Annotated in this window: 51 protein-coding genes, 1 tRNA gene, 1 rRNA gene and 2 pseudogenes (1 of these 55 running past the window's edge); 24 read left to right on the plus strand and 31 right to left on the minus strand. The window is 60.3% G+C overall.

Annotation, left to right across the window (positions count from 1 at the left end; all coding sequences use genetic code 11):
- The 3 genes and pseudogenes from sctC to BMX59_RS30680 form a co-directional block, all read left to right on the plus strand.
- On the plus strand, positions 1–325 hold the 3' portion of the coding sequence (gene sctC / locus BMX59_RS03685; protein WP_092240570.1) for a type III secretion system outer membrane ring subunit SctC. It extends 1805 nt beyond the left edge of the window; the window shows 325 of its 2130 coding nt (coding positions 1806–2130); the start codon falls outside the window, past its left edge; its stop codon occupies positions 323–325.
- The gene (gene hrpT, locus BMX59_RS03690) at positions 322–525 is read left to right on the plus strand and encodes an HrpT family type III secretion system protein (protein ID WP_092240568.1); all 204 of its coding nucleotides are present in this window, start codon (positions 322–324) and stop codon (positions 523–525) included. Before sctC ends, hrpT begins: the two co-directional genes overlap by 4 nt.
- 11 nt (positions 526–536) lie before the next feature.
- Positions 537–819, plus strand: a pseudogene (locus BMX59_RS30680) (transcriptional regulator).
- Positions 820–861: 42 nt separating this feature from the next.
- Here BMX59_RS30680 and sctU read toward each other — a convergent pair.
- The 11 genes from sctU to sctW are packed head-to-tail and all read right to left on the minus strand — an operon-like array spanning position 862 to position 10963.
- Entirely contained in the window at positions 862–1959 is a 1098-nt protein-coding gene (gene sctU / locus BMX59_RS03700; protein WP_093119980.1) for a type III secretion system export apparatus subunit SctU, read from the minus strand.
- Complete coding sequence (gene sctT / locus BMX59_RS03705) at positions 1956–2744, minus strand: type III secretion system export apparatus subunit SctT (protein WP_092240564.1); 789 nt, start codon at positions 2742–2744, stop codon at positions 1956–1958. Before sctT ends, sctU begins: the two co-directional genes overlap by 4 nt.
- 10 nt (positions 2745–2754) lie before the next feature.
- The gene (sctS, locus tag BMX59_RS03710; RefSeq protein WP_065888055.1) at positions 2755–3018 is read right to left on the minus strand and encodes a type III secretion system export apparatus subunit SctS; all 264 of its coding nucleotides are present in this window, start codon (positions 3016–3018) and stop codon (positions 2755–2757) included.
- A 7-nt stretch (positions 3019–3025) separates the two neighbouring features.
- Positions 3026–3679, minus strand: coding sequence for a type III secretion system export apparatus subunit SctR (gene sctR / locus BMX59_RS03715; protein WP_093119982.1), 654 nt, complete (start codon positions 3677–3679; stop codon positions 3026–3028).
- Positions 3676–4692, minus strand: coding sequence for a FliM/FliN family flagellar motor switch protein (locus BMX59_RS03720; RefSeq protein WP_092240560.1), 1017 nt, complete (start codon positions 4690–4692; stop codon positions 3676–3678). Before BMX59_RS03720 ends, sctR begins: the two co-directional genes overlap by 4 nt.
- Positions 4689–5147: a type III secretion system HrpP C-terminal domain-containing protein gene (locus tag BMX59_RS03725; protein WP_092240559.1), complete on the minus strand. Its 459-nt coding sequence runs from the start codon at positions 5145–5147 to the stop codon at positions 4689–4691. The genes BMX59_RS03720 and BMX59_RS03725 overlap by 4 nt, the downstream gene beginning before the upstream one ends.
- A complete protein-coding gene (locus tag BMX59_RS03730) occupies positions 5144–5572 on the minus strand; it encodes a type III secretion system stalk subunit SctO (RefSeq protein ID WP_092240557.1) in 429 nt (142 codons plus the stop codon). Before BMX59_RS03730 ends, BMX59_RS03725 begins: the two co-directional genes overlap by 4 nt.
- Complete coding sequence (locus tag BMX59_RS03735; protein ID WP_092240555.1) at positions 5559–6917, minus strand: FliI/YscN family ATPase; 1359 nt, start codon at positions 6915–6917, stop codon at positions 5559–5561. Before BMX59_RS03735 ends, BMX59_RS03730 begins: the two co-directional genes overlap by 14 nt.
- Entirely contained in the window at positions 6914–7813 is a 900-nt protein-coding gene (locus BMX59_RS03740) for an FHA domain-containing protein (protein WP_170856030.1), read from the minus strand. The genes BMX59_RS03735 and BMX59_RS03740 overlap by 4 nt, the downstream gene beginning before the upstream one ends.
- Positions 7814–7823: 10 nt before the next feature.
- Positions 7824–9917 (minus strand): type III secretion system export apparatus subunit SctV, encoded by a 2094-nt coding sequence (gene sctV, locus BMX59_RS03745; protein WP_092240553.1) that lies wholly within the window; start codon positions 9915–9917, stop codon positions 7824–7826.
- Positions 9914–10963 carry a type III secretion system gatekeeper subunit SctW gene (gene sctW, locus BMX59_RS03750; protein ID WP_092240551.1) on the minus strand — a complete coding sequence of 350 codons (1050 nt, stop codon included), beginning with the start codon at positions 10961–10963 and terminating at the stop codon, positions 9914–9916. The genes sctV and sctW overlap by 4 nt, the downstream gene beginning before the upstream one ends.
- On the opposite strand from sctW, the gene BMX59_RS30405 reads away from it, so the two are divergent.
- The 7 genes from BMX59_RS30405 to BMX59_RS03785 all read left to right on the plus strand — a co-directional run bounded on the left by BMX59_RS30405 (position 10962) and on the right by BMX59_RS03785 (position 16408).
- The gene (locus tag BMX59_RS30405) at positions 10962–11129 is read left to right on the plus strand and encodes a hypothetical protein (protein WP_175486655.1); all 168 of its coding nucleotides are present in this window, start codon (positions 10962–10964) and stop codon (positions 11127–11129) included. The genes sctW and BMX59_RS30405 overlap by 2 nt on opposite strands.
- A 95-nt stretch (positions 11130–11224) precedes the next feature.
- The gene (locus BMX59_RS03755; RefSeq protein WP_092240549.1) at positions 11225–11776 is read left to right on the plus strand and encodes an RNA polymerase sigma factor; all 552 of its coding nucleotides are present in this window, start codon (positions 11225–11227) and stop codon (positions 11774–11776) included.
- Positions 11777–11968: 192 nt separating this feature from the next.
- A tRNA-Met gene (locus BMX59_RS03760) sits at positions 11969–12045 on the plus strand.
- Between the two features lie 189 nt (positions 12046–12234).
- Positions 12235–13014 carry a PhzF family phenazine biosynthesis protein gene (locus BMX59_RS03765; protein ID WP_093119987.1) on the plus strand — a complete coding sequence of 260 codons (780 nt, stop codon included), beginning with the start codon at positions 12235–12237 and terminating at the stop codon, positions 13012–13014.
- 36 nt (positions 13015–13050) lie between these two features.
- Entirely contained in the window at positions 13051–14868 is a 1818-nt protein-coding gene (gene ggt, locus BMX59_RS03770) for a gamma-glutamyltransferase (RefSeq protein WP_093119989.1), read from the plus strand.
- Positions 14869–14895: 27 nt separating this feature from the next.
- On the plus strand, positions 14896–15621 hold the full coding sequence (gene pgeF / locus BMX59_RS03775; protein ID WP_093119992.1) for a peptidoglycan editing factor PgeF: 726 nt from the start codon (positions 14896–14898) through the stop codon (positions 15619–15621).
- A gap of 472 nt (positions 15622–16093) precedes the next feature.
- Positions 16094–16408, plus strand: a complete 315-nt coding sequence (locus BMX59_RS03785) for a helix-turn-helix domain-containing protein (RefSeq protein WP_093119998.1) — start codon at positions 16094–16096, stop codon at positions 16406–16408.
- Between the two features lie 27 nt (positions 16409–16435).
- On the opposite strand, the gene ddlA is transcribed toward BMX59_RS03785, so the two are convergent.
- Together ddlA and BMX59_RS03795 are read right to left on the minus strand one after the other, a co-directional pair.
- The gene (gene ddlA / locus BMX59_RS03790; RefSeq protein ID WP_093120001.1) at positions 16436–17530 is read right to left on the minus strand and encodes a D-alanine--D-alanine ligase; all 1095 of its coding nucleotides are present in this window, start codon (positions 17528–17530) and stop codon (positions 16436–16438) included.
- A gap of 44 nt (positions 17531–17574) precedes the next feature.
- Complete coding sequence (locus tag BMX59_RS03795) at positions 17575–18213, minus strand: LysE family translocator (protein ID WP_092240541.1); 639 nt, start codon at positions 18211–18213, stop codon at positions 17575–17577.
- Positions 18214–18353: 140 nt separating this feature from the next.
- Between BMX59_RS03795 and BMX59_RS03800 the strand changes: the two genes are divergently transcribed.
- On the plus strand, positions 18354–19163 hold the full coding sequence (locus tag BMX59_RS03800; protein WP_092240539.1) for an AraC family transcriptional regulator: 810 nt from the start codon (positions 18354–18356) through the stop codon (positions 19161–19163).
- Positions 19164–19169: 6 nt separating this feature from the next.
- Here BMX59_RS03800 and BMX59_RS03805 read toward each other — a convergent pair whose 3' ends face one another.
- The 4 genes and pseudogenes from BMX59_RS03805 to BMX59_RS03815 all read right to left on the minus strand — a co-directional run bounded on the left by BMX59_RS03805 (position 19170) and on the right by BMX59_RS03815 (position 21554).
- The gene (locus tag BMX59_RS03805; RefSeq protein WP_092240537.1) at positions 19170–19745 is read right to left on the minus strand and encodes a flavin reductase family protein; all 576 of its coding nucleotides are present in this window, start codon (positions 19743–19745) and stop codon (positions 19170–19172) included.
- Between the two features lie 53 nt (positions 19746–19798).
- Positions 19799–20230 carry a methyl-accepting chemotaxis protein gene (locus tag BMX59_RS31020; protein WP_371914363.1) on the minus strand — a complete coding sequence of 144 codons (432 nt, stop codon included), beginning with the start codon at positions 20228–20230 and terminating at the stop codon, positions 19799–19801.
- 108 nt (positions 20231–20338) lie between these two features.
- Positions 20339–21115: pseudogene (locus tag BMX59_RS31025) on the minus strand (PAS domain-containing protein); the annotation flags it as partial.
- A 106-nt stretch (positions 21116–21221) separates the two neighbouring features.
- Positions 21222–21554 (minus strand): DUF2790 domain-containing protein, encoded by a 333-nt coding sequence (locus BMX59_RS03815; protein WP_092240533.1) that lies wholly within the window; start codon positions 21552–21554, stop codon positions 21222–21224.
- 225 nt (positions 21555–21779) lie between these two features.
- On the opposite strand from BMX59_RS03815, the gene BMX59_RS03820 reads away from it, so the two are divergent.
- The 3 genes from BMX59_RS03820 (at position 21780) to BMX59_RS03830 (ending at position 25559) form a co-directional block, all read left to right on the plus strand.
- Positions 21780–23099 (plus strand): OprD family porin, encoded by a 1320-nt coding sequence (locus tag BMX59_RS03820; RefSeq protein ID WP_093120009.1) that lies wholly within the window; start codon positions 21780–21782, stop codon positions 23097–23099.
- A 343-nt stretch (positions 23100–23442) separates the two neighbouring features.
- Entirely contained in the window at positions 23443–24117 is a 675-nt protein-coding gene (locus tag BMX59_RS03825) for a heavy metal response regulator transcription factor (protein ID WP_071490997.1), read from the plus strand.
- The gene (locus BMX59_RS03830) at positions 24114–25559 is read left to right on the plus strand and encodes a heavy metal sensor histidine kinase (protein WP_093120012.1); all 1446 of its coding nucleotides are present in this window, start codon (positions 24114–24116) and stop codon (positions 25557–25559) included. Before BMX59_RS03825 ends, BMX59_RS03830 begins: the two co-directional genes overlap by 4 nt.
- On the opposite strand, the gene BMX59_RS03835 is transcribed toward BMX59_RS03830, so the two are convergent.
- The 3 genes from BMX59_RS03835 to BMX59_RS03845 are packed head-to-tail and all read right to left on the minus strand — an operon-like array spanning position 25474 to position 30975.
- A complete protein-coding gene (locus BMX59_RS03835; protein WP_093120015.1) occupies positions 25474–28611 on the minus strand; it encodes a CusA/CzcA family heavy metal efflux RND transporter in 3138 nt (1045 codons plus the stop codon). The two genes, BMX59_RS03830 and BMX59_RS03835, sit on opposite strands and share 86 nt — an antisense overlap.
- Positions 28612–28629: 18 nt before the next feature.
- Positions 28630–29736, minus strand: coding sequence for an efflux RND transporter periplasmic adaptor subunit (locus BMX59_RS03840; RefSeq protein WP_092240524.1), 1107 nt, complete (start codon positions 29734–29736; stop codon positions 28630–28632).
- A gap of 18 nt (positions 29737–29754) precedes the next feature.
- A complete protein-coding gene (locus tag BMX59_RS03845; RefSeq protein WP_093120018.1) occupies positions 29755–30975 on the minus strand; it encodes a TolC family protein in 1221 nt (406 codons plus the stop codon).
- A gap of 242 nt (positions 30976–31217) precedes the next feature.
- Here BMX59_RS03845 and BMX59_RS03850 point away from each other — a divergent pair, with 242 nt between their 5' ends.
- A complete protein-coding gene (locus BMX59_RS03850) occupies positions 31218–32588 on the plus strand; it encodes a GntT/GntP/DsdX family permease (protein WP_093120021.1) in 1371 nt (456 codons plus the stop codon).
- 41 nt (positions 32589–32629) lie between these two features.
- Here the strand turns inward: BMX59_RS03850 and BMX59_RS03855 are convergent, their stop codons facing one another.
- From BMX59_RS03855 to BMX59_RS03865, 3 genes are all read right to left on the minus strand, one after another.
- A complete protein-coding gene (locus tag BMX59_RS03855; RefSeq protein WP_093120024.1) occupies positions 32630–33127 on the minus strand; it encodes a DUF4411 family protein in 498 nt (165 codons plus the stop codon).
- A complete protein-coding gene (locus tag BMX59_RS03860; protein ID WP_093120027.1) occupies positions 33124–34260 on the minus strand; it encodes an ImmA/IrrE family metallo-endopeptidase in 1137 nt (378 codons plus the stop codon). Before BMX59_RS03860 ends, BMX59_RS03855 begins: the two co-directional genes overlap by 4 nt.
- Positions 34261–34330: 70 nt before the next feature.
- A complete protein-coding gene (locus BMX59_RS03865) occupies positions 34331–35635 on the minus strand; it encodes an MFS transporter (RefSeq protein WP_093120030.1) in 1305 nt (434 codons plus the stop codon).
- A 185-nt stretch (positions 35636–35820) separates the two neighbouring features.
- On the opposite strand from BMX59_RS03865, the gene BMX59_RS03870 reads away from it, so the two are divergent.
- Positions 35821–37239 carry a short-chain fatty acid transporter gene (locus BMX59_RS03870; protein WP_093120033.1) on the plus strand — a complete coding sequence of 473 codons (1419 nt, stop codon included), beginning with the start codon at positions 35821–35823 and terminating at the stop codon, positions 37237–37239.
- A 36-nt stretch (positions 37240–37275) separates the two neighbouring features.
- Here BMX59_RS03870 and BMX59_RS03875 read toward each other — a convergent pair whose 3' ends face one another.
- Complete coding sequence (locus tag BMX59_RS03875) at positions 37276–37593, minus strand: HepT-like ribonuclease domain-containing protein (protein WP_093120036.1); 318 nt, start codon at positions 37591–37593, stop codon at positions 37276–37278.
- 118 nt (positions 37594–37711) lie between these two features.
- Here BMX59_RS03875 and BMX59_RS03880 point away from each other — a divergent pair, with 118 nt between their 5' ends.
- From BMX59_RS03880 to BMX59_RS03895, 4 genes are all read left to right on the plus strand, one after another.
- Complete coding sequence (locus BMX59_RS03880) at positions 37712–38032, plus strand: hypothetical protein (RefSeq protein WP_092240512.1); 321 nt, start codon at positions 37712–37714, stop codon at positions 38030–38032.
- 93 nt (positions 38033–38125) lie between these two features.
- Positions 38126–39826, plus strand: a complete 1701-nt coding sequence (acpA, locus tag BMX59_RS03885; protein ID WP_093120040.1) for an acid phosphatase — start codon at positions 38126–38128, stop codon at positions 39824–39826.
- Between the two features lie 122 nt (positions 39827–39948).
- Entirely contained in the window at positions 39949–41118 is a 1170-nt protein-coding gene (locus tag BMX59_RS03890; RefSeq protein ID WP_092240508.1) for a hypothetical protein, read from the plus strand.
- Positions 41119–41265: 147 nt separating this feature from the next.
- On the plus strand, positions 41266–41787 hold the full coding sequence (locus BMX59_RS03895; protein WP_093120044.1) for an SET domain-containing protein: 522 nt from the start codon (positions 41266–41268) through the stop codon (positions 41785–41787).
- On the opposite strand, the gene can is transcribed toward BMX59_RS03895, so the two are convergent.
- Positions 41784–42428 (minus strand): carbonate dehydratase, encoded by a 645-nt coding sequence (gene can, locus BMX59_RS03900; RefSeq protein ID WP_010213394.1) that lies wholly within the window; start codon positions 42426–42428, stop codon positions 41784–41786. The two genes, BMX59_RS03895 and can, sit on opposite strands and share 4 nt — an antisense overlap.
- A gap of 154 nt (positions 42429–42582) precedes the next feature.
- Between can and BMX59_RS03905 the strand changes: the two genes are divergently transcribed.
- Entirely contained in the window at positions 42583–42948 is a 366-nt protein-coding gene (locus tag BMX59_RS03905; protein WP_092240503.1) for a serine kinase/phosphatase, read from the plus strand.
- A 117-nt stretch (positions 42949–43065) separates the two neighbouring features.
- Here the strand turns inward: BMX59_RS03905 and rimI are convergent, their stop codons facing one another.
- Together rimI and BMX59_RS03915 are read right to left on the minus strand one after the other, a co-directional pair.
- On the minus strand, positions 43066–43518 hold the full coding sequence (gene rimI / locus BMX59_RS03910; RefSeq protein WP_003188286.1) for a ribosomal protein S18-alanine N-acetyltransferase: 453 nt from the start codon (positions 43516–43518) through the stop codon (positions 43066–43068).
- Positions 43511–44257: an energy transducer TonB gene (locus BMX59_RS03915; protein ID WP_093120048.1), complete on the minus strand. Its 747-nt coding sequence runs from the start codon at positions 44255–44257 to the stop codon at positions 43511–43513. The genes rimI and BMX59_RS03915 overlap by 8 nt, the downstream gene beginning before the upstream one ends.
- A 187-nt stretch (positions 44258–44444) precedes the next feature.
- Between BMX59_RS03915 and mksB the strand changes: the two genes are divergently transcribed.
- Genes mksB through mksF form a run of 3 tightly spaced genes read left to right on the plus strand, consistent with a single transcriptional unit; the run spans position 44445 to position 49256 of the window.
- Positions 44445–45722 carry an Mks condensin complex protein MksB gene (gene mksB, locus BMX59_RS03920; protein ID WP_071490983.1) on the plus strand — a complete coding sequence of 426 codons (1278 nt, stop codon included), beginning with the start codon at positions 44445–44447 and terminating at the stop codon, positions 45720–45722.
- Positions 45712–46419, plus strand: a complete 708-nt coding sequence (gene mksE / locus BMX59_RS03925) for an Mks condensin complex protein MksE (RefSeq protein WP_016974932.1) — start codon at positions 45712–45714, stop codon at positions 46417–46419. Before mksB ends, mksE begins: the two co-directional genes overlap by 11 nt.
- Positions 46416–49256, plus strand: coding sequence for an Mks condensin complex protein MksF (gene mksF / locus BMX59_RS03930; protein ID WP_092240497.1), 2841 nt, complete (start codon positions 46416–46418; stop codon positions 49254–49256). Before mksE ends, mksF begins: the two co-directional genes overlap by 4 nt.
- 61 nt (positions 49257–49317) lie before the next feature.
- On the opposite strand, the gene BMX59_RS03935 is transcribed toward mksF, so the two are convergent.
- The 4 genes from BMX59_RS03935 to rrf form a co-directional block, all read right to left on the minus strand.
- Positions 49318–51621, minus strand: a complete 2304-nt coding sequence (locus BMX59_RS03935; protein ID WP_093120052.1) for a PqiB family protein — start codon at positions 51619–51621, stop codon at positions 49318–49320.
- Entirely contained in the window at positions 51614–52237 is a 624-nt protein-coding gene (locus tag BMX59_RS03940) for a paraquat-inducible protein A (RefSeq protein ID WP_071490979.1), read from the minus strand. Before BMX59_RS03940 ends, BMX59_RS03935 begins: the two co-directional genes overlap by 8 nt.
- The gene (locus BMX59_RS03945; protein ID WP_092240492.1) at positions 52224–52883 is read right to left on the minus strand and encodes a paraquat-inducible protein A; all 660 of its coding nucleotides are present in this window, start codon (positions 52881–52883) and stop codon (positions 52224–52226) included. The genes BMX59_RS03940 and BMX59_RS03945 overlap by 14 nt, the downstream gene beginning before the upstream one ends.
- A gap of 159 nt (positions 52884–53042) precedes the next feature.
- Positions 53043–53158: ribosomal RNA gene (gene rrf / locus BMX59_RS03950) — 5S ribosomal RNA — on the minus strand.
- Positions 53159–53289 lie beyond the last annotated feature (131 nt).

A 53289-nucleotide genomic window follows, 5' to 3' on the forward strand; every position in this document is an offset into this window, starting at 1 on the left:
GGCACCGATGCCCCTGGGACTGAACACTTTATGCAGCACCCGAGATTTGCTCGCGCTGAATACCGGACGCAGCCAATGGTACGCAGGCCCGGAATTCAACGTAGCGGTGGTGGTGTTGCGCAACCAGTTCAAACGTAACGTACGTATCGACGAGAAAGAGTGCAGCACCGCGCAGACCCTGGCGGTCACCGTATGGCCGCGTGCGTGGCTCAAGCCAGGTGAAGAGGCCGAAGTGTTTATCGCCATGCGCACCGTGGTGAAGGATGAACACCTCAGCGTACCCCGCCCTTCCTTGATCACTCCAGCTCAGAAGGCCCAACCATGAAACACAGCCCGTTATGCGTCATCTTGATCGGCCTGGCATTGCTCGTCAGCGGCTGTACGCCCACCTGCAAAGGCGATTCGTGCTCACGCCCGCAATCGACCAAGGACCAGATGGTGATCTGGTGGCCGTCATCCATGCGCGCCGAACCCGGCCCCGCCGGCGAGCGCCCGGACTACCAGACGGTGTCGCTGGAACGATGAGTCGCCAGGAAATGCCTGACGATCAACGCCAGGTGTTTCTGGACAGTCTGGTGAGTGGCTCTGCCACTCACCAGACCCTTGTACCCGGTAGTGTGTGCACTGCGCGCAGGGAACCGCCCCGGCATTGCCTTGCAGGCCGGCCAATTGCAACCCGTGTCGGAGCGACGCTTTGAGCAGGCACTGGCATTCGATGGGTGTTTTGTTTACCTAGACGCCCAGTACACGCTGGTGATCTGGCACGCACTGCCTGCAACCCACAGCACGCTGGACAGAATCCTTAGCCGGATGCTTTAACTGGCCAACCTGCAAGCCTTGGACATTGGCTCAAGCCGCTGATCAACGGCGTTCAAGCTCCGGCAGTTCGAGGGTTTCGCGCTTGGCTTCATCATCGAGTTCGCGCAAGGTGCGGTAAATCAGCGCCACCGCCTGCAAGGTCTCGCGAGGGATGCTTGCTCCCAGCTTATTCGTGTAGAGCGTGCGAGCCAGCCATACACATTGGATCACCGGCACATCAGCCGCCTTGGCGCGCTGGATCAGTTGGCGGGCCTCAGCATCCGTGCCTTTGCTGACCAGCAAGGGCAGCGGCGTTTTACCTGGGCGGTAGTACAAGGCGACTGCAAAGTGCGTCGGGTTGACCACCAGCATGTCGGACTCTTCCAGTTTGGGCAGTTTGACCTTGGGTTCTTCCTGAGCCAATTGATACGCCAGTGAACGCCGCTGGCCTTTGACGTGAGGGTCGCCCTCCATCTCCTTGTACTCTTTGACCACCTCGACCTGGGTCATGCGCATGCGCTTGGCGAAGAAGTGCTTCACCATGACGAAGTCGATAAGCGCCAGTACCAGCAGCATGCCAAGGCAGGCATGCAGCAAGTGGCGAAACAGCGCTATCAATGCCAGTAGGTAATTTTGCAGATCACTGGTAGCCAAGTTGATCAGCGTACCCAATGAGGGCCAGATCACCACATACAGAATCAAAGCGATAAGGCAGGCTTTCACGATGCTCATCAGTAGGTTCATCAACTGTTGGGCAGAGAACATTTGCTTGACTTGACTGAGCGGATTGAGGCGGTTGAAATCCAGCTTCAGGGTCTCTGGTGCAAACAGCATCCCGAACTGCATCCAACTGCTGATCAGCTTGGTGGTAATTGCCATTGCGGCCATCAGCAGAGCGAATGAGAAAAACACCACCATCCCTTCAAGCAGCACCTCCTCCAACGCTCGCACAAAAGGCTGAGTCAAACGTGATATCGGCAGCAGCATCAGTTGCTGGAAGCGTTGCAGGCTAGTCTCGGCAGTGAACAGGGCAATCTCGCTGATGGCCGTCAACGCCAGCAGCTTTGACACATCCTGGCTTTGGGCGACCTGGCCTTTCTTACGCTGGTCACGCAGTTTCTTGGCTGACGCCGGGTGCTTTTTTTCGCCGGAATCACTCATGGGATGGCGACCTTGATCAGCAGCCTCAACGAGTGTTTAAGATCGCCCAACAGCCCCATGCGCCCGATGATCAGGTCCTGCAACAGCGCAAAGTAGAGCAAGAGGATACCTATTCCCGCCAGGCTCTTGACCGGTGGTGCCAACGTACTCACTTGTAACTGCTGGCTGTAAACCCCAAGTAGCGCGATGCCGAACTCCAGCAACAACAGCACCGCAATAAACGGTGCAGCGTAGAGCATCATGTGCCTAAAGGTGTCGCCCAACAGGTCGATGAATACGCTCATGCCATTTGCCGCCGGCAGCGGGAACCACACCGTGGGTGGCCAGATCAGGTAACTGTCCCAGATCACTTGGGTCAGCGTGCCCAACCCCAGGCTCACCATCAGCAGAAAAATCGCCAGCTGCTTGAACAAGTGTCCGATCGGCGTCGCATCCGGCCCCAGCGATGGGTTGAGCTGCCCACCGGCCAAAGCGCCGCGCTGGTTATCGAGCAACGCCCCCACTGACTCAAACATCCAGAACGGCATCGACAGCAGCACACCCATCAGAATCCCCAGGGCCACCTCCTTGAGCACCAGCGCACTCAGCAGCATCGCGGAATAATCCTGACCTGCCAGCGCCGCATGAATACCCGGTGCAGGTATCAATGCCAGGACCATCACGATGGTATGCCGCGGCATGCCCTTTATATGCTGAAAACAGAACGCCGCCACCAGGATGCCACAGGGGTAGATACGCGCCATGCCGACCAAAAGGCTGGGCAAATACTCGAGATACAGCAGCACGGGCAGAGTCTCAGTTCAGGGCCGATCGGCCGATCATGTCAAAGGTCAGGTTGATCAGTTGGATCAGCTCCACGCCAATCCAGCGGCCGGTCATGATCAACGTGATACCCACCGCCACCAGCTTGATGCCGAAGGGTAACGTCTGGTCCTGCACCTGCATCAACGCCTGTACCAGAGACGTCATCACGCCCACCACCACCGCCACGATCAACGGCGGTGCCGATAGAACAACCACCAACAGCATGCCCTGCTTGAACAGCACAATGGGTTCCATAAGCCACTCAGAGATAGGAGAGGAACAGACTGTCAAGCAACCGTGACCAACCGGACACCATCACGAACAACAGTAATTTGAGCGGCAAGGAAATGGTCATCGGCGAGACCATTTGCATGCCCAACGCCAACAGTAGGTTGGAGACAATCAAGTCGATGACAATGAAGGGGATATAGATCAGGAAGCCGATCTCGAACCCCGCCTGCAGTTGCGACAGCACAAACGCCGGGATCAACAGAATCAAGTCTTCGCGTTGCACCTCCCGGGCCAGTTGAGCGGGCCACAGACGTGACGTGTTTTCCAGCAGATGTGTCAGCACATCCGGGTCGACGTTACGCAACATGAAGGCACGCAACGGTTTAATCACTTCACTTCCCGTCTGCAGAAGCGTCTGCACATTGCTCAGGTCCAGCGGTGCGGCTTTGATGTTCTCAGCTATTTCATACCCCACCGGCGCCATGATAAATAGCGTGGTTGCGAGCGCGATGCCATTGATGGCCATGCCCGGCGGCACCTGCTGCACACCAATGGCGTTACGGGTGATCATCAGCACTATCACGATCTTCAGGAACGCCGTGCAGACGATCAACAGCATGGGCATCAATGACAATGCCGCTAAAAAGACCGCCAGGACTAAGGGGTCCAACCCCTGAAGTATCATCGGCCGAACATCACACGGGATAACTGCAAGCCCAGACGCCCGTCGACTTCAACCAACTGTCCCTGGCCAATCGGTCGATCGCCATAATAGAGGCCAGCCATGCCTGGCGCATAACCGGCGATGCCCAGCACCGCGCCCGGCGCGAGGTTACGCAACTCGCCCAGGGTCAAGTTCAACGTGCCGCAGCGCACGTTCAGCGCCATGCTCAGTTCGTCGAACGGCTCGTGACCGAATACGTCCATCACAGGCTCATCACCCTCATCCCCAGCGTAGTCGGGGGCTAGATATTCTTCGTCCACAGACGTCTCCTCAATTGAAGTAAGGGTCAGGCCTAACGGCCCGCTGTCATCGTCAATGCGCCCATACAGTCGCTGTGTGCCAACCTGTAGGTAGCCGCTGCCCTCGGCCACAAAGAAGCTCTGCTCAAGCACCAGCACATCACCAGTGCGCAGGCTGCGTACCTGGGCGATCGGCAACTGCAGGCGCCCCAGGGTCACTGCAATGGTCAACCGAAACGACGCGGGCATCGGTCGGGCCGTGGCGCGCCATGGGCCGGCGTCGCACAACACCAGAAAACTCTCGGGAGCCAGCCACACATACCCTTCGACCCGGGCTTTACCCAGGGCCACACTGAGCCGGCAGCCAAACGCCTTGGGGAGTTGTTCGGCCTCCAGCAATCGCACATAGCCCAACACGGCTTTCACCTGAGGGCTCAGGTAAAACTGGAACAACGCCCAAAACCAGGAATCCGGATCGTTGCCGGAGGGGGCTAACGTCACGGGGCATTCACCCAGCAGGCTGAGCAACGGCCCAGCTTCAGCGAGAGCCAGCACGCCACACGCGGTTTCGAAGAACATCGCCTGGCCACCGGCGGGAGCACGTCCAGGTTCGAGCAGCATCTGACCTGCCTGCCCGGCCACATGGAACACCAAGCTCATGCCGCGTCCCAGTCGACGTCGCGCAGCAGCTATGTCGCCGTTGATCGAAGGTAATGTCAAAAGCGGCACTATCATGTGCTGCCGATAGTAGGTAGAGACAGGCTGACCGACCGCCCCAGCGTCAGTGCAAACCGATCTTCACACTGTTGCCGTACGCCGCTAAGCCAGCGTGCGGTCGCCTCCTCTTGCGCTTCCAGATCGATACTCCAGCTACTCTGTTCGCGGCGCACACTGGCGTTGATCCGCCCCAGGCGGGGCAAGTACAACACAGCTTGGAGCGGCCACTGCGAAGTGGCCTGCAGACGAGGCACCAGTTGCTCGGTCAGCGCCTCAATCATGGCCGTGCCGCCCGAGGCTTTTGTTCCCCGCAGGGAACCTCGATCGCCTGCCCCCTCATCGTCACCGGCCCAGAACTGGGCGAACAACCGCGTCAATTCCGCCGGCACCACGCCCGCAGTTCCCGGCTCTCGTTCCTCTCGTGACTCATTCGAGCGTGGGCGTTCAGCAGGTTTGTCTGATACCTGGTTCATGTTGGCTCCTGTGCCAGTAAAAGAGATAGTTCCTGGAGTTTTTCCACCTGTCGCAGGCAATCGGTCACCTTTTTCTGAGCAGTGCCAACGCGGGCTTGCTTGTCTTCCCGCTGGTCTTGCAATGCCGCCAATTGCCCCATTTCTCTGCGGGTAGTGGCGGACAACGAGCGCTCCTGAGCACTCCAGGATTTCAGGGCCTTAAGGGTCAATACCTGACCCTGATGCTGATCGAGCAATTGAGTACTTCGTCGAGCCTCCTCCTGCCGAGTCTGCTCAAGTGCATCCTCGGCCTGCCGGATATGCGCAAACAGCGCCTGTTGGGCCCGCTTGGCCTCACGCAAGGCACGCTCTGCCCGGTCCGCTCGGTGGCGGCGCAGGCGTCGCAGCGTCTCGACTTCACCGAGCAGCACATCAGAATGGGACATAGGCAGTCAGCTCCTTGAGTTGATCCAGTGTCGCGGTCATCGGCGAAGGCTCACGCAAGTCCTGGCGCAAGAAACCATCGACAGCCTGGCGACTCTCCACGGCAAGGTCGGTCAGGGCATCACTTCCAGACTGGTACTCCCCCAGCTTGAGCATCAGCTCGATCTGCTGATACGCCGACAACAAACGTCGCAACGCAGTACCCGCCTGGATATCCGCAGGCTCGGCGACGTTGCTCAAGATCCGCGACAAGCTCGCCAGCACATCGACCGCAGGATAGTGCCCACGCTCGGCCAACTTACGGGACAGCACGATATGACCATCGAGCAACGAGCGAACTTCATCAGCCACCGGGTCGTTCATGGAGTCCTGCTCGATCAGCACCGTATAGATCGCCGTGATCACGCCCTCATTTGTTAACCCGGCGCGCTCTACCAGCCGCGGCAACAGGCTGTAGACAGAAGGAGGAAGGCCGCCGCGACCAAGGGGTTCGCCAGCCGCCAGGCCGATTTCACGCTGGGCCCTGGCAAAACGCGTCAGGGAATCGATCAGCAGCAACACACGCTTGCCCTTGCGGCGAAAACCTTCAGCCAGCGCGGTCGCCGTAAATGCTGCACGTGCTCGCTCCATGCTGGAACGATCGGACGTGGCACACACCAGCACCGCCTTGGCACGCAGTTGTGCATCGAGCTCATGATCAAGAAACTCGCGCAGTTCGCGACCCCGTTCGCCGATCAGGCCAAACACGATGACGTCGCACTCCACGTTACGGGCGATTTCGGCCAACAGGGTTGTTTTGCCACACCCTGCCCCCGCGAACAGTCCTACACGCTGTCCTTCGCCCAGCGTCAGCAAACCATCGATCGAGCGAACACCGGTTGCCAGTGCACGGTTGATCCGTGGCCGTTCGGTGGGCAATGGCGCCTCACACAGGACTGCGCTGGTATCCGCCAAGTCAGCTTCGACAAACGCGCTGGGCCCATCTCCCGCGATCGCCCGCCCGAAACCGTCCAGCACCTGGCCCAGCAGTGCCTCGCTGACCCGTACCCGATGGGATACCCCTAGGCGCTCGACACCAGCGCCCACCTGTACACCTTCCAGGTTGCCCAAGGCGCTGAGTACGGCATCCTGCTGGTCAAAACCGATGATCTCGGCGAGCATGCAGTCGCCTGGCCTTTTCTCCACCTGGCACAAATCCCCGATACGCGCCTGGGGCAATCGGCACTGCAGCAACATGCCATTGACACGCTGGATCCGCCCACGCATCGACACGGGCGCGAAGGCGGCCAACGACTGGACCTGATGCTGGTGCCAAGCGTCGAGACGCGCCTGTACTTCCGTGCTCACCAGCGCACCTCATAACGCTGCGCGCCGTCGAACACCACTTTGCCATTGTCGATCAGCACCAGGCGCAGGCCATCCACTTCATCACCAACAAACAGCCGGCTACCTTCCTCCAGCACGACGTGACCATTGGCTCCTCCCACAATCTGCACAATCTTGAACGGCAAGGCTCCATCGCGCGCGCGCACACGGCTGATCACCGGTACCGCGCTGTCGTATTGTTCGCCAAAACGGTTGAGCATGCGTGCGACCAGCTCTACATCGTCCTGGGAAACGTCGCCATCGAGCGCGACCTGGCCATTGATCACCTGCAAGTTGACGCGCTGGCTCAACTCGCGTTCGTTGAGCATCTTCAACAGCTGTTGGCGCACGTCGAACGGTGAGGCCAACGCCTGCTTCTGCACCACTGGCGGCCTCAAGGACGCCTTGGCCTCCGGGTCCCCGGTGTAGGCCATGCCCACCACGATGAAGATGACCGTTATCGCCAGCACCAGGCTGACCAGGCGCTTTTGCTGGGAGTGGGAGATGGTAGACAAGTTGAGTTGCCGCGCCGGCTCATTGAGCGCGGGCGGTGCTACCGGTGCAGGAGCGGGTGATTGAGGCCAGGGCTCATCGGCCAGACTGACACACAGACGCACGCCTCCCACTGAAAATACATCGTTGAGCGCCAGACGCGCGATCTGAGCCAGCACCTGACCATCAGCCCCGCGCAACAACCCGGCCTCGGCCTGCACCGACCAGTTCGCATCAATGAGCCTCAGCCTTGCATGCTGCTCGGCGATACCAGGATCGTGCAGTAACAGATCGGCGTCGGTGTGAGCACCGATGCTCCACTGCTCCCCAAACAAAGGCAGCGCTGCCCCCTGGTGCAGTCCATCAAGCACGCGTAACTCAAACATCATCAAGCCCTCATTCCACAGCACCACGCATCAACTCATGCTGACCGAAGTCGAAACGCCCCAGTACTTTGACCTTTGAGGTGCTGCTCAGCTCGGCAAAGGACAACACCGGTACGTAGTTGAACTCTTCCAGCAACAAGGTACGCAGAGGGCTGCGTAAATCCTGCGCGACCAGCATCACGCTCTTGAATTTCGGGCGCACGGAAAAGGCTTGATTGAGCAGGTTGACCAACGCCGCGCTATGCTCTTCGTCGAGTGCGAAGAACACGCCGGTCTGGGTCTGGCGCAATGCCTCACGCAGGATGTTTTCACTCTGCGGCGACAGCAGCCACGCGTGCAGGCCGTCTGCTTCCCTGTACTGATGGTAGATCTGTGCCTTGAGCGCAATGCGCGCGTAGTCGGCCAGCGCCTCCGGTTCACGCTCATGCTGGCCGTACTCGATCAGTGACTCGACAATCAGCCGCACCGCCCGCAACGGCACACCTTCGCTGGCCAAGCGTTGCAACACAGCCGAAAACCGCGACAGCGGCATGATCCGCTGGAGCTCCTGGACCAATTCCGGTTGGTTGTGCTCCAGCCAGCCGAGGATCGACTTACTCTCCTGAATCCCCAGGAACTGTGGCCCGCTGAGCATCATGGCCTGCTTCATGCGTTCTACGATCAGGCTCGCCGCAGTGAAGCGCTCCAACTGCGGATCATCGAGCAACGGATCATCCGGCGGCACCCAGAGCCAATCCTGCTCATCGCGCTCCGCCTGCCCCGCTATGGCGTGCGCAGGCTCAATGGTGAATGCCTTGCGCTCAATTGCAACCAGGCTGACGACCGATGCCCTGACCATTGGCACCTCATGCACACAAAAGCGCATTTCATCGTCGGCCAGCGTGTCATCGAGTTCCACCTCGAACGATGGCAATGTGAGGCCGATATTGGTGACCAGCGCATTTCGCGCCTGGCGAATCGCATAAATAAGATCGGCCACCTCGGGCGTGCCGCGCAGCACCGGAGAGAACTGCAGCAGGTAGGGCCTTGTGGGGTCGAACCCACGCAAATCCTCATGGCCATTCTCTTCGGGGCGCACCGCTTCCTCGGCTCCAGCGTTGGGTTGTTCCTGCCGTTGGCGCTGGCGCATCAAGTAATACCCCAGGCTTCCAGTGACCAACGCTATCAGGATAAACACCACGGTAGGCATGCCAGGCACCGCCGCAAAGGCGAGCATCCCAACCGAAGCGATCACCCAGCTCTTGGGTTCGCTCGTCATCTGCCGGGCGATTTCGGCGCCCATGTTCGTGATGCCTTTGCGACCATCCGGCGCCACACGGGTGATGATCATGCCGGCGGTGAGAGAAATCAGCAGCGCCGGGATCTGCGCAATCAGACCGTCGCCGATGGTCAGCACCGAATACAGGCTGATAGAGTCGGAAGCACTCAAGCCATGCTGGAACATGCCTGTGGCGAAGCCGCCCAACAGGTTGACCACGACAATGATCAGGCCGGCGATAGCGTCGCCCTTGACGAACTTCATCGCACCGTCCATGGCCCCGAACAGTTGGCTCTCGCGAGACAACTGGTCTCGCTTGTCCCTTGCCTGCATGCCGTCGATGAGGCCGGCACGCAGGTCGCTGTCGATGGACATTTGCTTGCCGGGCATGGCATCCAGGCTGAAACGCGCAGCCACCTCGGCCACCCGCTCCGAGCCTTTGGTGATGACCAGAAAGTTGACCAGCGTCAGGATCAGGAAGATCACCATCCCCACCGCCAGGTTGCCGCCGACCACGAAATTGCCGAAGGCCTCGACGATCTCACCGGCGTCCTGCTCCAGCAGGATCAGACGTGTGGTTGCAATCGACAGCGCCAAGCGGAACATAGTGGTCAGCAACAGAATCGACGGAAACGATGAGAACGCTAATGGCCCCGGCAGGTACAGCGCCAATACGATCAACAGGCACGAGATACAGATGTTGAGCGCAATCAGGATGTCCACCAGCCAGGTGGGCAGCGGCACGATGAAAATGAACACGACGGCCATCACCACCACGGCGCCCAGCACTTCGGCGCGCTGCGCGACTTTCAGCAAAAAACGGTTGATGGCCGAAAGCGCAGTCACGCAAGAGTCTCCGGCGTTGCCGTGGCTTGCAGGTACTCACGCTCCATTTTCGTGAGTTCCCCCATTCTTACCAACAGGTTGTGCAGAAGCTGATCACGCGTCCGGTTGTCAAACCACAATGCCAGAGGGAACTTGTTGAATACCGAGTAAATGGCATTGAGGGCTATCAGGGTGCGGCTGAGTTGGCTGCCCGCTTCCAGTTCCTCCAACAGTCGTTGAAGTTCCTGGGAGTCGATGCCTGTAGTGGTGTAACCCAACAAGCGCTGCATCAGCTTCGACGTAACGCGCTCTATCCTCAGACGCTCGATCAATGCCTGGCACAGGACAAATACTCCACTCAACTGCCAACAGCTTTGCAGGCCCAGGAGCAAGGTACGCAAATGCGCCGAGGGCAATGATGACACCTTCGCCGCGATATCGTCCGCCAAGGCTTTTTGCATCACCTTGAGCCCTTTTGAAAACCGTTCGTCACCGTATACATCCAGCAGTGCCTGCAGGATCTTCATCAGGGATTGGCGCGAAACCACGTTGGTGTAATAGAGCATTCGCAGCGCCTGACGCTCTTGCAGGTCGGCACATCCCGCCCGAAGTGCAGCCGCAGTATTCAGACCTGCCTGGATCTCCCCTTTGAAACGCGCCTCAAGCTTGATGATTGCATCGCGTGCCAAGGTTGCTTCGGTGCCCGACTGGGCTTCCACATTCTTGAGCACAATAAAGGTGAGAGCGGGGTCGCCCTCGCAAAGCCCCAGCAACTTTTCAACCCCGACAAGCATTCGCAGCTGCTGCTTGAATTGCAATATGGCCATTGCCAACGTCTTCTTGGCGGGATGACCCCATTGATCATAAAGCTGATTAAGCAACTGAACCGCAGCCACAGGCAGGATGAGCTGCCGCCGATTCAGTGCCCGGCTGCTGGCTCCCACTTCCTCGTTGAACAGAAGAGCCAGGTCATCGGCTACCTGGCTTGCAGTAGGTGTGGAGGTATGACTGACACTTGGCCGATCCTCGTTGCGAATTTTTTGCAGTTCGGAAGGGAAATCAACCATGACTGGACCTGAACAGGAAGAGTATTTCCCTGTGTGGCAAAAGCAGCCAAAGCGGTTCCATCAACAAATGGTCCACTGCACATTTGAAAAAACTTGCACAAGCCTTCAACGCTTTCTGCAAGCACTTGCACAAAAGCGCGCCAACAAAAAATTTTTATACATATAAATCAATAGATTATGAAATTTTTCCGCCTGGCACAGCCAGTGCAAATGGGGTTCTCGTCGACACCTTTCGACTGCGTCTACTCCAAGGAAAAATCCATGAATATCCCTATTGAAGCTTTAGCGCACCTGGTTGGCAGCTCGCCTCAATTCATGCTTCACCTGACAGACGACCAGCAAAAAAAACTTCGGCGCTTCATTCACAAGCGCGTACTCAACCCCGAAGATGCAGACGACCTGCTGCAATTGACGTACCTGGAAGCCTGGCGTAACCGTGAACGTTTCAGCGGGAACGCCACGCTCAGCACTTGGATGTGCGGTATCGCGCAAAACCTCATACGCAACCACTTCAGGCGCTTGTATGCCAAACCCGTGCATTGCGAATTCGACGAGTCGCTGTGGCACGGCCAGGAAGACAACCACAATCTGGACTGGGAATTTGAAATCAATCGACGCCTGGAGAAAACCTTGAGCGCCATCGACCACCTACCCATAGAGATGCGCAAGACGCTCTACGCCTCACTGGAAACCGACGGTAGCTACCAGGAGACCGCCGACGCACTGGAGATTCCGATCGGCACGGTCCGCTCGCGCCTCTCTCGGGCGCGCGAACAGCTTAAACGCGCCACTCACAACTCGACGCGTTCTTAAAATCAGACGTTGCGCTGGACGGCAGGGATATCTGCCCACCGCGATCAGGCTTTTCTGACTGCGCAGGCGGGCGAATCGCGAACCACTCGTCGCCCGATCCGGCAATTTCGCTTAAACAGTTGAAAGCGTAGATAAAAACTCAAAATAAATACTTGACGCATTGCCGTTCTACGCGAATAATGCGCGCCACTTGGCTACATAGCTCAGTTGGTTAGAGCATAGCATTCATAATGCTGGGGTCCGGGGTTCAAGTCCCTGTGTAGCCACCAAGTACTAAAAACGGCTTACCGAAAGGTAGGCCGTTTTTTTATGCCTGGAGAAAAGTGCGGGGCATACTCGAAGCGCTCCTCCCCCTACGGCCCAGAGTTGCGCCCGAAAAAAGGCGCCATCTGTATTTTGACGCTCCCTTGACCCGCTGTTAGTGTCCAGCCTCCCCTCTAAGCACGGAGTGCTCCACGGTGAAACTGGACATCTACCAAGTCGACGCTTTCAGCCAGTCCCCCTTCGGCGGTAACCCCGCGGCAGTCTGCCCGCTCACCGAATGGCTCAGCGATGAGCAACTGCAAGCCATCGCCGCCGAAAACAACCTCTCTGAAACGGCCTACTTTGTACCTCGCGGCGAATTCTACGAATTGCGCTGGTTTACGCCCGAAATAGAAGTGGACCTGTGCGGCCATGCCACGCTTGCGGCGGCGTGGGTGTTGATTCACCAACTGACGGACGCGCCAGAGGTATTGCGCTTTGCCACGCGTAGCGGCGAACTTCGGGTGACGCGCAATGGTGATGAACTGTCGATGGACTTCCCCGCCAAGCAACCACAACCCTGCGAACCGCCCGATGGCATGTTGAGCGCGCTCGGCATTGAACAGGCCGACGTGTTCAGCACTGATGACTACATCGTACTGCTGGAAGACGAAGCGCAAGTCGCCGCACTGACACCAGACTTCGCCCACCTCAAGGGCCTGCCCAAACGCGGCATCGCCGTGACGGCCCAAAGCGCGAGGTTTGATTTTATCTCCCGCTGGTTCGGGCCGAATGTGGGTGTGAATGAAGACCCGGTGACCGGTTCGGCCCACACTTCATTGGCGCCATTCTGGGCTGAGCGCCTGGGCAAGAACCGGTTGACCGCCGAACAGGGCGGCAAGCGCCGTGGCCAACTGCGCTGCGAGCTCAAGGGTGATCGCGTGATCATTTCCGGCCACGGGGTGCTCTACCTGCAAGGCACGATTTACCTGTAAAAAGCACTACCCCAAGGACAACAGATCATTCTCAAAATGAACGGAGTTCAGCGCGTGTTTTCGATTTCCCGCCGTCAACTGTCGGTGATTGCCGCAGCCCTCACCCTGGCTGCCTGCCATACCCCGGTCAACCAACAGCCTCCGGCACCGGAGCTGGGTTCCGGCTATCGCACCGACCTCACGACTCAACACGCCGAGCGCCATATGGCCGCGGCGGCCAACCCGCTGGCAGCCGAAGCCGGACGCGAGATGCTGCGCATGGGCGGTTCGGCAATAGATGCGGCGATTGCAATGCAGGCAGTGTTGACGCTGGTGGAGCCGCAGTCCTCCGGCATCGGCGGCGGCGCGTTCATCATGGTGTGGGACGGGAAAAACGTACACGCGTATGACGGCCGTGAAACCGCGCCGGCCGGGGCCACCGAGCGTTTGTTCCTGAGGGGCGACGGCACACCGATGGCGTTTGCGGAGGCGCAGATTGGGGGACGCTCAGTCGGTACGCCTGGAGTATTGCGCGCGCTCGAAATGGCGCACAAGAAGACTGGCCGGTTGCACTGGGCCACGCTGTTCGAGCCGGCAATCCGCCTGGCGGAACAGGGCTTCGCCATTTCTGCGCGCTTGCATAGCCTGATCGCGGCTGACCATAACATCCCGCAATCACCAGATATGGCGGCGTATTTCCTGAATGCCGATGGCACACCGAAAGCCACCGGCACCGTGTTGAAAAACCCGGCGCTGGCCAATGTGTTCAAACGCATCGCCAAGGAAGGCCCGGACGCGCTGTACCAAGGGCCGATTGCCGATGAGATCGCACGCAAGGTGCAAGGTCATCGCAACGCGGGCAGCCTGTCCCAGGCAGACCTCAAAGGCTATAGAGCCAAGGAGCGCCCCCCACTGTGCACCGATTACAAGCAGTGGAAAGTCTGCGGCATGCCACCGCCGTCGTCGGGCGGGATCGCCGTCGCGCAAATCCTGGGCACCTTGCAGGCCCTGAAAGCCCAGGACATCGCGGCGATGCCTCCGGTAAAAAGCGCATCGCCTGCCGGCCTTGAACCAACCCCCGAAGCCGTGCACCTGCTGGCCGAAGCCGGGCGCCTGGCCTTCGCTGATCGCGGCCTCTACGTCGCGGACGCGGACTTCGTGCCCGTGCCGGTCGCGGGCCTCGTCGCACCGGAGTACCTGGCCAAGCGCGCCGCCTTGATCGGCGAGCGCAGCATGGGCATCGCCAAACCGGGCGTACCAGCGGGTATCCAGGTGGCCTATGCGCCGGACCGCTCGCCGTTGCGCATCTCCACCTCACAAGTGGTGGCGGTGGATGACCAGGGTGGCGCCGTGTCGATGACCACCACGGTGGAAGCGGCGTTCGGCTCTCATCTGATGGTGCAAGGTTTCTTGCTCAACAACCAGATAACCGACTTCTCGTTTATCCCCGAGGAAAACGGCCAGCCGGTGGCCAACCGCATCGAGCCCGGCAAGCGCCCGCGCTCGGCGATGGCGCCGACCCTGGTGTTCCATCGCAACAGCGGCGAGTTACTGGCCACGGTCGGCTCGCCCGGTGGCTCGCAAATCATCGAGTACGTCAGCAAGTCCCTGGTGGCGATGCTTGACTGGAAACTTGACCCGCAAGCGGCCATCAGCCTGCCGAACTTCGGCAGTCGCAATGGTGCCACCGAGCTGGAGACCGGCCTGTTCAGCCCTGCACTGAAACAGGCCCTCAAGGACAGAGGCCATGCCCTGAGCGAGATCGATATGACCAGCGGCATCCAGGCCATCGTTCGCATGCGGGATGCCCAGGGCAAGGTGTCGCTCAGTGGCGGCGCCGACCCTCGGCGTGAAGGCAAAGCGGTCGGCGACTGAACACTTCAAACATCGGAGAAAGCGCTCGTGCAACAGGCAGATAATCTCGGCGCCATCCCTGGCGTCGACCACGGTTTTTGTTCGATCAATGATCCGCTGCGCCCCGATGGGGTGTTCATCTGCAAGCAGGTGCATAGCGCCTCAGTGATCGAGTGGCAAGCCGACCAGGTACCCAATACCGTTGAAGCGGACGGGGTATGCACAGGTGAGCACAAGCCCATCGCGGTGATCACCGCTGACTGCCTGCCCCTTCTGATTGCCGCGCAGAACGGCGAAAAGGTCGCTGCGGTGCATGGAGGATGGAAGGGGCTGCAAAGCGGGATCATCGCCAATGCAATCAAGCGTTTTACCGACGAAGGGATTGCAGTCGACCAGTTGCGCGTGGCGATCGGACCGTCGATCAAACCGTGCTGCTATGAGGTGAGCGAGGGGTTTGTTGCGCAGTTCCAGGCTGACCAGGAGCACCTGTGGGCAACCGGGCGGGCGCCGTGGAGCGCAGCGCAACCCGCACCGTTATTGCCCGCGCAAATTGCACCGCCCCACGCCAGGCAAGCAGCAAGCGCGTGGTTTGACTTGAGCGGGTATGGCGTGATGTTGCTGCAAGCGGCCGGCATCCGGCGTGAACAAATCGAGGTGAGTGAGGTGTGCACTTACTGCACCTCCCCCACCTTTGCCAGCTACCGCCGAAGGACGCATCACCCGGAGGAAATGAAGACGTTGATCTATTCGTGGATTGCTCGTACGCAGCGGTGAGAGGCAGCTTACCAAGCACGGTCCCAGGCCCTACTCATATCGCCGACACGCAAAGTACCATGTCATTTTTTGCGATAAAACGCACCTTGAGCAGTACCCGTTATCCTGCGATTTTCTGGCCCGCCCGTTCTTGCCAGAGGCTACGTCAAAGACGTAGAATTCCGCATGTTAACGATAATAGAATCGCCTCTGTTCAGCAGGTTATGGCCTGACTATTGGACCGAAGAGGAAAGAGGCATTTTCATGGCTTTTCTAGCCAGTCATCCTGAAGCAGGGAACGTTATACCCGGCTCAGGCGGATGTCGAAAAATACGCTGGAGCCTGGAAGGTCGAGGCAAAAGTGGATCGGTACGAATAATCTACACCACACAATTGGCTTGCGGGGCCTTGGTAGCGCTACTGATATATGGCAAGGGCGCGACCGACAGTATTCCAGCGCACACCCTGTACAAAATCGCGAAGGAAATGAACCATGCCACTCACTGAGAAACAGCTGCAAGAACGGGATGCCAAACGCAACATTGGCGAAGAGCTGCTTGCCACTGTTCAGGATGTTAAAGCAGGACGATACGGCTCGGTGAAACAGGTCGAAATCACTCAAGCCGCCGAAGCAAGAAGCAAGACCGGGTTGTCGCAACCCAAATTTGCTGAGCTTCTGGGCGTTTCGGTAAGAACCCTTCAAGAGTGGGAGCAAGGGCGTCGCTCCCCTTCTGGCGCAGCACGCTCCTTGCTGCATATCGCTGCAATCAGACCGGACGTCTTTCGGGAAGTCCTCAGTAACGCCTGATGGCGTTACTGAGCCACTGATGAACGACTACCGACTGATCTTCAACCCCTTGCGCCCCGCATGCCGCTCCAGCGCCAGCTCGATCAGGCGGCTCACCAGTTCGCTGTAGCTCATGCCCGCCGCCTGCCACAGCTTGGGGTACATGCTGATGCGGGTGAAGCCGGGCAGTGAGTTGATTTCGTTGATCAACACCTCGCCATCGTCGGTAAGGAACGCATCGACCCGTGCCAGGCCGGAACAGCCCAGCACCTCGAAAGCCTCAATGGCCAACCGGCGAATACGCTCGCTGGCGTCATGACTGATATCGGCCGGCACCACCACCTGGGCGGCCTGGTCGTCGATGTACTTGCTGTCGTAGGAATAGAAACCACTGCTCACCACAATCTCGCCGCAACCACTGGCGATGGGGTGATCATTGCCCAGCACGGCGCATTCGATTTCGCGGCCTTTTACCGCCGATTCGAGCAGCACTTTTTCATCGAAGCCCAGGGCCAGTTCAACGGCAGCATGGTACTCGGCTTCGTCGCCGACTTTGCTCACGCCCACCGATGAGCCTTGGTTGGCAGGTTTGACGAACATCGGCAGGCCGATCTTGTTCACCGCGGCCTCAAACGAAGTACGCGCCGCATTGCTGCGGGTCAGGGTGATGAATGGGGTGACGGCAATCCCGGCATCGCGCAGCAAGCGCTTGCTGATGTCCTTGTCCATGCACACCGCCGAACCGAGCACGTCGGAACCCACGAAAGGCAGGTCGGCCATACGTAACAGGCCTTGCAGGCAACCATCTTCGCCGAGGGTGCCGTGGACGATGGGGAAGATCACGTCGACATGTTCCAGCAGGCCGCTGCCGGAAGTCTCCACCAATTGCTGGCTGGCCTTGCCGGGCACCACCGCCAGTTCGCGGTTGGACTGGTTGAGGGCGATCAACGCCGGGTTTTCCTGGTTGAGCAGGAAGTTCGAGGTGTCGTTGAGGTGCCAATGGCCGGCCTTGTCGATACCGATCAACACCGGCTCGAAGCGCGAGCGGTCGAGCGCATCGACGATATTGCGCGCCGACTGCAACGACACTTCGTGCTCAGCCGAACGGCCACCAAAAATAATACCTACCCGCACCTTGCTCATGACCCGACCTCACTGTTGAACGTAAGGCTTCTTACCACGGGCCGTCAGCGATTCGCTACCAGATGTGCGCCGAACAACACATAGCAGCCACCGGCAAAGCGGTCGAGCCACTTGCGCGACCGGCTGTAGAGCGTGGCCATGCGTTCGCTGGAAAACACCAGTGCCACGCTGGAATACCAACTGAACGACAAGGTGGCCATGGTGATCACCGCCAGGGTCAGCAGCATCGGCGACGGCGAAGGCGGCATGGTTGACGCGAAGATGGTGGCAACAAACAAAGCGGCCTTGGGGTTGGACAGATTACCCAGCAACCCCAGGCGCCACGCGGAAAACAGCGAGCGCCGGGCGTCATCCGGCAGCACGTTCTGGCTCATGTTCGGTGAAGACCGCTTGAACAGTTTCAACCCGAGGTAGATCAGGTAGCAGCCGCCGATGATCTTGAACGCCAGATACAGCATCGGTGCCGCCGTAAACAGCGACTTGATGCCCAGGCCACCCGCCAGGCCCCACATGATCGTACCCGTGGCCACTCCCGCCGATGCCACCACACCATGACGGCGCGAACAGCTGGCGGCCAGTTGCGCCGTGTTGAAAAAGTTGGGGCCAGGCGTGACCACCGCGACGGTCCACAGCAAGGCCAGGGAAACCAGGGGCGTCACATAGGCCGGGTTGAGAAAATCCATGGTGGGCAGCTCCATCAGCGCGAGGCACGAGCGACGATCATAGGCCTCTGCCCTGCCCTGCACAATCGTACAAGACCCCGGCAGACAAGGGATGCAGACTGGGTTAACGTATTTCCCTCTCTTTTTTGTGACCCCTTACCATGGGCAAACCCACCGCCACCCTCGACTGGTTGCACCGCGCGCCCCATGCCAGTGGCCTGGACCGTATCGAGGCATACTTTGCCGGCTTCGCCTTCGACCCGCATCGCCACGACACTTACGCCATCGGGCGTACGTTGACGGGCGTGCAGAGCTTTCACTACCGCGGCGACATGATCCACAGCGTGCCGGGCACAACCATGGTGCTTCACCCCGATGAAACCCACGACGGCCACGCCGGCAGTGAAGAGGGCTTCAAATACCGGATGATTTACGTAGAGCCGTCGCTGATCCAGCAGATTCTCGGCGGCAAGCCGTTGCCGTTTATCCCGGGCGGCCTGTCTACCGACCCCAGGCTGTTGCGCGCCAGCGAAGTGCTGCTGCAGAACCTGGACAACCCCATCGACCCATTGCAGGAACAGGACGCCCTGTTCGACCTGGCCCATGCGCTGAACAACGTCTCGGGCGGGATCATCAGCCGCAAGACGTTCGACTACGTGGCCGCCGAGCGCGCCCGGGAGTTCATCCACAGTGCGCTGGGCCGCAGCATCACCCTGGATGAAATGGCCGACCACGCCGGCCGTGACCGCTGGGCCTTGTCGCGGGATTTTCGCCTGCTGTTCGGCACCAGCCCCTATCGCTACCTGACCATGCGCCGCCTGGACCTGGTGCGCAGCCTGCTGGCCCAGGGCCAATCGCTGGTGGACGCGGCGATGACGGCCGGCTTCACCGACCAGAGCCACATGACCCGGCAGTTTCGCAGCACCTACGGCATGCCGCCGTCGCGCTGGGTAAAGATGCTCGGGCGCTGACTAGGCTTAGAGCGCGTGCCCATCAATCGGCTGGCCGATGGTGAGAAAATGCCCGCCCGCCACATGGTGCAAGGTGCGCAGTTCATCATGCCCTTCGAAGTGCCAGCGGCCGTCGCTGAATACGCGTTCGTCGGCATAGGCCGCGACCACTTCACCCAAAAACAGATCATAGGCCTGCTGGTTATGAGGCTCGGGCAGCAGTCGGCATTCCAGCCAGGCCACGCAACCTTCCAGCAGCGGCGCGTCGATGTGTTCACCGCGGAACGTGTGCAAGCCGTAGGCGGCAAACTTATCCGTGTCGGCACCGGTGGTGTTGCCCACGGTTTGCACAAGGTCGGCCTGGCTCGCGCAAGGCACCTGCAACACAAAGGTGCCGGCGCCTTCCAGCAGTTGGCGGGTCCAGGTGGCCTTGTCCAGCACCACCGCTACCTTCGGCGGTTCGAAATCCAGCGGCATGGCCCAGGCCGCGGCCATGATATTGCGCTGGCCGTTGTGGGCAGCGCTCACCAGCACCGTAGGGCCGTGGTTGAGCAAGCGGTAGGCCTTGGACAGCGGGACCGGGCGACGGTGGGTAGGGCTCATGGACAGTCGACTCTTGATACCAGAAAGCCCCTACGATACCTGAAGCCCTACGCTCAACTCGACAGTTGGTTGGCGAACTGGCCCACCGCGCTGACCACCTTCTGCGCCCCGTCCTGGATCTCCACGATCACCGTGCCCGCTTCGGCAGCCAGCGCCAGGCCCTGTTCGGCTTGCAGGCGACCGTCGGTCATCAGGGCGACCGCGTCGCGGGCCATGTCCTGGTTCTGACGGACCACGCCGACAATTTCCTCAGTGGCCTTGCTGGTGCGCGAGGCCAACTGCCGAACTTCATCGGCGACTACCGCAAAACCACGACCTTGTTCGCCAGCACGCGCCGCTTCGATGGCGGCGTTGAGCGCCAGCAGGTTGGTCTGCTCGGCAATGCCGCTGATGGTCTTGACGATGGTGCCGATCACTTGGGATTGGGCGTTGAGCGCCTCGATACCGTCACCGGCCTGTTGCATGTGCCTGGCCAGGTCGCGCATCACATCCACCGCCTGGGTCACCACGGTGGTGCCGCGCTGGGCGCTGTTGTCGGTTTGCAACGAGGTGCTGTAGGCAATGTTCGCCGCGTCGGCGACCGCCTGTTCCTGGTTGACCTGGTCGGTGATCACCGTGGCGAACTTGACCACTTTGTACAACCGGTCATTGGCGTCCAGCACCGGGTTGTAGGTCGCTTCCAGCCACACCACGCGGCCATGGCTGTCGACCCGTTTAAAGCGTGCCGCGACGAACTCACCGGCGTTCAAGCGCTTCCAGAAGTCCTGGTACTCGGTGCTGTTGTATTCCTCTGGCTCGCAGAATATCCGGTGATGTTTGCCCTGGATCTGCGCCAGGCTGTAACCCATGCCCCCGAGGAAACGGTCATTGGCGCTCAGCACGTGCCCGCCGAGGTCGAACTCGATCACGGCGGTAGAGCGCACCAGCGCGTTCATGAGGTTTTCATGCTCGCGGGAAGCCTCGATGGTGCGGGTGAGGTCGCTGGAATAAATCGAAAAATGCTTGATGCGCCCCTCGGAGCTGCGCACCGGCTGCAGAATCGAACGCAGCCAGGCTTCCTGGCCATTGCCCCGCATCAGGCGCACGGTGCCGGCGAAATGCTCGCCGCGCACCAGGGCGTTCTTGAAGCGTTGCTGGAACTCATCCCTGCGCACGTGGGCCGGCTCCAGGTCTTCGATCGCACGCCCCAGCAGTTGGCCACTCTGGTAGGCCAGCTCCTGCAGGAAGTTGGCATTGGCCCATTCCACCCGGCCTTCGGCGTCCAGCGTCAGGCACAGCATTTCACTTTCCAGGCTCTCCTTGACCTGATTCAAGCTGGACAACTCTTCGCGAAGAGCCGACAGCTCCTGCTTCAAACGGGTGTTGAACATGGGGCACCGAGGATCAAATGAGGGAGATGAATCCGACCTGCATCGGCGCTGCCGGCATTTTCTTAAGCGAGCTTGAGGCCCTCGCCCAAGTATTTTTTCGGCCACATCAGCTGCCGTTGTTTCGGCACACGCCCATCACTTGATACTCAAGGGTCTTGAGCTTGCCGCTGGAGTCTTCATAGGTCATGCGCGACGGCACCGCGTTGCACGAGCGGATCGGCGGCGTGACGTTGACCACCTTGGCGATGTCCAGCTTCATGCCATAGCGATACGCCTGCACCTCGGGCGCCGGCTTGCCCTTTTTGGCGGCGTACTCGGCCATGGCTTTTTCATTGCGCTCCATCATCAGTGCGAACGTACGGTCCCCCCCACCTTCGGCCAACGCACCGAACGACAGGATGGCGGTTAAAACACCCAGCGCGACTTTATAAAACTTCATGATTAGTTCCTCGACTGAAAGATTCAGTGCGCAGACTAACCAACTGACCCTGACGCAAACTTCACCAGAGCATTACTTATTTGTTAGATAAGTGTGAGTTTCCAGAATTGTAATCTTCGTGCCACTTCTTCGTTATCTGCGGTTTGCAACTATCAGCCCGGGCCAGATCAATAAGAACGCCCGCTCTCATAAGAAGCTGAAACTGCCAAGCACCAGGAGCGAACCATGCGTATCCGTCACTACAGCCTTCCCCTTTCACTGTGCGCCGCTTTCCCGCTGGCTGCCGTGGCCGTGGAGGACCCGCCCGAGGGCTTTATCGAAGGCAGCCGCGTCAATGTGCTGGCGCGTAATTTTTACTTCAACCGCGATGATCGCAAAGGCCAGTCCAGCCCCACCGGCAATGGCTATTCAGAGGCCTGGGCACAGGGTTTGATCGGCCGCTTCGAATCTGGTTTTACCCAAGGCACCGTTGGCTTTGGCGTGGATGCGTTTGCCATGGTCGGCATAAAGCTGGACTCGGGCACCGGCCGCAGCGGCGGCAAAGGCTCGTTCGGCGTGCAGCCGGTGGACAGCGAAAACCACCCCGAGGACACCTACAGTAAAGTCGGCGGCGCCGCGAAACTGCGCATGCTGGATACCGTCATCAAGGCCGGCGACGTATTCCCGCTGACCCCCGTCGTGGCCTACGGCGATTCACGCGTGTTGCCGGAAAGTTTTCGTGGCGTGACCGCACAGAACACCAGCCTCGAGGGCCTGACCCTGCAAGGCGGGCGCTTGAGCGGCATGAGCCAACCGAGCGAAAGCGGCATGAACAAAGGCTTCGCGACCTTTTACGCAGGCCCGGTCGACTCGCCCTGGGTCGGTTATTTCGGCGGTGATTACACCGTCAACCAACACCTCAGCGTCAGCCTTTACGGCAGCCGCTTGAAAGATGCCTGGGACCAGTACTACGTCGGCAGCGCCGTCAGCTATCCGCTGGGTGAAGATGTCTCGCTGTTCGGCGACGTCAACTACTACAAGGCGGTGGACGAGGGCCGGAAAAAGCTCGGTGAATTCGATAATGCCATCTGGAGCGCCCGGCTCGGAGTGAAGGTCGGCGCCCACAGCCTGGCCCTCTCCCACCAGCGCAACAACGGTGATGACGACTTCGACTACCTGCGCCAGTCCGACTCGATCTTCCTCAACAACTCGATCCAGTACAGCGACTTCAACTCGCCCAAGGAACGCTCATGGATGGTGCGCTATGACCTGGACATGCAGGCATTCGGCATCCCCGGCCTGTCGTTCATGACCCGCTACGGCAAAGGCACTGGCGCCGATTACAGCAACGCCAACGCGGTGTACATGCGTCGCGATGCAGCCGGCGCCCCACTGACCGACCAACGCCGCTGGGAGCGGGATATCGAGGCCAAATATGTGGTGCAAAGTGGAAACTTGAAGGATTTATCACTGCGGCTGCGCCAGGCGACCGTGCGCTCAAGTGCATTCGAGTCGGACTTGGAAGAAGTTCGGCTGATTATCGAGTACCCCATTGCGGTGCTTTAAGGTAGGCCAATTACATTCACTTGCCGATGCGCTACATCTCTTCACAGGTTGAAGTCTGTCAGAACTGTAATATTGGTCTCACCTTCTCGTTAAGTTGCACTTTCTACACTGCACACCGAACACCTCTCATCTCTGCGGCTTTCGTGTAGCTCCTTTGGAACAGAGATGAATTTTTGCGCCCCGGTCGGGGCGTTTTTTTTGTGTGCAGGCTCAGTGACGAATCGTCGCACCTGTCTGACATGGCTTGACCCTAAAGCTACTTCACGGTCCAGAGTTTTCCTACAGCCTCCCCCGCCTCGCCATGAGGCCATGCCCTTTTCGTTTTCTTTAAAGGTAACTCCCCATGCGTATCCTTGTGGTTGAGGACGAGCAAAAAACCGCCGACTACCTGCAGCAAGGCCTGACCGAAAGCGGTTATGTCGTCGATTGCGCCGCCAGCGGCATCGATGGCCTGCACCTGGCCCGGCAGCACAGCTACGAATTGGTGATCCTTGATGTGAACCTGCCCAACACCGACGGTTGGGAAGTGCTGGAGCAACTGCGCCGCGACGGCAATCAGCGCGTGATGATGCTGACCGCACGCGGTCGGCTGGCCGACAAGATCAAGGGCCTGGACATGGGCGCCGATGATTACCTGGTCAAACCCTTTGAGTTTCCCGAACTGCTCGCTCGCGTGCGTACGTTGCTACGGCGCAGCGAGCACATCCCGGTGCCGGACGTGCTGCGCGTCTCGGACCTGGAACTGGACCCGCGCCGGCATCGCGCCTACCGCGGCAACCGCCGGATCGACCTGACCACCAAGGAGTTCGCCCTGCTGCATGTGCTGATGCGCCAGTCCGGCGAGGTGATGACCCGCACGCAGATCATCTCGCTGGTGTGGGACATGAACTTTGACTGCGACACCAATGTGGTGGAGGTCTCCATCAGCCGCCTGCGCGCCAAGGTCGATGACCAGAGCGAGGTGAAGTTGATCCACACCATTCGCGGCGTGGGGTATGTGCTGGAGGCGCGGCCATGAAGACCAGCAGCCTGTCGATGCGCCTGGGGTTGACCGTCAGCCTGATGGGCGCCGGGCTGGTTGTGCTGCTGGCAACCCTGGCGTACCTGGCCCTGACCCACGAATTGGACAAGCTCGCGCGCAAGGGCCTGGAAAACAAAATGGAGCAACTGGCCCATACCCTCGGCCAAGGCCTCGATGAACACCGCATCACCAACCGCCCCCATTCACTGCTGGACCTGGTGATGGGCCACGACAATATCTACCTGACCATCATCGGCGCACGGCCCGATGCACCGGTACTCCTCAGCGTCGGCGCCAGGCCCCAGCAACCGCTGTTGCTCGACGTGCCCACCGGCAAGAACCTGGCCTATTTGAACTGGGTCGATGGCCAGGGCAATCGTATTCTCAGTGCGACGCGCCTGATGCCCCTGCAAGGGGGCGAATACGTACGCGTGTTGTTGTCGCTGGACCGTTCCGATGATGAAGCGTTGCTCAGTGCCTACCTGCGCTCCACGGTAATCGCCCTGCCGATGCTGCTGATCCTGATCGGCATGGGCGCCTGGTGGCTGGTGCAACGCGGGCTTGCGCCCTTGCAGCAGTTCAGCCGGGTGGCGGCCAAGGTCAGCACCCAGGACCTGACCCATCGCCTGGCCCTGGACAACCTGCCCAAGGAACTCGGCGAATTGGCCCAGGGCATCAATTTCATGCTGCATCGCCTGGACGCCGGGGTGCAGCAGCTGTCGCAGTTCTCCGACGACCTGGCCCACGAACTGCGCGCCCCGCTGACCAACCTGATGGGCAAGGCCCAGGTGACCCTGTCCCGCGAGCGGCCCTCGGCGGAGTACAAGGCCGGCCTGGAATCCTGTACCGAGGAAATGGAGCGTCTGTCGCGCATCGTCTCCGACATGCTGTTCCTCGCCCAGGTCAGCCACCCGGCGGCACGGGCCGGGTTTGCCCCGGTGTCGCTGGCCGAGGAAGCGCAACGGGTGATGGCACTGTTCGCCCTCAGCGCCGAAGACAAGCAAGTGACCCTGAGCCTGCGCGGCGATGCCTGGGTAACGGGCGACCGCTTGATGATCCAGCGCGCCATTTCCAACCTGCTGTCCAATGCCATTCGCCACACCCCCTGCGACTCCAGCGTGTTGCTACTGGTGGAAAGCTACGACCGGAGCGTGGCGCTGTCGGTCGGCAACCCTGGGCGCGGTATCGAGGCCCATCACTTGCCCCACCTGTTCGAACGTTTCTACCGCGCCGACAGCAGCCGTACCCGCGCGGAAGGCGGCACCGGACTCGGCCTGGCGATTGTGCAGTCGATCATGCACCTGCATCAGGGGCACGCCGAGGTCAGCAGCCAGCCGGGCCGGTTCACACGGTTCAGCCTGGTGTTTCCTCTTCCTTGCGATGGGCCCACTGATACAGGGCCGGCAGCACCAGCAGGGTCAGCAATGTTGAGGAAATGATCCCGCCGATCACCACCGTCGCCAAGGGCCGCTGCACTTCGGCACCGGTGCCGGTGGCAAGCGCCATGGGGATAAACCCGAGGGACGCCACCAATGCTGTCATCAACACCGGACGCAGTCGGGTCAGCGCGCCTTCGTTGATCGCCATCGACAACGAGCGCCCTTCCTCACGCAGGTTGCGGATAAAGGCGATCATCACCAGGCCGTTCAGCACCGCCACGCCGGACAAGGCGATAAAGCCCACCCCCGCCGAGATCGACAGCGGAATATCCCGCAGCCACAGCGCCATGATCCCACCGGTCAAGGCGAACGGAATCCCGGTGAACACCAGCAGGCCGTCCTTCAGGTTGTTGAACATCATGAACAACAGGCCGAACACCAGCAGCAATGCCACCGGCACCACGATGCGCAGGCGCTCGGAGGCTTCCTTCAACTGTTCGAACTGGCCGCCCCAGGTGGTCCAGTAGCCCGCCGGTACTTTCACCTGGGCGATCAAGGCAGCCTCGGCCTCCTCGACAAACGAGCCGATATCCCGGCCCCGCACGTTGGCGCTGACGATCACCAGGCGCTTGCCATTCTCGCGGCTGATCTGGTTCGGGCCGAGCACCAGGTCCAGACTGGCGACCTGGGACAAGGCGATAAACCCCAACTGGCCAGCCGCATTACCCGGCACCGGAATCAACAGCCGAGACAGCCCGTCGATATCGGTGCGCAACGCGTCGGACAAACGCACGACCATGTCGAAACGCCGGTCACCTTCATACAACGTACCGGCCTGGCGCCCACCGACAGCGACGGCAATGGTGTCCTGCACATCGCCCACATTCAGGCCAAAGCGCGCAGCCTTGTCGCGGTCGATATTGATGGTCAGCACCGGCAGGCCGGACGTCTGCTCAACCTTCACTTCCGAGGCGCCATCAAGCGTCTGCAAGGTCTCGGCGATTTCCCCGGCGGTGGTGTTGAGCACGCCCATGTCATCGCCGAACACCTTCACCGCCACATCACTGCGCACCCCGGAAATCAGTTCGTTGAAGCGCAGTTGGATCGGCTGCGACAACTCGTATGCACTGCCTGGCACAATCGCACTGGCACGCTGGATATCAGCGATTAACGCTTTCCGGGACTTCTTCGGGTCGGGCCATTGGTCCTTCGGCTTGAGCATCACGTAGCTGTCGGAAATATTTGGCGGCATCGGGTCTGAGGCAATTTCCGCGGTGCCGGTACGTGCAAACACCCGCTGGATTTCCGGCACCTGGGCCATCAAGGTTTTTTCCAGTTGCTGCTGCATCTGCACCGATTGCGTCAGGCTGGTGCCGGGCACGCGCAAGGCCTGCTGGGCGAAGTCGCCCTCACTGAGGCTGGGGATAAACTCGCTGCCCATGCGGCTGGCAACAACGCCAGAGGCGACGATGGTCAACACGGCCAAGCCGAACACCAGCGGTCGGCGCGCCATCACCCAGTCCAGCACCGGTGCGTAGACCCGGCGCGCGGTGCGCATCACACTATTTTCTTCTTCCTTGACCTTGCCGGTGACGAACAGCGCAATCGCCGCCGGCACGAAGGTCACCGACAGGATCATCGCGCCCAACAGGGCGATCACCACGGTAAACGCCATCGGGTGGAACATCTTCCCGGCCACCCCGGTGAGGGCGAAGATCGGCAGGTACACCACCATGATGATCAGTTGCCCGAAGATCAGCGCCCGCCGCGCTTCCTTCGCCGCCGCGAACACCTCATGCAGGCGTTCGCTGCGGGTCAGCAGGCGACCATGACGCTGTTGCGCGTGGGCCAGGCGGCGGATGGCGTTCTCGACGATCACCACTGCGCCATCGACGATAATGCCGAAGTCCAGCGCGCCGAGGCTCATCAAGTTGGCACTGACCTTGTTGGTGAACATTCCGGTAAAAGTGAACAGCATCGCCAGGGGAATCACCATGGCAGTGATCAGCGCAGCGCGGATATTGCCGAGGAACAGGAACAGCACCGCGACCACCAGCAACGCACCTTCGAAGAGGTTTTTCTTCACGGTGGCGATGGCTTTTTCGACCAGGTGGGTGCGGTCGTAGACCGTGACCGCCACCACGCCTTCGGGCAGCGAGCGGTTGATCTCTTCGAGTTTTTCCGCCACAGCCTGGGACACGCTGCGGCTGTTTTCACCGATCAACATGAACACCGTGCCGAGCACGACTTCACGGCCGTTTTCGGTGGCGGCGCCGGTGCGCAGTTCGCGGCCGATCTCGACCTGGGCCACATTGCGCACGCGAATCGGTGTGCCGTCCGAGCTGGTGATAACGATATTGGCGATGTCGTCGATGGACGCCAACTGGCCCGGTGCCCGGATCAACAGTTGCTCGCCACTGCGCTCGATATAGCCAGCGCCGACGTTGGCATTGTTGCGCTCCAGCGCCGTGACCAGGTCATTCAGGGTCAGGTTGTAGGCCGCCAGGCGCTTGGGGTCGGGGGCAATCTGGTACTCCTTGGCGAAGCCACCAATGGTGTTGATCTCGGCCACGCCCGGCACGTTGCGCAGTTGTGGCTTGATGATCCAGTCCTGGATAACCCGCAGGTCGGTGGGCGTGTAAGGCGTGCCATCGTCTTTGCGTGCGCCGTCCTCGGCCTCGACGGTCCACAGGAAAATTTCCCCGAGGCCGGTGGAAATCGGCCCCATGGCCGTTTCGATGCCGCTGGGCAATTGTTCGCGGGCCACTTGCAGGCGCTCGTTGACCAGTTGCCGGGCGAAGAACAGGTCGGTGCCGTCCTTGAAGATCACCGTTACCTGAGACAACCCGGAGCGCGACAACGAACGGGTCTGCTGCAATCCGGGCAAACCGGCCATGGCGGTTTCGATGGGGAAGGTGATGCGCTGTTCGGTTTCCAGCGGTGAATACCCGGCCGCCGCCGAGTTGATCTGCACCTGTACGTTGGTGATGTCAGGTACCGCGTCGATGGGCAATTTCTGATAGCTGGCGATGCCGACACCGGCCATCAACAGCACCGCCAGCAGCACGATGATGCGCTGCTCGATGGCAAATTGGATAAGGCGCTCAAACATGGGGAATCACTCGCAGGATCAATGGGCGTGCTCGGCCGAGCCTTTGCCCAGTTCGGACTTGAGGATGAAGCTGCCGACCGTGGCCACCTGCGCCCCGGCATCGAGGCCCTGGCGCACTTCGACGTAGCCGTTTTCGCTCGCACCAAGCTCCAGGTGACGGGTGATGAAGCCCTCCGGGGTACGTACGAATACCGAGGGTTTGTCCTCGACGGTCTGGATCGCGGCCTGCGGGACGGTGACCTTCGCCTGGTAAGAATCCGTCGCCAGTTGCACGCTGACAAACAGCCCAGGGCGCCAGGCGTCATCGGGGTTGGGCACACTGATGCGCACGGTGGCCGTGCGCGTCTGCTCACCGAGCAGGTTGCCGACGTACGCCACAGTGCCCTGCACTTGGGTGCCCATTTCGGTGGAGCTGACGGTGACCGGTTTGCCCACCCTGACCTTGTTCAAGTCCTTGGGAAACACACCGAAGGTCACCCACACCTGGGACAAGTCCGAGAGGGTGAAAGCGTTGCTGGTTTCGCTGACGACTTCACCGACACCCAGGTGTTTTTCCACCACCACACCGGCGAACGGGGCGCGCAACTCGTAGCGATTGCCGCCAACCAGCACAGCGCTACCGCTTAATGCGGTCATCTTTTGACGAGCGTTGTTCAGGGCAATCTCAGCTTCCTGCAGGGCCTGGCGCGCCAGCAGGTAATCCTGTTCGGCGGAGATCCTGTCCTGCCACAACTGGCGTTCACGCTGAAAGGTGGTACGCGCCAATTCAACCCGGCGCTCGCTGGCGGCCAGCTCACTGCGCTGGTCGGAGATCTGCTGGCTGGCAATCACCGCCAACAGCTCACCCTTCTTCACCGATTGGCCGAGGTTGGCCTTGACCGACTCCACCACACCCGCCACACGCGGGATGATATGGGAGGTGCGATCTTCGTCGAAACGCACCTCGCCCGGCAGTACCAGCATCGTGCTAAGGGTGCGGGGCTCGGCCTGGGCCAGTTGAATGCCAGCGGCCTGGATCTGCTGCTCGGTGAGTTCGAGTGTGCCTTCTTCTTCATCGGCCCAGGCAACGCCGGACAGCATCAGGCCCAGGGCAATGGCAAGTGCCACACCGTGTCGGTTGTTCATAAAGGACTCCAAAGACAATCAAAACCGGGCGAGGTCGCCGTAGATCCGTTCGATACGCACCCAGGCGTCAGTGGCCTGGGCGGTGGCGGTGAGGTACTGGGTGCGCGCAGCGATCAGGGTGCGCTGGGCGTCGAGCACGTCGAGGTAGCTGAACTTGCCCATCTCGAAACCACGGGTGGCGCTGTCCACTGCACTTTGCGCGGCGGGCAGGATCTGCTGGTTGAACGCGCGCACTTCGGTATTAGCGGTTTGCCACAGGTCCAGCGCCTGGCGGGTTTCAGTGCGCAGGCGCAGTTCGGTGGCGTTGCGCAGGTCACGGGCCTGGTCGGCGCGGCGGGTGGCGGCGAGCACGTTGCCCTGATTGCGGTTGAACAGCGGGATCGGCATCGACACGCCCACCAGGTTCACGCGCTCGCGCACGCTGGCGTCGTACTGGCTGCCGATGGACACATCGAGGTCGGGAATGCGTTGGGCTTTTTCCAGGCCGACGCTGGCTTCGTTTTGCAGAATGTTCAGCTCGGCCAGGCGCAGTTCAGTGGTCTGCTCAAGGCGCGTCAACAACTGTGCAAGCGGCGGCAGGGGCGGTGTGGATTGGGACGGTGTAGCGACCGCCTGGAAATCCGCGCCGGCACTGCCGGTGCTGGCGGCCAGGCGGCGATAGGCGTCGGTGAGGCCGACCTGTGCGCGGTTCAATTCCAGGCGCATTTCCGATAGTTGCACCTGCGCACGGGTTGCCTCTACCGGCGACGCTTTGCCCGCCGTGACGCGACCATTGGCAACGCCCAGGCCGCGCTCGGCCACGGCCATGGAACGCTGCGCCAGGTCGAGGCGTTCCTGGGCACGCAGCGCGCCGTAGTAGTTGTCGATGACGTCGGCGCGCAGTGTGTTGCGGCGCTGTTCCAAGGTCAGGGCGGCGGCGTCCTGGGCACGGCTGGCCACGTCAATGCGTGCACCACGCTTGCCGCCCAACTCCAGGGCCTGGCTGAGCTTGATGGAGGTGGTGCGAGAGTTGCGACGGGTGTCTTCGGCGTCCCAGGAGAGCACCGGGTTGGGGATCAACCCGGCCTGCTGGCGGCCGCCCTGGGCGATGTCGACTTCCCATTGTGCAGCCGCCAGGTCAGGGTTATTGGCGAAGGCGGTCTGCAAGGCTGAATCGAGTGTGAGGGTCTGTGCCTGGGCCGCGCCGGCAACCAGCCACAACACACCCGCCCCCATGAGTTTTCTAACGGAAATTGCCATAACGAGAGTTCCACGCCCATGAAGTACAAGCGCAGGCAATGTAGCGGCCGCGACTTATCAGGGCGGTGGAGCAAAGATTACAAATCCGACAGCAATGGCTCTGCGGCGGGCATTTCGACCGCCCGCAGCTGATCGCACCAAAACGGTACATAAGCACTTGGCCAGCGCGGTATCGGGTATGCTTTTCGGGCAGGAAACAAAAAGAAACAATTTCCCCAACCTGTTCGATAAGGAGTCCCGCCTTGGAGTTATCGACTGCCGCGTGGATGGTTCACGACACTCGCCTTATGTTTTGTGTACTGCTGGCCATCGCCAGCATCATCGTGCTGATCAGCGCGACCAAGTTGCCGCCATTCCTGTCGATCCTGATCGGCACCTTTATCGCCGGTGTCGGCGCCGGCCTGCCGCCGGAAGAAGTGGCCAAGGCCTTCAGCAAAGGCGCCGGGGCGATCCTCGGTGAAGCCGGGATCATCATTGCGCTGGGCTCGATGCTCGGCGCATTGATGGCCGAATCCGGCGCGGCCGACCGCATTGCCACCACCTTGCTCGGGCTGGGCAAGGGCAAGTCATTGCCGTGGGTAATGGCGCTGGTGGCGATGGTGATCGGCCTGCCGTTGTTCTTCGAAGTGGGCCTGGTGATGATGGTGCCGATCATCTTTGTGATGGCCAAGCGTTCGAACCAGCCACTGCTGAAAATCGCCATCCCGGCACTGGCCGGCATGACCACCCTGCACGCTCTGATGCCACCGCACCCAGGCCCGCTGATTGCGGTAAGCGCCTTGCACGCCGACCTCGGCCTGACCATGTTGCTGGGTTTCTGCCTGGCGGTGCCGGCGGTGATCCTGGCTGGTCCGATCTATGGCAACTGGCTGTCCAAGCGCCTGCAGGTGGATGAACCGGCGGACATCGGTGCACTGTTCAGCGCCCCGCCCAAGGCGCCGCGCCAGCCGAGCTTTACCGTGTCGTTGCTGATCATTCTGTTACCGGTGATCCTGATGCTGGGCAGCACGCTGGCCAAGGTCGCGCTACCGGCCGACAGCAGCGTCGGCCTGACCTTGAAGTTCCTCGGTGAACCGCTGATCGCCCTCGGCCTGGCCGTGATCGCCGCCGTGATCTGCCTGGGCTGGGCCGCAGGCATGCCAAGAGCCGACGTGGGCAACACCCTGCGCAAAGCCCTCGCCCCCATCGCCGTATTGCTGCTCACCATCGGCGCCGGCGGCGGCCTCAAGCAAACCCTGCTGGATGCCGGCGTGAGCCAGACCATCAGCAAGGTCGCCGAAGGTGCGCACATGCCGTACCTGCTGCTGGCATGGCTGATCGCGGTTGCGTTGCGCCAGGCAACGGGTTCGGCGACAGTCGCCACCACCACGACGGCGGGCATTCTCGCGCCGATGATGGCCGGGTTGGCGGTGACGCAAAGCTCGTTGGTCGCGCTGGCTATCGGCGCCGGCTCGGTGTTCTTCTGCCACGTCAACGACGCCGGGTTCTGGATGGTGCGTGAGTACTTCGGCTTGCAACTGAAGCAAACGATCTGGGTGTGGTCGGTGTTGCAGACGATTGTTTCAGTCGTCGGTCTGGTGGGGACGCTGGTGCTTTGGCATTTCCTGACCTAAAAACGCCGTACTGAGGGGAAGAGCTCTTCCCCTCAATGGTTTTACTGATGCAAAACAAAACGAGCATCGAGCTTGCCAAGCAACTCAAATGTATTCATGTAAGGCACACCGAACAGTGAGCACACATTGGGAATCGTGAACTTGCGTTTGATGTCCGGGTTATAGACCTCATGCGTGACAACCACTGCGCCCGTCGACATGGCCTTGGCAATCAACCAGGGATCGGCGCCCTCAAGGAACTCCTCGAACGCTCCCGCCTTCATCGCAGGCACCTGCTCCGCAATTTTTGCGACTATCTGTCCAAATGCAGTCTGAGTCGCCCCATCGCTGGCGTCTTCGAACAAGTGCGTATTGCCTTTAACCCATTGGGTCAAATCATCATTGCCCCGGGCGAGTTCGTCCCTGACGGGCACGATACTGGCTATCTCCAAAGCCTGGTGCTGCTGAAGAATCCATGCCCAGTAACCTGGGCAAACCGTTATTGCGTAATAGCGGTTCTTGGCCTCGATCAGCGTGTTCGAATCCAATAGATGCTTCATGCCGATAGTTTCATCCCATAAGTCTTCAACTTGGCAGGCTGCATACCCAGCAGTTTCCCCGCTTCTCGCAGCAGAATCCGCCCGCTCTGCGCTTCTGCCAGAACAGCCTTGCTCAAACGGGTGCTGTTTCTGATTGCCGCGGTGCGGTAGTAGTCCCCTCCACTGCCGTCCTTATCTCGATACGCCTGCAAGATACGACGGTAATAGGCGCCATATTCATCACTGCTGATGTAGCCAAGATCACGGGCACGACGGGCAATCACCAAAGTGCTGACGCGAAAGCGTCCGGCCAAGGGAGCCAGGTTTCCTTCCCAGTGAATATTCGAATCCCAGTGCCCCCGAAAAACCAGCTCCGGCGCCAAGAACTCTCCCGCGACAGCATTGCAAAAAGCTTCTTCCTGGCGGGCACTGTGACTGTTGCCATCGGAGACACCCGTGCTGCCAATCCAGATATGCGCCAGCTCATGCATCAATGTAAAAAGCCGCGCCGTGGGTGCGTCCGCACTGTTGATGAACACCACGGGAGCCATCGCGTTGCTGATCGCAAATCCTCGAAACTCACTCACATCAAGTTTTCGGTGGGTGTTTCCCATGGCAACACCGCTGCGCATGACGAGAATGCCAGCGTCCTCGGCGCCACTTACCAAGGCCCTGAAATAGTCCTCATAGCTCATACGGGCAAAGTCATCCGTCACACCGAGGACGCGACGAATATCTGCAACCACGTCCTTGATGGGCGAACGATTGCTGAAACTTCCCACGAAAGGCAGCGGAGAACGCTCGTGGTCCTGCAAGTACTCCAAATACCAGTCTTGTTTACGGAGCACGTCTATCACGGTGTCTATTAGATTCAAGCTGGGTTTGTCAGGAAAAACACCCTCCCCAGTACGCAGATCGGGGATAGAAAGATGATCCTGCGGCGGAACCTTGAGGAAAAGAAAACCAAAAGGGATATGTGCAATAACGGCCCATTTTTGCGCTTGGTTAAACGTAGGAAGGCTCTGACCTACTTCCCACTCCCTGACACGCCCCAGATGCACCGTGAGACTTTTGGCAACCTTTGCCTCAGACAAACCCGCCCGCTGGCGAGACCAGGAAAGGATGGCGGGATTGATAAAAGCCGTCTGGTTCATAAGGTTCTGAATGCTGCTCAGGGGTGGCCAGGACTATAGAAACGGCGGCAAATCCGGTCAATTGATGGCCCTACGTGGCATTTGTAACAGCATCCACGGCATGCTGTTTTCCAAACAACGCCACACTCCCCACCCCCACCGCCCCCATCACCACGCAATACCCCACGCAGATCCACGGGCTGGTCGGCATCAACGCAATCAGCAGCAGCGGCGTGGTACTCGCCCACAGCGCGTAGGCGATGTTGTAGGTAAAGGAAATCCCCGACACCCGCACCTGCGCCGGAAACAGGCCGACCATCACCGACGGCACCGCGCCGACTACGCCGCAACTGAGGCCCGCCACGACATATGCCGCGCCCAGCCAGATCCCGCCGTTGATCAGGCTGGCGTACAGCACCGCAATCCCCACCGGCAGCATCAGGCTGTAGACCAGCACCGCGAGCCAGGCGCCGATGCGGTCCACCAGCAGGCCGGCCAGGACGCAGCCGATGTTCAGGAACACGATGCCCAACGCGCTCAAGGCGAAGGTATGGCTGGGGCTCATGCCGAAGGTTTTCTGCATCATGGTCGGGGTGATGACCACCAGCACCACCACAGCGGAGGTGAGCACACAGGTGAGGATCATCGCGGGCAGCAACACCGCGCGATGGTCACGCAGCACGGTACGCAGCGGGAGTTCGGCGGCAGCCTGGCGGCGGGCCTGCATTTCGAGGAACACCGGGGTTTCGCTGAGCCAGCGGCGCAGCCACACGCCGATCACGCCGAACACACCGCCGAGCAGGAATGGGAAGCGCCAGGCGTAGTCGAGGATTTCTGCGGGGGTGAAGACCTGCGCCAACAGCGTGGCGGTGAGGGCGCCGAGCAGGTAGCCGAAGGTCAGGCCGGCTTGCAGGAAGCCCAGGGCATAGCCGCGATGGTGGGGCGGCGCGTGTTCGGCGACGAAGGTCCAGGCGCTGGGCACTTCACCGCCGACCGCCGCACCTTGCAGCACGCGCAGCACCAGCAGGATCAGCGGGGCGAAGTAACCGATTTGCGCGTAGGTCGGCATGATCCCGATCAGCAGGCAGGGCAAGGCCATCATCAGGATGCTCAGGCTGAACACGCGCTTGCGTCCCAGGTGATCGGCGAAGTGCGCCATCAGGACGCCGCCCAGCGGGCGCGCCAGGTAGCCGGTGACAAAGATGCCGAAGCTTTGCAGCAGGCGCAGCCACTCAGGCATTTCCGGCGGGAAGAACAGCTGGCTCAAGGTCAGCGCGAAAAACACGAAGATGATGAAATCGTAGATTTCCAGGGCACCGCCGAGGGCGGCCAGGCCCAGGGTTTTGTAGTCGGAGCGGGAAAAGCGCTGCGCCTGCGTAGGAAAGGTGGCAGTCATGTAGAGGCTCGGCAGACAAACAAAATGGCGTGCAGGTTATGAGCTGAGCCCAATGATGGCAATCGCGGCAGATATATTTGTTTTCCTCAAGGATCGATGAAGATAACTGCATTCCCATATCAATGGCCGTAGCGGAACATGCCGGAAAATTGCCTGCACCCTAATAACTATAAGAGGAAAGACTCGTGGCCGATGCTATCGAAGAAAGCCGCTATGCCCGATTTGCCCTGCGTTGTTCCAATTTCGCCGAGCGCTGGTTTCCAGACTCCTGGGTATTCGCCGCCCTTGCGGTGATCATCGTTGCCGTGGCGACCCTGGGTATGGGCGCCGCACCGACCGAGGCCGCCAAGGCCTTTGGTGATGGGTTCTGGAGCCTGATCCCGTTCACCATGCAGATGGCCTTCGTGGTGATCGGCGGTTATGTCGTCGCCAGCTCGCCGCCCGCCGTGAAACTGATCGACCGCCTGGCGCGTATCCCAAAGAATGGCCGCTCGGCCGTGGCCTGGGTGGCGCTGATCTCGATGGTCGCCTCGTTGCTGAACTGGGGCTTGTCCCTGGTGTTTGGCGGTTTGCTGGTGCGGGCGCTGGCGCGTCGCACGGATCTGCGCATGGATTACCGTGCTGCCGGTGCGGCGGCGTATCTGGGGCTCGGCGCCGTGTGGGCGTTGGGGTTGTCGTCATCGGCGGCACAGTTGCAGGCCAACCCGGCCAGCCTGCCGCCGTCGATTCTGTCGATCACGGGAGTAATCCCGTTCACCGACACCATCTTCCTGTGGCAATCCGGCGTGCTGTTGCTGGCATTGATCGTGGTGTCGCTGATCATCGCCTACGCCACCGCACCCGGCCCGAACAGCGCCCGCGATGCCAAGGCCTGTGGGGTCGACCCGGCGTTCAACCTGCCCAAACTGCAAGCCCCCGCCCGCCCGGGTGAGTGGCTCGAGCACAGCCCCTTGCTGACCATTCTGCTGGCATTGCTGGCGGCCGGCTGGCTGTTCCATGAGTTCTCGACCAAACCGGCGATCAGTGCCATTTCAGGGCTGAACACCTATAACTTCCTGTTCATCATGACCGGCGCCCTGCTGCACTGGCGCCCGCGCAGCTTCCTCGATGCGGTGGCGCGTGCGGTGCCGACCACCACCGGCGTGCTGATCCAGTTTCCGCTGTACGGCTCGATCGCCGCGCTGATGACCGTGGTCAAGGGTGGCGACGGCCAGACCCTGGCGCACCATATCTCCACCTTCTTCACCTCCATCGCCTCCCATGACACCTACGCGCTGCTGATGGGCGTGTATTCGGCGGTGCTGGGCTTCTTTATCCCGTCGGGCGGCGGCAAGTGGATCATCGAAGCGCCATACGTGATGCAAGTGGCCAATGACCTGCAATACCACCTGGGTTGGGCGGTGCAGATCTACAACGCCGCCGAGGCGCTGCCAAACCTGATCAACCCGTTCTATATGCTGCCGCTGCTGGGGGTGTTGGGGCTCAAAGCGCGGGACCTGATTGGCTTTTCGTTCGTGCAGTTGCTGGTGCACACGCCGCTGGTGTTGTTCCTGCTGTGGGCGCTGGGGACGACGTTGAAGTATTTGCCGCCGATAATGCCCTAACCAATGGATGAAGCATCTGTTGCTGCAACAGGTGCTTCATTCAGGCGCAACAGGAAAACATTCCAATAGATCAGGCAGGGCGCTCTGGATCGTGTCCCAAACCACATCAAGGTTGATATCGAAATAACCGTGGGCAATTCGGTTACGCATTCCGCGCATGCTACGCCATGGGACTTGCGGGTGACTTGACGCAAAATCCGGATACTGGTCCATGATTTTCGTCGAAGCTTCACCAATGATGATCAGGCTCATGATCACCGCTTGCTGAGTACGCTTGTCTTCCAGAAAAACCTCTTTACCCAAGCCATCAACAAAGGTGATCGCATCAGTGGCAGCTCTGCGGATGTGGCACATGTCTGATCGAACGCGTGGGCTTATCTCACGCGGATGAATGGCAATCTCTGGCTTCACCCACCAATACCTTTGATTAACCTGACTCGGACTCCTACTCACCTAGCAACAAGGAACTCCGATGACGCCCCTATCCAAATCACTGGAAGAGTTGATCACTGATATTTACCAGGACGGCAACGTTTCAGTCGCTGAATACAGGACCTTGCGCGACGACGCAGATCGCCGCATGGACGCGGTGATCAAGGAGTTCGGCCTGCACAACAACGTGACCGCCTTCCAGAAATCGATCGACGTGGCCATGCAGTTGTTGCAGACCACTGTTGTCGATGCAAAGAAGGCCAGGCTGACCGACACAGGCGAGGCCATCGTCAAGGACGCGGTGACGGCGCAGGTGGAGTACTTGCGCGCCGGCAGCGAGTTGGCGCTGCGCCTGCTGTGATCCGCTGATTCAAATCACTGTCTTCGTTCCGTCACATTGCATTGCTACCGTCCTGCGAAATATCTTGCAACACCTCGCCAAGGACTCCCCGCAATGAGCGACGAGCACGAAGACCGCCCTTCCCCCGATTCCGCAGCCCAACCGCCAGTCGACACCAGCCGTCGTCGTTTCCTGGGGGGCGCGGCGGTGCTGGGGGTTGGCGCAACCTTGAGTGCCTGCGGCAATACCAGCGAAGCACCGGGTAAACCGGTGGCGCGGCCGCTGACGCCGCAAGAGTTGGACAAGGCCTTGCGTGAGCAGGTGAAAACCGTGGTGGTGGTCTACGCCGAAAACCGCAGTTTCAACAACTTGTTTGCGGACTTCCCGGGTGTTGAGAAACCGCTGTCGGCGCTATCCGCCGCTGACACGCAGCAGCGTGACCGCGATGGCAGCCTGCTGACGACCCTACCTCCAACCTGGGGGGGTGTGCTGCAAGTCGGCCCGCAAACGGTGGACGGGGTGACCTACCCCAGCGAAGTGCAATTCCAGGAAAACCTGCCCAACGCGCCCTTCGCCCTCAAGGGCCCGAACGCCGAAGACCTGCCGCTGAGCCTGGTCACCCGTGACCTGTGGCACGTGTTCTACCAGAACCAGATGCAGATCAACGGCGGCAAGAACGACAACTTCGTCGCCTGGGCCGACTCCGGCGGCCTGGTGATGGGCCATTACGCCCAGAGCCGTTATTCCCTGCGCCTGTGGGACGTGGCCAAGGAGTTTGTGCTCTGCGACAACTTCTTCCAGGGGGCGTTTGGTGGCTCGTTCCTCAACCATCAATACCTGATCAGCGCCACCGCGCCGTTTTACCCGAATGCCGCGCAATCGGTGGCCAAGGCGCAGATCGCCACGCTGCAAAGCGATGACCCCACCGACCCGCGCCTCAAGCCCCTGGACAAGTCCCCCGCCAGCGCGATGACCGGCCCGCCGCAGTTCGGCCCCAGCGCGCTGACCCCGGATGGCTACGGCGTGAACACCCTGGCTCCGCCGTACTGGCCGACCTGGATCCGCGACCCGGAAAACCCGGACTATTCCAAGCCTGACCTGCCCAACGTGCTGGTGCCGCAAACCCACGAACACATCGGCGACAAGCTGTCGAAGAAGAACGTCGACTGGGCGTGGTACGCCGGCGCCTGGCAAGCGACGCTGGACCAGTTCAAGGATTCGGGCGGCATTCCAAAAATCCCGAACTTCCAGTATCACCACCAGCCGTTCAACTACTTCAAGCAGCAGGGCCCCGAGAACCGCGTCGAGCGCGACAAACGCCTGCGCGATGGCGGTTTGGGGGACGAGTCGAGCACCAACAAGTTCTTCGCCGACGCCCAGGCCGGCCAGCTGCCCGCCGTGACCTTCTACAAACCCCAGGGCAACCTGAACATGCACGCGGGCTATGCCGACGTGGCGTCTGGCGACCGCCATATCGCCCGTGCCTTGAAGGTGCTGCAAGAGAGTCCGCAGTGGAAAAACATGGTGGTGGTGGTGACCGTCGACGAAAACGGCGGCTGGTGGGACCACGTGGCACCGCCAAAGGGCGACCGCTGGGGGCCTGGCACGCGGATTCCGGCGCTGGTGGTGTCGCCGTTCGCCCGCAAAGGCACGGTGGACCATACGGTATACGACACCGGGTCGATCCTGCGCTTGATCACACGGGTGTTCCAGCTCGAGACTCTGGACGGCCTCAAGCAGCGCGATGACGCGATGATCGCCCGCGGTCAGAAACCCATGGGCGACTTGAGCAACGCTTTGCAGTTCAGCGTGTAGGTTTTCTTATCCAATAGCGACATGCCCGTTGAATTAGCACGCGGTTTTCCTGGTCAGCCGCTACTGTGTGGAGGTGGGCTTTCACCCCGCGCAGACGGGCTTTCGCTGACAAGGAAATAACAATGTTCAAACCAACCAGGCTGTCCTTCACCCTGGCCGCACTGATGGCGAGTGCGGTCGTACAGGCCGATGTCGATGTACCGCTGGGGAGCACGCAGCGTGTGACCAAGCTGTTCGCTTTCCCCAACAACTGTAACGTAATCTGCTTTCGACCCTGGACGCTGGAACAGACTGCCGAGCATTACCTGAATCAGAGCCTGCAACGGGATGGGTACACCCGGGCGAAAGTCAGCGTCAAAACCCATGACGGGCAGGTTTCGGCGACCTTCAGCGGCGTGCCGGACAATTATGGCCAACCGCTGACCAGCTTGCTCAATACCGCTGACCTGGCCTATCAAGGCGCGAGCAAGCTCAACAGCGATGGCAAGTGGGCCTACAACTGGTACCTGTTCCTGCCGCTGGGCATGGCCCTGGACAATCGAAAGAGCATCGAGCTGCTGCACTTCCCGCCGGAATACTCGCTGACCCAGGCCCAGGACTACCTTGAATCGGCCACCACCGACCGCTGGGCCACCTTGCTCACGGAGAATGGCATCCCGGCCACCGAAACGCCGGCCTACCAGACCATCATCGATATCGCCCCCATCGCCGCGCCTTCCAATGCGGGCAAGGACCTGGAAACCGTCTACAGCTACTTCACCGATTACCAGACGCGCATGGTCCGGGAGTTGAGCCTGTCCGCCAAAGGGGCATTGCCCATGGTAGCGTTCGGCGCGCCGGTGCGCAGCTGGATCAAGCAACAATACGGGCAGACCGTGGCAGTGCTGGGCCTGGCGCAGATCAGCCCCGCCGCAGGCCAAACTGTTTCGGTGTTGGGTGCCAACCACCCCAGTTACATCTGGTATGCGGCGAGCCCCGACACCTACGACGGTAACGAGCAGAAAGCCGACGAAGCCGGTTTGAAGGTGATGGGCCAGGATCTCAGCGCCGCCTGCTGGCAGGCCGGGATGGGCCAGAAACCCGCGAGCGATCCGAACGTACTGCTCAAGGCGTGCACGACTACCTGGCAAGTCACCCGCAAGGAGCAGACGTGCGAACTGTTCTACACCTCGGTGCGCAATCTATCCCCGGAAGATGCGAATGCCAAATGCGCCACGCCAACCATCAAGACCCAATTGAAACAGCTGCGCAATGCAGCACCACTCCCGACGATCAGCGCGCCGGTGCTGTAAATTGCACAAAAAACAGCCGATTTCTACTGTCAACATTGACAGTAGAAATCAGGTCCATGTTCGGCGAGTCTTGAGCCGCGCCCATCCGCTGCAAGACTGGTAGTCAGCCACCACCCGCAGGTCGATGCAGCCTAAACCAGGAGAGTTATGAAAACTCAGGCCATGGATAAGGCTAAAACCGCTGTGAGTGACTGCCTTTACCCTTTCAAGTCCACGCTCGGACAAGGCTACCCAACGGACAGGCAATTCGAGGCGGTGCACAACATTCAAGGGGTGGGCGCGGGAGTCAAGGCGCGCGTGGCCTTTGACAGCCGTGTGTGCATCGCCAAGATCTCAGGCCACGCCCTGAGCGAAAGACGCCTGCACACGGTGCAGTTATCGTCGCGTATCCACCTCTACGACTGCTGGTTCAGTGGCCTGCTGTCGCATTCGTGCAAACCGAACGTGTTTCTCGACTTGCACTACCTGGAGCTCTGGACGTTGCACGAAATCCCGGCCGACACCCTGCTGACCGTGGATTACGCCATGACCGAAGACGTGCTGTTCCGGCAGTTCGCCTGCCAATGCGGCGAATTGAACTGCCGGGGCTGGATTACCGGTCGCAATGAACCATTGAACGCCGAGGGGCAGGCGTTCATGGCCCAGTGGCGCGACCGTAAACGCTCTTAGGCTTCGCCCAGCGGACGCAGGCGGTATTGCGGTGGCAGTTGCTCGAAACCACTGATGGTGGTGTTCAAGCTCTTCCAGCGGCCGTCCTTGATGCCGTAGATGCAGCCATGGATCGACAGGCTCTGCCCACGGTGCCACGCGTTTTGCACAATGCTGGTGTGCCCGACGTTGGCCACTTGCTGGATCACGTTCAACTCGCAGAGACGGTCGACGCGCTCTTCCTCAGTGGGCAATTGGGCCAGCAGGTCGCGGTTCTCGTAGTAGAGGTCGCGAATGGTGCGCAGCCAGCCGTCGATCAGGCCGAACTGACGGTCCTGCATCGAGGCGCGCACGCCGCCACAGCCATAGTGGCCGGTGACCAGGATGTGTTTGACCTTGAGCACGTCCACCGCGTACTGGATCACCGACAGGCAATTGAGGTCGGTATGCAGCACCACATTGGCCACGTTACGGTGCACGAACAGATCACCTGGCAGCATGCCGACGATCTCGTTGGCCGGTACGCGGGCATCGGAACAGCCGATCCACAGGTATTCCGGGGTTTGCTGGCGGGCGAGCTTGGCGAAGAATTCGGGATCTTCCTGTTTGATCGCGTCCGCCCAGCGTTCGTTGTTATCAAGCAGGTCTTGTAGTTCGTTCATCAGGGAAAGCCTCAGGAATGATGCGCAGTTTTGTGACTGACAACTCCACGTCCAGGTCACGCCCTGCCGGCGAATAACAAGCGTGAATTAGCTTGAATCTTTAGGCCGCGCAGCCTGTCCACACACTATAAGCCCCACAGTATGAGGATTGGCCATGACTGAATCACGACGTCCCTACGGCGCTGCACAGCCCGAACCGATTGATGACAATGAAGATCGCATGGGCTCGATGCGCGAGCTCGATTTTGACGAAGACGCGCCCACCACGCATATCGGCGACGAACGGGTGCGGGAGGCCGGGCTGACTGGGGCTTCGACAGAAGACCATGAAGCGACGGACGATGACATGAGCCCTGAAACGTTGATCCATGAAGATGGAGCAAGGGATGCTCAGGAAGCGGGCGAAGGCGAACCGGCGGACTGGGACCTGAGTGTCGTCGATGAGGATGAGATCGGTGGGGGCAATGGCCTGGATGAGGCCGAATTGGCAGATATTGATCCAGTAGACGGTAACCGCTGACAAAACGTGTCCTACAGGTGGGAGGGGGCTTGCCCACGATAGCGGCATGTCAGACTGATAAGGTAACTGGTACACCGCCATCGGGGGCAAGCCCCCTCCCACAATGGGGCTATGTATTTAGTCGACCAGGGTGCAGGCCATGACGACCGCATCTTCGCGGCCACCGACAGCCGGGTAATAGTCCCGGCGACGGCCGATCTCGTTGAAGCCATAGCGCTCATACAGGCGAAACGCGCCGGTATTGCTGTCGCGCACCTCCAGGAAGCACTCCCGCGCATTGGCCGCGTAGGCACGTGACATCAAGTGCTCCAGCAGCGCCAGCCCCAGGCCGCGCCCCTGGTTTTCCGGTTTGACGGTAATGTTCAGCAGATGCGCCTCATCGAGGATGATCTGCACCACGCCGTGCCCCACCTGCTGCTCACCTTCGAACATCAGCCAGATCTGGTACTTGCCCAGCCCATCGAGAAAGATCCCACGGGTCCAGGGGTGGCTGAAAGCCGCGTATTCGATTTTCAGCACGGCGTCGAGGTCGGCCTCGGTCATCGGGCGGAAGGATAAAGCCTCACTCATCGGTTGTTTTCCAGCGCGCCATCAGCCGGCGCATGGCTTGCCAGACATCAGCCTTACGCTGTGGCTCTTCCATTAATAATTCCAGGCCCGGCAGAGCCCACACCAAGCCCAGGTTTTCGACCTGCAGCTCGCGGTACCAGGCTTCGGCATTGGCCTCGCCGGCAAAACGCACAGCGGGCAAGCCGATCAGCCACAGGCACGCGCAGGGTTCGTCTTCCAGGCGCGCCGACACAAAACCTTGCACGAAATCCCGTGCGGCCTCGGGGCCTTGATCCATATTGCCACGCACCAGCAGCGGCCAGCGCACCGGGTCGCCGACGATTTGCGGGCTGTCGGGCAGGCCGGCGGCGCGCAGCATGTCCTTGAGCAGCATGTAGGCGGGGTCGCGGGTCTGGAAACGTTCGCCGGTGGGTAACTCGACCAGCAGCAGGCAGCGCCCGGCGCGCAGCAATTGCAGGGCAAAGCGCGGTGGCGGCACCACCGGGGCCTTGACCACCGGGGCCGCCTCTTCGACCACCTTGGCGGTCTTGGTCACCGGCACGGGGCGCGGCACTTCGATCTTGGCGCGCTCGACCACCGGTCGCGTCTCCGGCGTGGGCTTGACCACCGCCACCGGCGCAGCCGCCTCCTCGCCCGAAGACTCGAACGCCTCATAGGGCTCAAGCGCCTGCAACAGCTCGGGCCGCGACGGCGCGGCAAACGGCAGTTCGGTGCGGGGCAGCCAGTTGACCACCTGCATGGCGGTCAAGTAAGCGCGACGTCGGGACTCGATAAGCACAGCTCGGCCACTTGTGGATAACTAAAGAGCGGGGATTCTACCGCTGTTCGGCAACAATCGCCCACTGCGTACTGACCGGCTGTGGATAAATCCCGCGTCCGATGCAGTACAATCGCGACTTTTAATCGCCAACCCGCCGGCCATTCCAATGATCGAACCCAAGCGCGTCTTGCGCGCCCTCGCCGAACACTGGGCCCTGCTTGAGCCACTGTGCGAACACTTCGACCAAGGCACCCTGAGCCTGGGCGAACTGCGCGCACAACTGGCCGCCCAACAACTGGACAGCACGCCACAGGACATCACCAGCCTGCTGGACGTGTGGATTCGCCTGGATATCCTGGTGCCTGTTGCCAAGAGCCCGAACCGCTTCGAGCTCAATGCACAGATCCATGACTTCCTGGCCTATCTTCGCAAGGAGCACCGGCTTGGCCTGTGCCTGGAAATCGAAGCCTACCTGCGCCACCTCGAGCGCCTGGCCGGTTACATCCAGGACGCCTTCGATATCCGTGATGGCCACGACCTGGCCCGTCAGTTGCGCCTGCTCGACATGCGCGTGCGCGACGTGCTGAAAAAACTCGCCAACGACGAACAGGCCCTCGCCGCAGTGGCCGATCGCGCCAAGACCAGCGACCGCCAGATTCCGTTGCGCCAGCGTTATGCCGAGGTCCTCGCGACCTGGGACGAATACGTCGAACCGATGATCCAACTGGTGAACGCCGACGGCGCCTTCGAGCAAGGCGTGCGCAAGGTGGAAAATGTGCTGTTGCGCATGCTCACCGAGCAGCAGCGTCTCGGCCATCTGGTGGACGACGACATGCTGCTGCGCACCCACGCGCGCATCCTGGAGATGCAGACCAGCGCCCAGCTGACTCTGCGCCACGCCCGCGAGCTGCTGCTACCGCTGCGCGAAGAAGCGCGTCGGCACAACGCCGTGACCCGTGGTGCGGCGCTGGCGTTGTCGGCCATTCGCCGTAAAGGCCTGGACGCAGTGCCCCAGGCGGCGATGCCGATGTTCACCCGGCCGCAGAGCACCTTCCTCGGCAGTGCCAGCCAGGTGGAAGCCTACGTGTATGCCCTGGCGAATTTCGAGCCGAAACCGGCGCGTTTTCCCAAGGCGCACAAGTCCCACAAGGGCGACGCCCAGCGCGCACCACGCACCGTCAAGGAAATGCTCGAGCGCTGCGAAGACGCGCTGCCGATGCCGGACCTGATGACCTGGCTGCTGGAGCAGGAACCCGACGGCGCCACCGACGAATTGCTGTACTGGTTCTCGCGCCTCTCGCGGGAAAAACGCTTCAAGCGCGAACGCCTTGAACGCCGCGACTACCACACACACGAGCACCAGGTCAGCCTGCGCTCCTTCGCCCTGCTCCCGGCCAGCCCTGATGCAGCCGAGAATTCTGCGAGCACACCTTATGCATCTTGATCTATCCGAACTGTCCCAACTGGCGCCGATCTTTCGCGAGCTGTTCAAGGGTTACCACGTCAGCCGCCGCGACCCGGAGCTGTACGCACAACTGTCGAACTTCCAGGACCAGTACCGCACGCTGTTCAAGGCCCTGGGCTTTGAGCTGGTGTGCGACACACGGGGCTTCTACTACTTCGTGCCGGACACCGCCGTGGCGGCCGCGCAGGTCAACAAGACCGCCCAGCGCCTGGCGTTGTTCACCTTCATCATCGTCGAGCACCTGGCCGACCAGGGCCGCGACCCGATTGCCGTGCTCGACGGTGGCAGCCTGGGCCGTGATGAGTTGCCGTCGTTGCTGGAGAAGTACCGCGACCTGTTTATCCAGGCCGAAGTGCAGACCCAGGAAGAACTCGAAGAAAAAATCATGCGCCGTATGACCCAGTTGGGTTTTGCCAGCGAAGACAACGGCATCTATCGCTTCCTGCCGCCGATGCACCGCTTCCTGGATGTGTGCCTGTCGGTGCAGCAAGACCGCGACCTGGCAGCCAGCGTGCACAGCGTGTTGCCGCTGCCGGCACCGGTGATCATCGACGAAGACAGCGATGAGAAATTGCTGAAAACCGATGACCCACTCGACTTGAGCGACTTCGCCGATGAAAGCGAAGAAGACGCCCTGGCCCGCGCCATTGCCGAAGAACAGGAGACCGATGCATGAGTAAGGAACGCTACGGCATCCGCCGCTTCGCCCTATTGAACACCGCTGGTTACAGCCTGGGTCTGTTCCCGCTGGAAGAGCCGCTGTCGGTATATGGCGCAAACAACCTGGGTAAATCCGCGTCGATCAACGCCTTGCAGTTCCCGATCCTGGCGCGCATGTCGGACATGAGTTTCGGCAAGTACACCCTGGAACAATCACGGCGCTTCTACTTTGCCACCGACACCAGCTACATCCTCGTGGAAGTCTCGCTGCCCCACGGCCCACACGTGATCGGCGTGGTCGGGCGCGGCCCGGGCGGTGGTTTCGGTCACCAGTTCTTTGCCTATGCCGGCAAGCTGGACCTGGCGCACTACCAGAAGAACGACACCTGCCTGCGTCAGAAGGAGCTGTTCACCAACCTTGAGCGCGAAGGCCTGAAAGCCTACGAACTCAAGCCGGATGAGCTGCGTCGCTTGCTGGTGGGTGGGCATACGTCAATCCCGCTGGACCTGACGTTGATTCCGCTGCGCTCCACCAGCGAGCAGAGCCTGAAGACCTTCCGCGCGCTGTTTATCAACCTGCTGCACATGCGTGAAATCACTGCGGCCAAGCTCAAGCAATTGTTTCTCGATGCCTTCGAACACAGCTTGCGTTCCGGCAGTGTCGATTACATCGCCGCGTGCGAAGAAGCCTTCCGCGATGTAAGGCGCATGGAGCAGGACTACAACTCCCTGGTCGCCGCCGGCCCGCTGGTAGAAGCGCTGTCCAATGGTGTTCGCCAGCGCGACGTGCTGCGTGGCAAATTACATCGCCTGTCGCCGCTGCTGGATTCGTTGCTGGGCACCTGGTCGGACTACGCCAGTGCACGCAAGGAAGAACTGACGATCCAGGCCGAGCACTACCGCAACGAGCAGGACGCGCTGCAGAACGACCAGCGTGGCGGCACCCAGGAGCTGATGCGCCTGGAGCGGGAAATCAGTGGTATCCAGCGTTGGTTGGGCGAGTTGTCGGTGCTCAAGCATCGATTTGCCCTGGTGGATGACGTCAAGGTACTGGAACAGCAACTGCTGGCGGCCAAGGATGCCCACGATGAGTTGGCCGGCGCCCTGGCGCAGTCGCGGCAGTTCAGCGCCGAGGATCTGGACGAGCGTTTGCGCGACCTTGAAAAGCGCTTGAAGTCGGTCAAGCAACAGCTCGACCATGCGGACAACAACAGCTACGCCAAACTGCGGGAAGAATTCTCACAGCAAGACGTCGAGCGTCTGATGCGCCTGTTCAACAGTTCGCTGTTCAGCCTGCCGTTGGGCGAGCACGGCATCACGCTTGACGAAGACGGCCAGTGGGTCAAATCCCTGGAGCAGATCCTCGACGGCTTCAAGGGCGAGCGCTTTGAAGTGCCGGGGCTGTCCATCGACATCTCCCATATCGAACCGCCGGCATTGCAGGCCCTGGCAGATCGCGCGGCGTTGCGTGACCAGAAGGAACGCCTGGAAAAAGAACTCAAGCAGTTGAAAACCCAGCAGGCTGTAGCCTCCGACCGTGCCGCGAGCAAGACGCAGACCGAAGCGCTGTACCAGCAGGTGCTCGATGCGCAAAAGGCCCTTGAAGACTTCCGCCGTGCACAAACCCTGAGCGCCGAAGAAGGCGAGAAGCTGGAAAACCTGGCGCAGATGGAAGCGGCGCAGGATGAGTTGAAGCGCTCCAGCGATGCGTTCACCGAGCGCGTTCAGCAGCTGTCGGCCAAGCTGCAACTGGTGGGCCGCCAGATCGGCGATATGGAAGCCAAGCAACGTACGCTGGACGACGCGTTGCGTCGCCGTCAGTTGTTGCCGGCGGACTTGCCGTTCGGCACGCCGTTCATGGACCCGATCGACGATTCCATGGACAACCTGTTGCCGCTGCTCAATGACTATCAGGACAGTTGGCAAGGTTTGCTGCGCGCCGATGGCCAGATCGAAGCGTTGTACGCCCAGGTTCGCCTCAAGGGCGTGGCCAAGTTCGACAGCGAAGATGATGTTGAGCGTCGCCTGCAATTGCTGATCAACGCTTATGCGCACCGCACGGATGAAGCGTTGACACTCGGCAAGGCCCGCCGTGCGGCGGTCACCGATATCGCACGGACCCTGCGCAACATCCGCAGCGACTACGACAGCCTTGAGCATCAACTGGCGTTGTTCAACCGTGAGATCAACAAGCGCCAGGTCTCCAACCTGCAAAGCTTCCGCATCGTACTGGCGCCGAATAAGGAAGCGCTCAAGCATATCGACCAGATCATCCACAGTGCCGGTCAGTATGAAGAAGGCGAAACCCTCTCGGTATTCGACCTGAGCCAGAGCGCCGAGCAGGACAACAAGAACGAAGAAGCCAAGGAGTACCTGGCGCGGCTGGTGGCGGCCAACCACAACCAGCTGGGCCTGAAGGATTTGTTCGAACTGGCGTTCGAGATTACCAAGGTGCATGGCCAACCGGTGATTCATACTGACATCGATGGCGCCGCGTCCAACGGCACCACCATGACCATCAAGGCGCTGACCAACATGTACCTGTTGCTGCACTTGATGGACCGCGACCAGGCCGGGCGTGTGCGTTTGCCGTATTACCTTGACGAGGCAGCGGATATCGACGAGAAGAACCAGGCCGCATTGCTGGAGACCAGCTTGCAGTTGGGCTTTGTGCCAATCCTGGCCAGTGTGAAGCCGCAGGTGTCCGCCCAGGTGGCGATCGACCTGGAAGGCGGCAGCGGGCCGAATGGGATCTACATTGATGAGGCGGACTGGAAGTACATCCGCCGTCATGATGTTGTGAAGGCAACGGTTAATGTACAGGCGGATGAGCCGCAGTTGGATGAAGTCTGACGCCCTGCGCTGAAATGCAAAAAGGCCGCGATCTTATGGATCGCGGCCTTTTTTGTGGCGCTTATTTGCCGAGCGAGATTTTAGGTGACCAAGTCAGCCACTCATCTTCGAACTTGTCGAACAGCGGGAAGGTTTGCTGTGGCCGGGCGGCATTGCCCATGCGCTCGCCATCGGGTGTGGCGAAGGCGATACCGCCGGCGACCAGGGTCTCCAGGGATTCCGTGCGTACGGTGGCGCCTTTGAACAGGCCGAAGTCGAGGCCAAAGCCACTGGTGTTCCAGAACCGGCTCCCGCCACGAACCAGCGGGGCATATTTGGGCTCGATCAGAATGTGGATCAATACACGGTCGGCAGTTTGCCCCAGCTCGTAGCCGGTGACTTTGCCCACAGTGACTTCGCGGTAGGTGACCGGCACGCCCTCCTTCAGCGAACCACGGCGGGCGGCGCTGAGGGTCAGGCTCAGGCCGGCTTCCTGATGGGCGGCTTCAGGGGGCTGGGCGAGCGCGACAAAACTCTTTTGCGGGCCGGCGTTTTTCGCAGCCGGTTGCACTTCGATGTATTGACCGGTGACCAGGGTTTCCAGGTTGGCGGTTTTCATCAGGCCCAGCTCAGGCTTGACCACCCAGAACTGGCTGCCGACGCGGGCGATGCGGTCAGCCACTTGGGTGATACGCGCACTGAGCAGTACCGATTGCATGTCGGCACTGAGGTCGACACTTTCAATCTTGCCCACGTCCAGGCCTTTGAAACGCACAGGAGTGCCGGGACGCATGCCGTCGGCGCGGTCGACCTTGATGGTCACCAGGGTACCGTGCTGGTTGGCAGCATCGCGGTCGGCAAACAGGCGGAAACGCGGGATGCGTTTTTTCAGCGGAACGTTCTGCTCGGGTGTTTCGAAGGCGATGCCACCCGCCATCAGGCTGGCCAGGGATTCACTCTTCACCTGGATTCCACCAGTGAGACCACCGGTCAGGGTGACACCACTGGCGTTCCAGAAGCGCGTCGAGCCATTGACCAGGTTTTCGTATTCCTTCTCGATGTGGACGCCGATCACCAACTGCTTGTTCTTGCGCGAGAACTGGTAGCTCTGCACCGAGCCCACCTTGACCTGCTTGTAGAGGATCGGACTGCCGACATCCAGGGAACCGAGGTTGTCGGTGAACAGCACCATGTGCAGGCCAGGGGAACGCAGGTCCAACGGTGGCGCCTTGGCCCGTGCGACGTACTCACGCTGTGGAGGCGTCCCTTTGTCCCCCGGGCGAATGGCGATGTAGTTCCCTTTGACCAAGGCTTCGAGCCCTGTGATACCCGCCAGGGAAATAGACGGTTTGACCACCCAGAACTGAGTGTCCTGTACCAGGTAATCTTCAGCCAGGGGATCGAGGGTCAGCTCGGCGTTAGCACTGGAAAGGTCCGGATTGATCTTCAGCGTTTTCAAGCTACCGACCTGGATACCTTTGTACATCACCGGAGTGCGGCCAGCCTGCAGGCCTTCGAAGTCGGAGAGTGTGACCTTGACCTTGATTCCGGCCGCAGCGGCGTCGAAATCTTCGTACAGGCGGAATGGCAGACTTGGGTCCGTAGGCGGACTGTCCTTGCGGTTCTCCGGCGTGGCGAAGGCGATACCGCCGGCAACGATGCTTGAGAGGGATTCGCTGCGCACTTTCACGCCGGAGAGGTTCGCATCGATGCTGATGCCGCTGGCGTTCCAGAAACGTGTGTGTTTACGCACAAGGCTGGCGTAGGTCGGTTCGATATAGACCTTGATCTCGACGGTGCTCTGGTCTTCGGAGAGCAGGTAGCTTTTGACCTGGCCCACCTGGATCTGCTTGTAGAACACCGGGCTGCCACGGTTCAGCGAACCCAGACGGTCAGCCTTGATGGTCAGGTGCAAGCCGGGCTTGGCGTCGGACAAGGGGGGCTCTTCGGAGAGCGCCTTGAACTTGCGCGTGGGCTCACCGTCACCAGGGCTGGCGGCGATGTAGTTGCCCGACACCAGGGTTTCCAGGCCAGTGATGCCGGCCAGGCTGACACTCGGCTTGACCAGCCAGAAACGCGTGTTGGTCTTCAGGTACTGTTCGACATCCTTGTTCATCTCGATGGTAGCAATCACCCCGCGATTGTTACCTTCGTCATCCAGGGCCAGGGCCTTGACCTTGCCCACCGGCATGCCTTTGTAGACCACTTCCGTTTTGTTGACCTGGATACCTTCGCCACTCTCAAAGCGCACCTGGATATCGATGCCCTGTTGAGAATAGGCACGCCACCCCAGCCAGCCACCGATGATCAGGGCAATCAGAGGTAACACCCAAATGGCCGACCAATTGGAGGCGGGGCGGGTTTTAGCTTTTGGCAAATCACTCATGGTCGTCGTCCGACTCCGTGTTATCCCAAATCAGTCGGGGATCAAAAGTTACTGCGGCAAGCATCGTCAAGATCACCACACTGGCGAACGCCGCAGCGCCGAGATTGGCCTCGACACTGGCAAGTCGCCCAAAATTTACAACCGCCACCAGGATGGCGATCACGAAGATATCCAGCATGGACCAGCGGCCAATGAATTCGATAAAGCGGTACATCACAATGCGTTGTTGCGCGGACAACGGTTGGTGACGCTGCACCGAGAACAGTAGCAGACCTATGCCGACCAGCTTGAACGTCGGCACCAGGATGCTGGCGATGAACACCACGGCAGCGATGGGGTACATACCATGCTGCACCAGCTGGATCACGCCCGCCATGATGGTGCTGGGATCACCCTGACCAAGGCTATTGATGGTCATGATGGGCAACACATTGGCTGGAATATACAAGATGGCCGCCGTGATCAGCAGTGCCCAGGTGCGGGTGAGGCTGTTGGGGCGGCGGGCATGGACCAGCGCACCACAACGCGTGCACAGCTGCTCATCGCTATCAGTGTCCTGTTTGTTCAATTCGTGGCATTCGGTACAAATCAGAATGCCTGCATCAATCGCCCGCATGATCATCCTCTCCTGACAACGCTTGCCAGATCTGGTGGGGCGACATCACCACCTCAAGCAGTACTTGAACCATCAGCAGGCTGATAAAACAGACCAAGCCCAGGCCAATGGTGATGGACGCCATATCGGCGAGTTTTACGATCGCCACCAGCACCCCCATCAAGTAGACCTCCAACATCCCCCAATCCTTCATGTGGTGGTAGATGCGGTACAACAGCAGTCCATAACTGCGGCCGATATTCCAGCGGATGCTGAGCAGTACTGCCAACTGGCAAATCAGCTTGAGCAATGGGATGCCCATGCTGCACAGGAACACAACGGCGGCGACGCCTTGCATGCCGGTATCGAACAGACCGACAACGCCGCTCCACACGGTATCCTCGGAGGACTGCCCAAGTAGATTGAGCTGCATGATGGGTAGAAAGTTCGCGGGTATATACAGCAACAGTGCAGCCAGCACCAAGGCGAGACTTCGCTCAACGACATTGTGGCGGTGAGCGTAAAGCTCATAACCGCAACGCGGGCATTGGGCTTTTTCGCCGAGGGAGAGCACCGGTTTGCGCATCAGCAAGTCGCACTCATGGCATGCCACCAGGTCGTCCAGTGGTAAATCCGATAGCTCTAGGGCATCAGCCGGATCAGGCATAGATAGGGCTCTGGCTCTAAAAATGGTTAGGTGCCTATTCTAGTGCTCTGGTTCAGAAATAACTGTGCAAATTTGTCGTGGGGTAGGTAGTGCTTGAGTTTCCGACCGCCCAAAACAAAACCCCTGACTGCGTTAGCAATCAGGGGTTCTGGAATTTAATCTTGACGATGACCTACTCTCACATGGGGAAACCCCACACTACCATCGGCGATGCATCGTTTCACTACTGAGTTCGGGATGGGATCAGGTGGTTCCAATGCTCTATGGTCGTCAAGAAATTCGGGTACTGAGTCGCGGCCTGGGCCTCGCTTCAGCAAATTGGGTATGTGACAGCTTTCGGTGTTTTGTGAACGTCGAACTTTCGGTTCATTTTCGTCTTCACACACCGCAATCTGATGCTCGTTAG

It is taken from the genome of Pseudomonas sp. NFR09 (assembly GCF_900111535.1).
GTDB lineage: Bacteria > Pseudomonadota > Gammaproteobacteria > Pseudomonadales > Pseudomonadaceae > Aquipseudomonas > Aquipseudomonas extremorientalis.

What these genes read in the sequence shown, in the direction of transcription:
- hrpT (WP_092240568.1), top strand. Translation starts at nt 322, where the DNA reads ATGAAACACAGCCCGTTATGCGTCATCTTGATCGGCCTGGCATTGCTC.
- sctU (WP_093119980.1), bottom strand. Translation starts at nt 1,959, where the DNA reads ATGAGTGATTCCGGCGAAAAAAAGCACCCGGCGTCAGCCAAGAAACTG.
- sctS (WP_065888055.1), bottom strand. Translation starts at nt 3,018, where the DNA reads ATGGAACCCATTGTGCTGTTCAAGCAGGGCATGCTGTTGGTGGTTGTT.
- sctR (WP_093119982.1), bottom strand. Translation starts at nt 3,679, where the DNA reads ATGATACTTCAGGGGTTGGACCCCTTAGTCCTGGCGGTCTTTTTAGCG.
- BMX59_RS03720 (WP_092240560.1), bottom strand. Translation starts at nt 4,692, where the DNA reads ATGATAGTGCCGCTTTTGACATTACCTTCGATCAACGGCGACATAGCT.
- BMX59_RS03725 (WP_092240559.1), bottom strand. Translation starts at nt 5,147, where the DNA reads ATGAACCAGGTATCAGACAAACCTGCTGAACGCCCACGCTCGAATGAG.
- BMX59_RS03730 (WP_092240557.1), bottom strand. Translation starts at nt 5,572, where the DNA reads ATGTCCCATTCTGATGTGCTGCTCGGTGAAGTCGAGACGCTGCGACGC.
- BMX59_RS03740 (WP_170856030.1), bottom strand. Translation starts at nt 7,813, where the DNA reads ATGTTTGAGTTACGCGTGCTTGATGGACTGCACCAGGGGGCAGCGCTG.
- BMX59_RS30405 (WP_175486655.1), top strand. Translation starts at nt 10,962, where the DNA reads ATGACTGGACCTGAACAGGAAGAGTATTTCCCTGTGTGGCAAAAGCAG.
- sctW (WP_092240551.1), bottom strand. Translation starts at nt 10,963, where the DNA reads ATGGTTGATTTCCCTTCCGAACTGCAAAAAATTCGCAACGAGGATCGG.
- BMX59_RS03755 (WP_092240549.1), top strand. Translation starts at nt 11,225, where the DNA reads ATGAATATCCCTATTGAAGCTTTAGCGCACCTGGTTGGCAGCTCGCCT.
- ggt (WP_093119989.1), top strand. Translation starts at nt 13,051, where the DNA reads ATGAACGGAGTTCAGCGCGTGTTTTCGATTTCCCGCCGTCAACTGTCG.
- BMX59_RS03785 (WP_093119998.1), top strand. Translation starts at nt 16,094, where the DNA reads ATGCCACTCACTGAGAAACAGCTGCAAGAACGGGATGCCAAACGCAAC.
- ddlA (WP_093120001.1), bottom strand. Translation starts at nt 17,530, where the DNA reads ATGAGCAAGGTGCGGGTAGGTATTATTTTTGGTGGCCGTTCGGCTGAG.
- BMX59_RS03795 (WP_092240541.1), bottom strand. Translation starts at nt 18,213, where the DNA reads ATGGATTTTCTCAACCCGGCCTATGTGACGCCCCTGGTTTCCCTGGCC.
- BMX59_RS03800 (WP_092240539.1), top strand. Translation starts at nt 18,354, where the DNA reads ATGGGCAAACCCACCGCCACCCTCGACTGGTTGCACCGCGCGCCCCAT.
- BMX59_RS03805 (WP_092240537.1), bottom strand. Translation starts at nt 19,745, where the DNA reads ATGAGCCCTACCCACCGTCGCCCGGTCCCGCTGTCCAAGGCCTACCGC.
- BMX59_RS31020 (WP_371914363.1), bottom strand. Translation starts at nt 20,230, where the DNA reads ATGCGCGACCTGGCCAGGCACATGCAACAGGCCGGTGACGGTATCGAG.
- BMX59_RS03815 (WP_092240533.1), bottom strand. Translation starts at nt 21,554, where the DNA reads ATGAAGTTTTATAAAGTCGCGCTGGGTGTTTTAACCGCCATCCTGTCG.
- BMX59_RS03820 (WP_093120009.1), top strand. Translation starts at nt 21,780, where the DNA reads ATGCGTATCCGTCACTACAGCCTTCCCCTTTCACTGTGCGCCGCTTTC.
- BMX59_RS03825 (WP_071490997.1), top strand. Translation starts at nt 23,443, where the DNA reads ATGCGTATCCTTGTGGTTGAGGACGAGCAAAAAACCGCCGACTACCTG.
- BMX59_RS03830 (WP_093120012.1), top strand. Translation starts at nt 24,114, where the DNA reads ATGAAGACCAGCAGCCTGTCGATGCGCCTGGGGTTGACCGTCAGCCTG.
- BMX59_RS03835 (WP_093120015.1), bottom strand. Translation starts at nt 28,611, where the DNA reads ATGTTTGAGCGCCTTATCCAATTTGCCATCGAGCAGCGCATCATCGTG.
- BMX59_RS03840 (WP_092240524.1), bottom strand. Translation starts at nt 29,736, where the DNA reads ATGAACAACCGACACGGTGTGGCACTTGCCATTGCCCTGGGCCTGATG.
- BMX59_RS03845 (WP_093120018.1), bottom strand. Translation starts at nt 30,975, where the DNA reads ATGGCAATTTCCGTTAGAAAACTCATGGGGGCGGGTGTGTTGTGGCTG.
- BMX59_RS03855 (WP_093120024.1), bottom strand. Translation starts at nt 33,127, where the DNA reads ATGAAGCATCTATTGGATTCGAACACGCTGATCGAGGCCAAGAACCGC.
- BMX59_RS03860 (WP_093120027.1), bottom strand. Translation starts at nt 34,260, where the DNA reads ATGAACCAGACGGCTTTTATCAATCCCGCCATCCTTTCCTGGTCTCGC.
- BMX59_RS03865 (WP_093120030.1), bottom strand. Translation starts at nt 35,635, where the DNA reads ATGACTGCCACCTTTCCTACGCAGGCGCAGCGCTTTTCCCGCTCCGAC.
- BMX59_RS03875 (WP_093120036.1), bottom strand. Translation starts at nt 37,593, where the DNA reads ATGTGCCACATCCGCAGAGCTGCCACTGATGCGATCACCTTTGTTGAT.
- BMX59_RS03880 (WP_092240512.1), top strand. Translation starts at nt 37,712, where the DNA reads ATGACGCCCCTATCCAAATCACTGGAAGAGTTGATCACTGATATTTAC.
- acpA (WP_093120040.1), top strand. Translation starts at nt 38,126, where the DNA reads ATGAGCGACGAGCACGAAGACCGCCCTTCCCCCGATTCCGCAGCCCAA.
- BMX59_RS03890 (WP_092240508.1), top strand. Translation starts at nt 39,949, where the DNA reads ATGTTCAAACCAACCAGGCTGTCCTTCACCCTGGCCGCACTGATGGCG.
- BMX59_RS03895 (WP_093120044.1), top strand. Translation starts at nt 41,266, where the DNA reads ATGAAAACTCAGGCCATGGATAAGGCTAAAACCGCTGTGAGTGACTGC.
- can (WP_010213394.1), bottom strand. Translation starts at nt 42,428, where the DNA reads ATGAACGAACTACAAGACCTGCTTGATAACAACGAACGCTGGGCGGAC.
- BMX59_RS03905 (WP_092240503.1), top strand. Translation starts at nt 42,583, where the DNA reads ATGACTGAATCACGACGTCCCTACGGCGCTGCACAGCCCGAACCGATT.
- rimI (WP_003188286.1), bottom strand. Translation starts at nt 43,518, where the DNA reads ATGAGTGAGGCTTTATCCTTCCGCCCGATGACCGAGGCCGACCTCGAC.
- BMX59_RS03915 (WP_093120048.1), bottom strand. Translation starts at nt 44,257, where the DNA reads ATGCAGGTGGTCAACTGGCTGCCCCGCACCGAACTGCCGTTTGCCGCG.
- mksB (WP_071490983.1), top strand. Translation starts at nt 44,445, where the DNA reads ATGATCGAACCCAAGCGCGTCTTGCGCGCCCTCGCCGAACACTGGGCC.
- mksE (WP_016974932.1), top strand. Translation starts at nt 45,712, where the DNA reads ATGCATCTTGATCTATCCGAACTGTCCCAACTGGCGCCGATCTTTCGC.
- mksF (WP_092240497.1), top strand. Translation starts at nt 46,416, where the DNA reads ATGAGTAAGGAACGCTACGGCATCCGCCGCTTCGCCCTATTGAACACC.
- BMX59_RS03935 (WP_093120052.1), bottom strand. Translation starts at nt 51,621, where the DNA reads ATGAGTGATTTGCCAAAAGCTAAAACCCGCCCCGCCTCCAATTGGTCG.
- BMX59_RS03940 (WP_071490979.1), bottom strand. Translation starts at nt 52,237, where the DNA reads ATGCGGGCGATTGATGCAGGCATTCTGATTTGTACCGAATGCCACGAA.
- BMX59_RS03945 (WP_092240492.1), bottom strand. Translation starts at nt 52,883, where the DNA reads ATGCCTGATCCGGCTGATGCCCTAGAGCTATCGGATTTACCACTGGAC.